Origin of the sequence: Brevundimonas sp. (assembly GCF_027484365.1) — a bacterium.
GTDB lineage: Bacteria > Pseudomonadota > Alphaproteobacteria > Caulobacterales > Caulobacteraceae > Brevundimonas.
Genome location: NZ_JAIXTC010000007.1, coordinates 1 through 53367 on the forward strand (window position 1 = coordinate 1; position 53367 = coordinate 53367).

At 68.6% G+C, this 53367-nt stretch carries 62 protein-coding genes and 1 pseudogene (1 of these 63 only partly in view); 26 read left to right on the forward strand and 37 right to left on the reverse strand.

Annotation, left to right across the window (positions count from 1 at the left end; genetic code table 11):
* A pseudogene (locus tag Q0044_RS01815) lies at nt 1-110 on the forward strand (IS30 family transposase); the annotation flags it as partial.
* A gap of 91 nt (nt 111-201) precedes the next feature.
* Here Q0044_RS01815 and Q0044_RS01820 read toward each other — a convergent pair.
* From Q0044_RS01820 to Q0044_RS01835, 4 genes are all read right to left on the reverse strand, one after another.
* Nucleotides 202-720, reverse strand: a complete 519-nt coding sequence (locus tag Q0044_RS01820; RefSeq protein WP_298158758.1) for a DoxX family protein — start codon at nt 718-720, stop codon at nt 202-204.
* Nucleotides 721-729: 9 nt separating this feature from the next.
* Entirely contained in the window at nt 730-1143 is a 414-nt protein-coding gene (locus Q0044_RS01825; protein ID WP_298158760.1) for a hypothetical protein, read from the reverse strand.
* Between the two features lie 64 nt (nt 1144-1207).
* A complete protein-coding gene (locus tag Q0044_RS01830) occupies nt 1208-1429 on the reverse strand; it encodes a YgaP family membrane protein (protein ID WP_298158763.1) in 222 nt (73 codons plus the stop codon).
* 174 nt (nt 1430-1603) lie between these two features.
* Nucleotides 1604-2731 carry a serine hydrolase domain-containing protein gene (locus Q0044_RS01835; RefSeq protein ID WP_298158766.1) on the reverse strand — a complete coding sequence of 376 codons (1128 nt, stop codon included), beginning with the start codon at nt 2729-2731 and terminating at the stop codon, nt 1604-1606.
* A 107-nt stretch (nt 2732-2838) separates the two neighbouring features.
* On the opposite strand from Q0044_RS01835, the gene Q0044_RS01840 reads away from it, so the two are divergent.
* From Q0044_RS01840 to Q0044_RS01850, 3 genes are all read left to right on the forward strand, one after another.
* Nucleotides 2839-3771 carry a LysR family transcriptional regulator gene (locus Q0044_RS01840; RefSeq protein WP_298158769.1) on the forward strand — a complete coding sequence of 311 codons (933 nt, stop codon included), beginning with the start codon at nt 2839-2841 and terminating at the stop codon, nt 3769-3771.
* 374 nt (nt 3772-4145) lie between these two features.
* A complete protein-coding gene (locus Q0044_RS01845; RefSeq protein WP_298158772.1) occupies nt 4146-6485 on the forward strand; it encodes a TonB-dependent receptor domain-containing protein in 2340 nt (779 codons plus the stop codon).
* Between the two features lie 78 nt (nt 6486-6563).
* Entirely contained in the window at nt 6564-7670 is a 1107-nt protein-coding gene (locus tag Q0044_RS01850) for an alkaline phosphatase D family protein (protein ID WP_298158775.1), read from the forward strand.
* 314 nt (nt 7671-7984) lie between these two features.
* Here Q0044_RS01850 and Q0044_RS01855 read toward each other — a convergent pair whose 3' ends face one another.
* The 3 genes from Q0044_RS01855 to Q0044_RS01865 form a co-directional block, all read right to left on the reverse strand.
* Complete coding sequence (locus tag Q0044_RS01855; RefSeq protein ID WP_298158777.1) at nt 7985-8695, reverse strand: SOS response-associated peptidase; 711 nt, start codon at nt 8693-8695, stop codon at nt 7985-7987.
* A gap of 171 nt (nt 8696-8866) precedes the next feature.
* Nucleotides 8867-9472 (reverse strand): outer membrane protein, encoded by a 606-nt coding sequence (locus Q0044_RS01860; protein ID WP_298158779.1) that lies wholly within the window; start codon nt 9470-9472, stop codon nt 8867-8869.
* A gap of 318 nt (nt 9473-9790) precedes the next feature.
* Nucleotides 9791-10657, reverse strand: a complete 867-nt coding sequence (locus tag Q0044_RS01865) for an MBL fold metallo-hydrolase (protein WP_298158781.1) — start codon at nt 10655-10657, stop codon at nt 9791-9793.
* A 70-nt stretch (nt 10658-10727) separates the two neighbouring features.
* Here Q0044_RS01865 and Q0044_RS01870 point away from each other — a divergent pair, with 70 nt between their 5' ends.
* The 3 genes from Q0044_RS01870 to Q0044_RS01880 are packed head-to-tail and all read left to right on the forward strand — an operon-like array spanning nt 10728 to nt 12386.
* Nucleotides 10728-11060, forward strand: coding sequence for an ArsR/SmtB family transcription factor (locus tag Q0044_RS01870; RefSeq protein ID WP_298158783.1), 333 nt, complete (start codon nt 10728-10730; stop codon nt 11058-11060).
* 2 nt (nt 11061-11062) lie between these two features.
* Nucleotides 11063-11599 carry a rhodanese family protein gene (locus Q0044_RS01875; RefSeq protein ID WP_298158786.1) on the forward strand — a complete coding sequence of 179 codons (537 nt, stop codon included), beginning with the start codon at nt 11063-11065 and terminating at the stop codon, nt 11597-11599.
* 4 nt (nt 11600-11603) lie between these two features.
* Nucleotides 11604-12386: a sulfite exporter TauE/SafE family protein gene (locus tag Q0044_RS01880; protein ID WP_298158789.1), complete on the forward strand. Its 783-nt coding sequence runs from the start codon at nt 11604-11606 to the stop codon at nt 12384-12386.
* A 14-nt stretch (nt 12387-12400) separates the two neighbouring features.
* Here the strand turns inward: Q0044_RS01880 and Q0044_RS01885 are convergent, their stop codons facing one another.
* A complete protein-coding gene (locus Q0044_RS01885) occupies nt 12401-12802 on the reverse strand; it encodes a metallopeptidase family protein (RefSeq protein ID WP_298159523.1) in 402 nt (133 codons plus the stop codon).
* 182 nt (nt 12803-12984) lie between these two features.
* Between Q0044_RS01885 and Q0044_RS01890 the strand changes: the two genes are divergently transcribed.
* Together Q0044_RS01890 and Q0044_RS01895 are read left to right on the forward strand one after the other, a co-directional pair.
* Nucleotides 12985-15363: a sensor histidine kinase gene (locus tag Q0044_RS01890; protein WP_298158791.1), complete on the forward strand. Its 2379-nt coding sequence runs from the start codon at nt 12985-12987 to the stop codon at nt 15361-15363.
* A 121-nt stretch (nt 15364-15484) separates the two neighbouring features.
* The gene (locus Q0044_RS01895) at nt 15485-16342 is read left to right on the forward strand and encodes an HAD family hydrolase (RefSeq protein ID WP_298158794.1); all 858 of its coding nucleotides are present in this window, start codon (nt 15485-15487) and stop codon (nt 16340-16342) included.
* Between the two features lie 62 nt (nt 16343-16404).
* Here the strand turns inward: Q0044_RS01895 and Q0044_RS01900 are convergent, their stop codons facing one another.
* Genes Q0044_RS01900 through sdhC form a run of 8 tightly spaced genes read right to left on the reverse strand, consistent with a single transcriptional unit; the run spans nt 16405 to nt 21736 of the window.
* On the reverse strand, nt 16405-16737 hold the full coding sequence (locus tag Q0044_RS01900) for a PilZ domain-containing protein (RefSeq protein WP_298158796.1): 333 nt from the start codon (nt 16735-16737) through the stop codon (nt 16405-16407).
* Between the two features lie 24 nt (nt 16738-16761).
* Nucleotides 16762-17562: a kinase gene (locus Q0044_RS01905; protein ID WP_298158800.1), complete on the reverse strand. Its 801-nt coding sequence runs from the start codon at nt 17560-17562 to the stop codon at nt 16762-16764.
* A 3-nt stretch (nt 17563-17565) separates the two neighbouring features.
* A complete protein-coding gene (locus Q0044_RS01910; protein WP_298158803.1) occupies nt 17566-17886 on the reverse strand; it encodes a 2Fe-2S iron-sulfur cluster-binding protein in 321 nt (106 codons plus the stop codon).
* Between the two features lie 53 nt (nt 17887-17939).
* The gene (locus Q0044_RS01915) at nt 17940-18278 is read right to left on the reverse strand and encodes a gamma-glutamylcyclotransferase family protein (RefSeq protein ID WP_298158806.1); all 339 of its coding nucleotides are present in this window, start codon (nt 18276-18278) and stop codon (nt 17940-17942) included.
* Nucleotides 18279-18287: 9 nt separating this feature from the next.
* Nucleotides 18288-19085 (reverse strand): succinate dehydrogenase iron-sulfur subunit, encoded by a 798-nt coding sequence (gene sdhB, locus Q0044_RS01920; protein ID WP_298158808.1) that lies wholly within the window; start codon nt 19083-19085, stop codon nt 18288-18290.
* 1 nt (nt 19086) lies between these two features.
* Complete coding sequence (gene sdhA, locus Q0044_RS01925) at nt 19087-20871, reverse strand: succinate dehydrogenase flavoprotein subunit (protein ID WP_298158811.1); 1785 nt, start codon at nt 20869-20871, stop codon at nt 19087-19089.
* Nucleotides 20872-20879: 8 nt separating this feature from the next.
* Entirely contained in the window at nt 20880-21284 is a 405-nt protein-coding gene (sdhD, locus tag Q0044_RS01930; RefSeq protein WP_298158813.1) for a succinate dehydrogenase, hydrophobic membrane anchor protein, read from the reverse strand.
* A complete protein-coding gene (gene sdhC, locus Q0044_RS01935; protein ID WP_298158815.1) occupies nt 21281-21736 on the reverse strand; it encodes a succinate dehydrogenase, cytochrome b556 subunit in 456 nt (151 codons plus the stop codon). The genes sdhD and sdhC overlap by 4 nt, the downstream gene beginning before the upstream one ends.
* Nucleotides 21737-21948: 212 nt before the next feature.
* Between sdhC and Q0044_RS01940 the strand changes: the two genes are divergently transcribed.
* Nucleotides 21949-22530 (forward strand): hypothetical protein, encoded by a 582-nt coding sequence (locus tag Q0044_RS01940; protein ID WP_298158818.1) that lies wholly within the window; start codon nt 21949-21951, stop codon nt 22528-22530.
* Between the two features lie 8 nt (nt 22531-22538).
* On the opposite strand, the gene Q0044_RS01945 is transcribed toward Q0044_RS01940, so the two are convergent.
* Both Q0044_RS01945 and Q0044_RS01950 read right to left on the reverse strand, forming a co-directional pair.
* Entirely contained in the window at nt 22539-22955 is a 417-nt protein-coding gene (locus tag Q0044_RS01945; protein ID WP_298158821.1) for an HIT domain-containing protein, read from the reverse strand.
* On the reverse strand, nt 22955-23851 hold the full coding sequence (locus Q0044_RS01950; RefSeq protein WP_298158823.1) for an SIMPL domain-containing protein: 897 nt from the start codon (nt 23849-23851) through the stop codon (nt 22955-22957). The genes Q0044_RS01945 and Q0044_RS01950 overlap by 1 nt, the downstream gene beginning before the upstream one ends.
* Before the next feature lie 148 nt (nt 23852-23999).
* On the opposite strand from Q0044_RS01950, the gene mdh reads away from it, so the two are divergent.
* The gene (gene mdh, locus Q0044_RS01955; RefSeq protein WP_298158826.1) at nt 24000-24962 is read left to right on the forward strand and encodes a malate dehydrogenase; all 963 of its coding nucleotides are present in this window, start codon (nt 24000-24002) and stop codon (nt 24960-24962) included.
* 244 nt (nt 24963-25206) lie between these two features.
* Here the strand turns inward: mdh and Q0044_RS01960 are convergent, their stop codons facing one another.
* Nucleotides 25207-25737 (reverse strand): YbjN domain-containing protein, encoded by a 531-nt coding sequence (locus tag Q0044_RS01960; protein WP_298158829.1) that lies wholly within the window; start codon nt 25735-25737, stop codon nt 25207-25209.
* A gap of 56 nt (nt 25738-25793) precedes the next feature.
* Entirely contained in the window at nt 25794-26900 is a 1107-nt protein-coding gene (gene zapE, locus Q0044_RS01965) for a cell division protein ZapE (protein ID WP_298158832.1), read from the reverse strand.
* 170 nt (nt 26901-27070) lie between these two features.
* Between zapE and Q0044_RS01970 the strand changes: the two genes are divergently transcribed.
* Genes Q0044_RS01970 through Q0044_RS01980 form a run of 3 tightly spaced genes read left to right on the forward strand, consistent with a single transcriptional unit; the run spans nt 27071 to nt 30510 of the window.
* Nucleotides 27071-28117, forward strand: coding sequence for an aspartate-semialdehyde dehydrogenase (locus Q0044_RS01970; RefSeq protein ID WP_298158835.1), 1047 nt, complete (start codon nt 27071-27073; stop codon nt 28115-28117).
* A gap of 4 nt (nt 28118-28121) precedes the next feature.
* A complete protein-coding gene (gene rarD / locus Q0044_RS01975) occupies nt 28122-29042 on the forward strand; it encodes an EamA family transporter RarD (RefSeq protein ID WP_298158838.1) in 921 nt (306 codons plus the stop codon).
* A gap of 10 nt (nt 29043-29052) precedes the next feature.
* Nucleotides 29053-30510: an MFS transporter gene (locus tag Q0044_RS01980; protein WP_298158840.1), complete on the forward strand. Its 1458-nt coding sequence runs from the start codon at nt 29053-29055 to the stop codon at nt 30508-30510.
* On the opposite strand, the gene Q0044_RS01985 is transcribed toward Q0044_RS01980, so the two are convergent.
* On the reverse strand, nt 30495-31643 hold the full coding sequence (locus Q0044_RS01985; RefSeq protein ID WP_298158842.1) for a serine hydrolase domain-containing protein: 1149 nt from the start codon (nt 31641-31643) through the stop codon (nt 30495-30497). The genes Q0044_RS01980 and Q0044_RS01985 overlap by 16 nt on opposite strands.
* Nucleotides 31640-32875, reverse strand: coding sequence for a BaiN/RdsA family NAD(P)/FAD-dependent oxidoreductase (locus Q0044_RS01990; RefSeq protein WP_298158845.1), 1236 nt, complete (start codon nt 32873-32875; stop codon nt 31640-31642). Before Q0044_RS01990 ends, Q0044_RS01985 begins: the two co-directional genes overlap by 4 nt.
* A 65-nt stretch (nt 32876-32940) precedes the next feature.
* On the opposite strand from Q0044_RS01990, the gene greA reads away from it, so the two are divergent.
* On the forward strand, nt 32941-33417 hold the full coding sequence (gene greA, locus Q0044_RS01995; protein ID WP_298158848.1) for a transcription elongation factor GreA: 477 nt from the start codon (nt 32941-32943) through the stop codon (nt 33415-33417).
* Between the two features lie 99 nt (nt 33418-33516).
* A complete protein-coding gene (locus Q0044_RS02000) occupies nt 33517-33684 on the forward strand; it encodes a hypothetical protein (RefSeq protein ID WP_298158850.1) in 168 nt (55 codons plus the stop codon).
* A 103-nt stretch (nt 33685-33787) separates the two neighbouring features.
* On the opposite strand, the gene prfA is transcribed toward Q0044_RS02000, so the two are convergent.
* Entirely contained in the window at nt 33788-34855 is a 1068-nt protein-coding gene (prfA, locus tag Q0044_RS02005) for a peptide chain release factor 1 (protein ID WP_298158852.1), read from the reverse strand.
* Between the two features lie 190 nt (nt 34856-35045).
* Here prfA and Q0044_RS02010 point away from each other — a divergent pair, with 190 nt between their 5' ends.
* Nucleotides 35046-35825, forward strand: a complete 780-nt coding sequence (locus Q0044_RS02010) for a sulfite exporter TauE/SafE family protein (RefSeq protein ID WP_298158854.1) — start codon at nt 35046-35048, stop codon at nt 35823-35825.
* Between the two features lie 29 nt (nt 35826-35854).
* On the opposite strand, the gene ispG is transcribed toward Q0044_RS02010, so the two are convergent.
* The 4 genes from ispG to Q0044_RS02030 all read right to left on the reverse strand — a co-directional run bounded on the left by ispG (nt 35855) and on the right by Q0044_RS02030 (nt 41956).
* Entirely contained in the window at nt 35855-36994 is a 1140-nt protein-coding gene (gene ispG / locus Q0044_RS02015; RefSeq protein ID WP_298158857.1) for a flavodoxin-dependent (E)-4-hydroxy-3-methylbut-2-enyl-diphosphate synthase, read from the reverse strand.
* 57 nt (nt 36995-37051) lie between these two features.
* Nucleotides 37052-38107: a helix-turn-helix domain-containing protein gene (locus tag Q0044_RS02020; RefSeq protein WP_298158861.1), complete on the reverse strand. Its 1056-nt coding sequence runs from the start codon at nt 38105-38107 to the stop codon at nt 37052-37054.
* Between the two features lie 254 nt (nt 38108-38361).
* A complete protein-coding gene (gene ptsP, locus Q0044_RS02025) occupies nt 38362-40635 on the reverse strand; it encodes a phosphoenolpyruvate--protein phosphotransferase (protein ID WP_298158863.1) in 2274 nt (757 codons plus the stop codon).
* A 46-nt stretch (nt 40636-40681) separates the two neighbouring features.
* Nucleotides 40682-41956, reverse strand: coding sequence for an aspartate kinase (locus Q0044_RS02030; RefSeq protein ID WP_298158865.1), 1275 nt, complete (start codon nt 41954-41956; stop codon nt 40682-40684).
* Nucleotides 41957-42040: 84 nt separating this feature from the next.
* On the opposite strand from Q0044_RS02030, the gene ubiG reads away from it, so the two are divergent.
* Together ubiG and Q0044_RS02040 are read left to right on the forward strand one after the other, a co-directional pair.
* Nucleotides 42041-42817: a bifunctional 2-polyprenyl-6-hydroxyphenol methylase/3-demethylubiquinol 3-O-methyltransferase UbiG gene (gene ubiG, locus Q0044_RS02035; protein ID WP_298158868.1), complete on the forward strand. Its 777-nt coding sequence runs from the start codon at nt 42041-42043 to the stop codon at nt 42815-42817.
* A 99-nt stretch (nt 42818-42916) separates the two neighbouring features.
* A complete protein-coding gene (locus Q0044_RS02040) occupies nt 42917-43141 on the forward strand; it encodes a hypothetical protein (protein WP_298158871.1) in 225 nt (74 codons plus the stop codon).
* On the opposite strand, the gene Q0044_RS02045 is transcribed toward Q0044_RS02040, so the two are convergent.
* The 5 genes from Q0044_RS02045 to Q0044_RS02065 form a co-directional block, all read right to left on the reverse strand.
* Nucleotides 43138-43611, reverse strand: coding sequence for a GNAT family N-acetyltransferase (locus Q0044_RS02045; protein ID WP_298158874.1), 474 nt, complete (start codon nt 43609-43611; stop codon nt 43138-43140). The genes Q0044_RS02040 and Q0044_RS02045 overlap by 4 nt on opposite strands.
* Nucleotides 43612-43636: 25 nt before the next feature.
* Nucleotides 43637-44071 carry a DUF1178 family protein gene (locus tag Q0044_RS02050; protein WP_298158877.1) on the reverse strand — a complete coding sequence of 145 codons (435 nt, stop codon included), beginning with the start codon at nt 44069-44071 and terminating at the stop codon, nt 43637-43639.
* A complete protein-coding gene (locus Q0044_RS02055) occupies nt 44068-44904 on the reverse strand; it encodes a carbon-nitrogen hydrolase family protein (protein WP_298158879.1) in 837 nt (278 codons plus the stop codon). The genes Q0044_RS02050 and Q0044_RS02055 overlap by 4 nt, the downstream gene beginning before the upstream one ends.
* Nucleotides 44905-45162: a glutaredoxin 3 gene (grxC, locus tag Q0044_RS02060; protein ID WP_298158882.1), complete on the reverse strand. Its 258-nt coding sequence runs from the start codon at nt 45160-45162 to the stop codon at nt 44905-44907.
* 70 nt (nt 45163-45232) lie between these two features.
* Nucleotides 45233-46039 (reverse strand): ComF family protein, encoded by an 807-nt coding sequence (locus Q0044_RS02065; protein ID WP_298158885.1) that lies wholly within the window; start codon nt 46037-46039, stop codon nt 45233-45235.
* Here Q0044_RS02065 and Q0044_RS02070 point away from each other — a divergent pair.
* Nucleotides 46038-46922 carry a methyltransferase domain-containing protein gene (locus Q0044_RS02070; RefSeq protein ID WP_298158887.1) on the forward strand — a complete coding sequence of 295 codons (885 nt, stop codon included), beginning with the start codon at nt 46038-46040 and terminating at the stop codon, nt 46920-46922. The two genes, Q0044_RS02065 and Q0044_RS02070, sit on opposite strands and share 2 nt — an antisense overlap.
* Here Q0044_RS02070 and Q0044_RS02075 read toward each other — a convergent pair.
* Nucleotides 46919-47371: an OmpA family protein gene (locus tag Q0044_RS02075; protein ID WP_298158889.1), complete on the reverse strand. Its 453-nt coding sequence runs from the start codon at nt 47369-47371 to the stop codon at nt 46919-46921. The two genes, Q0044_RS02070 and Q0044_RS02075, sit on opposite strands and share 4 nt — an antisense overlap.
* A gap of 82 nt (nt 47372-47453) precedes the next feature.
* Complete coding sequence (locus Q0044_RS02080; RefSeq protein ID WP_298158891.1) at nt 47454-47798, reverse strand: YMGG-like glycine zipper-containing protein; 345 nt, start codon at nt 47796-47798, stop codon at nt 47454-47456.
* 158 nt (nt 47799-47956) lie between these two features.
* Between Q0044_RS02080 and Q0044_RS02085 the strand changes: the two genes are divergently transcribed.
* Genes Q0044_RS02085 through Q0044_RS02095 form a run of 3 tightly spaced genes read left to right on the forward strand, consistent with a single transcriptional unit; the run spans nt 47957 to nt 50190 of the window.
* Nucleotides 47957-48313, forward strand: a complete 357-nt coding sequence (locus Q0044_RS02085) for a hypothetical protein (RefSeq protein ID WP_298158895.1) — start codon at nt 47957-47959, stop codon at nt 48311-48313.
* A 45-nt stretch (nt 48314-48358) separates the two neighbouring features.
* Complete coding sequence (locus Q0044_RS02090; protein WP_298158898.1) at nt 48359-49336, forward strand: diacylglycerol/lipid kinase family protein; 978 nt, start codon at nt 48359-48361, stop codon at nt 49334-49336.
* Between the two features lie 2 nt (nt 49337-49338).
* Entirely contained in the window at nt 49339-50190 is an 852-nt protein-coding gene (locus Q0044_RS02095; protein WP_298158901.1) for a metallophosphoesterase family protein, read from the forward strand.
* A gap of 118 nt (nt 50191-50308) precedes the next feature.
* Here the strand turns inward: Q0044_RS02095 and Q0044_RS02100 are convergent, their stop codons facing one another.
* From Q0044_RS02100 to Q0044_RS02110, 3 genes are all read right to left on the reverse strand, one after another.
* Nucleotides 50309-50485, reverse strand: coding sequence for a DUF1328 domain-containing protein (locus Q0044_RS02100; RefSeq protein WP_298158904.1), 177 nt, complete (start codon nt 50483-50485; stop codon nt 50309-50311).
* Nucleotides 50486-50575: 90 nt separating this feature from the next.
* Nucleotides 50576-50977: a hypothetical protein gene (locus Q0044_RS02105; protein WP_298158906.1), complete on the reverse strand. Its 402-nt coding sequence runs from the start codon at nt 50975-50977 to the stop codon at nt 50576-50578.
* Complete coding sequence (locus tag Q0044_RS02110; protein WP_298158909.1) at nt 50977-51354, reverse strand: ElaB/YgaM/YqjD family protein; 378 nt, start codon at nt 51352-51354, stop codon at nt 50977-50979. Before Q0044_RS02110 ends, Q0044_RS02105 begins: the two co-directional genes overlap by 1 nt.
* Nucleotides 51355-51565: 211 nt before the next feature.
* On the opposite strand from Q0044_RS02110, the gene Q0044_RS02115 reads away from it, so the two are divergent.
* From Q0044_RS02115 to Q0044_RS02125, 3 genes are all read left to right on the forward strand, one after another.
* Entirely contained in the window at nt 51566-52219 is a 654-nt protein-coding gene (locus Q0044_RS02115; protein ID WP_298158912.1) for a fumarylacetoacetate hydrolase family protein, read from the forward strand.
* Nucleotides 52216-52848, forward strand: a complete 633-nt coding sequence (gene maiA, locus Q0044_RS02120) for a maleylacetoacetate isomerase (protein ID WP_298158914.1) — start codon at nt 52216-52218, stop codon at nt 52846-52848. Before Q0044_RS02115 ends, maiA begins: the two co-directional genes overlap by 4 nt.
* A 79-nt stretch (nt 52849-52927) precedes the next feature.
* A protein-coding gene (locus Q0044_RS02125; RefSeq protein WP_298158916.1) for an aldo/keto reductase crosses the window boundary here: on the forward strand, nt 52928-53367 show its beginning. It continues 451 nt past the right edge of the window; 440 of the gene's 891 nt are visible here — the first part of the coding sequence; the start codon lies at nt 52928-52930; its stop codon lies beyond the right edge, outside the window.

A 53367-nucleotide genomic window follows, 5' to 3' on the forward strand; every position in this document is an offset into this window, starting at 1 on the left:
AGGCCCAGCTCAGCTCCATCGCCCGGCAGCTCAACGAACGACCCAGAAAGACCTTGCTCTATCGGACACCAGCGGAGACCTTCGCCGAGTGTGTTGCAGCGATCAGTTGAGCCCACCGTGGGAAGCGGTCACTCCGCGGGTTTGGCGACTGAACCGCGAGTGACCCGCCTGTTCAGCCGAGACCTCTGCCGCGTACGACGCTCAGCCGTCGTAGCTGACTGCCGGGTGCAACTCATATGGCCTCGCTCCATCAACAAGAGGGCCTTTTGGAGCCGGGCCGAGATTGCGTGATGGTGCCAGCGCCAGCGCGCCGTCGCCCAGCAACACCTGCGCGATGCAAAGGACGAGGAGGTAGGCGGCATATTCCCAGCCTCCTCCCGGCGCGGTGAATACCCAGCCGTTGGTCCAATGGACAGTCACGAGCGCTCCGAGCATGAACGGTGCCAGCGCCGCAGCCGCCAGTCGAGCATGAATGCCCATGACCAGCATAAGTCCACCGACCACTTCGACTGCGAAGGTCAGATAAGCGAGCCATCCCGGCAAGCCAACCGAGTGAAAGAACGCAGCCGTTCCAGAAAGCCCGAAAGTCATCAGCTTCAGGAGCAGGCTGTGAGCAAGAAACATGATGCCGAGGGCGATCCGCAGAAGCGCGATTCCCCAAGCGGCGGTGCGGGTTTGTTCGGACATGGCTGCATATTCCAGGGAAAGTGAATGACGCATGGCGCAGACCTACGCCGGGATTTGAGGCGCAGCGTTTTTGAATGGCAGAAGCTGAAGGATGCCAAAGGTCAACTCGATGACGAGAAAACCCCACAGCAGCGGGCTGGCCCCGCTTATCAGCGCATGGATCATCGCTGCGCTGAACATGAACCGGGCGGCGGCGTCGTAGCGAGCCAACCAGACCAAGCCGGACCGCAGGCGCAAGACTGCCCAGACGATGACGACAGAGCCGAGAAAGTTTGCATAAAGGACACCTTCGGGCGGCAAGGGTTGCATCGGACTTATACCAAGCGCTCTGTGAATCGTTGCAAACAGTGCGTAGAGCAGGGCCAGCGTCCACGGTGTGGCAAAGACTGCTGTGACGACCAGGTCATACCAGGCGCTGGCCAAAAAGATGCGTCGATAGGTGTTCAAGCCGATCATTTGTCCCTCCTCGGTCTGATTCCGGCTGGGCCGCCCGATATTTCCAGAAATCGCTCGACGTCAGCTAGCCCCGTTGCTTGACCGGGCAAGTCGACACACCGATCAACTTGTAACCGAGGCAGGTTCCGACCAAAGTCGTACCAATCATGTAGGCGCCAGTGAGAGCGAATCCGACCGTAGCTATCAGGGGCACGGGGGCGATGAAGGCGGCGACAAACAATGCGACAGCGGCGATTGCACGGAGGACGCGGTCGGCGTTTCCGAGATTCTTTTTGAAGGAAAACATGAGCAGGCTCCTGAGGATAAGTCGAAGACGTCGTGATTGTTGGGTTTTGTGAAGTTGAGTTCGTTGTCTTGTCTTGTCTCGAGTTCAGGCGATTCCAACTGTGCCGGAGACCTTTTTGGGCTTGGCTGACCGCACCGACCGTCCAGAGATGACAGCACCGTCAGCGCAGACGGGTCACGGTGCGGGCGGAACAGCGGGGGCGAGGGTCTGGATGACGGCGCGGGCTGCGGCCTTGACGGCCGCCTCGCCGCCCATCGTTTCAGCGGCGTTGGCCACAGCGAGCACGCCGTTCTCACTGCCGGGGAACAGGGCCACGAAAGCGAACCAGTTGCCGTCAGAGCCGCCGTGGGTGAGGGCGGGACCGGCCCGGCCGGAGATCTGCGGCGGGACGCCCCAACCCATGGCCACGATGCTGTCGCCGCGCGGCGTGTGCATCAGCCGATAGGTTTCAGGCTTGAGCAGCTTGCCGCGGCCCGCTTCGCCGGCCATCTGATCGATACAGAACCTCGCCCAGTCGGCCAGGGTCATTCGCACGCCGCCCGCGGGCAGGATCATCTGTGGGTTCCCGTCTGCGGCGACGGACATCCGCCCATCGATGTGGCCGGACGTCTCGCCGGCGTCAGGGATTTGGTTGAAGACAGCGGTGGTCATGCCCAGAGGGCCGAAAACCTCCTCCTGCATCAGCGTCTCATAGGATTTTCCGGTCGCCTGTTCAGCAATGGCACCCGCCAGAATCAAGCCGGTGTTGGAATAGCTGGGCTCGCCTCGGGTCGGGCCGACCGGCGCATCCGCGACTGCCAGGCGCAGATAGGCCAAACGTTGTTCCTGAAGCGGCCGGGTATCGGTGAAGAAGGTCCGGAAATAGGCTTCGTCGCTGTGGTTCTCGGGCAGGCCCGCCCGATGCGACATCAGGTCGACCAGAGTCACGTCGCGATACTCCGGTCGCATCTCCGCTGCCAGGTCGGGCAGCATCTCCGACAAGGGGGCTTCCCAGCTCAGCACGCCCCGTTCCACCAGTCGGGCGATCATCGTGACCGTCATCGCCTTGCTGTCGGACCCCAGGTTCCAGAGGTCGTCGATGGTCGCCGGCGACTCCGACCCCAGCGCGTCAATCCCGGCCACCGCCTGATCGACGACCTCACCGTTGCGGATGACCAGCACGCCGACGGCCGGGACGGTCTTGCCCTCCATCGCGGCTGCGAGGGTCGCAGGCAGGGGCGGCACCCCCGAAGTCTGCTGGGCCAGCGTCGGGGTGGCGGCCAGTGCAGCACCGAGACAGAGAAAAAGGGCAGTGCGGTTCATGGGGGCTCCAACCGGGCTGGTGTTGAATATGTTCACAGGTTTATTAGACCTACGTACCTGTGTTCTTAGAAGGCGGCTCATGCGAATGTCTGCTATACTCAGCGCGTATGGCCACGCTCGACGACCTCAACCTGCTACGAACCTTCGTGCGAATTGCTGAGGCCGGTAGTATTTCGGCAGCGGCGCGCTCGATGCACACCACGCAGCCGACGTTGAGCCGGCAACTCCAGCAGCTCGAGTCCCTCCTCGACGCCCCGCTTGTGCAGCGTGACACCCGCAGCATGAGTCTAACGGCGGCGGGCCAACGCCTGCTCGTGGATGCGCGGGAGATCCTCGACCACGTTCAAGCCGTCACGCTGCGCGCGAACGGTGAACACGCCGCGCCGCGCGGGCATCTACGCGTTGTGACAACGATTGACATGGGCCAGTACCATGTTGCCCCGTTGCTGGCTCGGCTGCGCGACCAATGCCCACAACTGACCGCTGAAATGCACGTCACAAACCGCCCGGTGAAATTCGTCGAGGAAGGATTTGATTGCGGCGTGCTGGTCGGCGCCATCACCGACGACAGGCTCGTCGCCAAACGTCTGCTGGAAAATCCGCGGGTCCTGGTCGCAGCACCCGCGCTGGTGAAGAAACTGGGCATACCGGAGAAACCGGGCGACCTTGAAGCCTGGCCGTGGGTGGGACTGCTTGGCGCACATTTCCTGATCGACAACTCCGTCCCGTTCACAAACGGCTGCAAGACCGAGACGCTGAGCTTTGATGCCGCGCTTCGGCTGGACGGCGTCACCTCCATGCGCGCCGCGGTCCTGGCCGGAGCGGGCGTTGCAGTGCTGCCGCTTTTTTCGGTGCGCGAAGCGGTCGCTGCAGGCACGCTGCAACTCATTCTGCACGACTGGATAATTCCGCCCGTCGAATTTCACGCCGTCTATCTGGCATCATCCTTTGTGCCTGCGAAGGTGCGCGCCTTCGTGGATTTGTGTGTGCAAGAAATGCCGGGACGCTTCGACGACGTCGGATCGGAACGGACAGGTTAGATCGCCCGAGCCGCACCAGCCCCCGGCCCTACGCGACGGGTAATCCTTACCGGGAGGCGTGCCCCCACCGGCTGTCGCGTGGATGGTGGGAATGTCGCTTAGGGGTCGGGAACGGACATGACCCCGCAGGCGTAAACCGGACATTCGCTCCGGTGCGCGGAAGCGGACCTTCTGAACCGCCGCCTTGGATGGCTAGCGGACCCTCTGTCGCTCATGGGCTCCGCATGCCCAGCGTCACCGCCGGGACACGGTCACCGTCTGATCGCGTCGCCCGACGCGGACGTCATGAAACAGAAGCTTGGCCGTAACGACGTCGTCTTTTGCCCCGCCTAAGGCGGCCGCGGGCCATCGGGGCCCAGGAATCCGGGGCGAACATGATCAATCATCGACTTCTCGCAGGCGTTTCCACGCTTGCTCTGGTGCTCACCGGCGCGCTTGTGCTGCCGAACGCTGCGCAGGCCCAGGCCGTCGTATCCGAGCCAGGCGATGCCGCCCAGCTTGATGAAGTCGTCGTTTTCGGCGTCGGCCAGAGCCGCCAGCAGGCCTCGATCACCGAAGCCGCGATTGCTGTCGAGGCTCCCGGCACCAGCCCGCTGAAGGCGATCGAACGCCTGCCCGGCGTCAGCTTCCAGTCGGCCGACGCCTTCGGCAACTATGAATGGTCGACGCGCATCGTGCTGCGCAGCTTCAACCAGAATCAGCTCGGCTTCACCCTCGACGGCGTGCCGCTGGGCGACATGAGCTATGGCAACCACAATGGTCTGCACATCTCGCGCGCCATCATTTCCGAAAACGTCGGTCGCGTGGACGTGGCCCAGGGTTCGGGCGCACTGGGCACCGCATCCAGCAGCAACCTGGGCGGCACCGTCCAGTTCGTCAGCCGTCGCCCGGCCAATGAGTTCGGCCTTGACGTCGCCGCCACCTATGGCAGCGAACAGACCCTGCGCGGCCTCATCCGTCTGGACACGGGCGCCTTCGGCCCGGCCGGCACGGCGCTGTCGCTGTCCTATGTCGATCATCAGATGGACAAGTGGAAGGGCGTGGGCGAACAGAACCAGCAGCAGATCAACGCCAGCCTGGTCCAGCCGATCGGCAAGGGCGAGATCACCGGCTTCGTCAACTGGTCCGAGCGTCGCGAGAACGACTATCAGGACCTGTCCCTGGCCCAGATCGGTTACCTGGGCCGCGACTTCGACAATATCTCGGGCAACTACGCCCTGGCCGTTCGCATCGCCGACATCGCCAACAATCGCGGTGAAACCGGTGCGGCCGTGACCAATGCCGCAGCTGGAACGGTCTATCCGGCCCCGATCCGGACTGTAGACGACGCCTATTTCGACGCCTCGGGCCTGCGTGACGATACGATCGGCGCCCTGACGTTCAACTACCCCATCACCGACACCTTCTCGATTTCGCTGACCGGCTATGGTCACCACAATGAAGGTCAAGGTCTGTGGTGGACGCCTTATGTCGCTACTCCGGTCGGCGCTCCCGATCAGAACGGCACGGCGATCACGGCCCCCAGCCCGATTTCGGTCCGCACCACCGAATATGACATCGAGCGCACGGGCGCGCTCGGTTCGGCCATGCTGGACCTGGGGACCCATTCGATCGAGGCCGGCTTCTGGCTGGAGAAGAACGACTTCAACCAGGCGCGCCGCTTCTACGGCCTGGCTCGCGCGGCCAACACCCGCTCGTCGCTGGAGTTCCTCGAAAACCCCTTCTTCACCCAGTGGGAATATGAGTTCGAGACCGAGACGCGCCTGTTCTATGTGCAGGACAGCTGGGCTGTCACCGACGCCTTGACGGTGTTCGGCGGCTTCAAGTCCCTGTCGGTCGAGAACACGGCCCGGACCGTCACCGGCCCCAACAAGACGGGCACGATCAAGGCCGAAGACAACTTCCTGCCCCAGGTCGGCGCGACCTTCGACATCAACGGCGACCACCAGCTGTTCGTCTCCTATTCGGAAAACCTGCGGGCCTTCGAATCGTCGAACACCGGCGGACCGTTCTCGGCCTCGGCGGCCGGGTTCGCGGCCCTTCGTTCGACAATCGAGCCGGAAAGCTCCAGGACGGTCGAGGCCGGCTGGCGTTTCCGCTACGACCAGCTTCAGGGTTCGGTTGCGGTCTATAACGTCGAGTTTTCGGACCGTTTGCTGGGCGTCGCCCTCGGCGCGCCGATCCAGGGTCTGGGCAACGGCATTCAGAACGTGGGCTCGGTCAAGTCGCGCGGCTTCGAAGCGGCGGCCGTGTGGACCTTCAATGATGACTGGTCGGCCTTCGGTTCGTTCAGCTACAACGACTCGACCTATGAGGACGACGTGCGCGACCGTACGGGCGCATTGGTTGCCGCAACCGGCGGCAAGACGGTGGTGAACACGCCTGAAACGCTGTTCCGCGCCGAACTCGCCTATGATGACGGGGCCCTGTTCGGCACGCTGGCCGCGGCCTACACCGGCGAGCGTTTCTCCAGCTATCTGAATAATGAGAGCGTGGACGGCTACACGCTGCTCGAGCTCACGGCCGGCTATCGGGTGGCCGAAACGGGTAACTGGCTGGACGGCACCGAGATCCAGTTCAACGTGACCAACCTGCTGGACGAAGACCACATCTCGACGGTCGGCTCGGGCGGTTTCTCGAACGGGCCCGGCGGACAGACCTTCCTGCCGGGCGCGCCCCGTCAGGCGTTCGTGTCCGTGCGTCGCCACTTCTAGGCCGGCGGCGACACCGGTTAGGACGGGGCGCGTTCATGCGACGCGCCCCGTTCGCGTTCTGACGGCGGAGAGACGGTGATGAAGACCCTTTCGCGACGGGGCCTGATGGCGGGCACGGCGGGACTCGGACTGGCGGCCCACGCCGCCGGGGCCTCGGCCGATCCCCACAGCGAGTCCAGCCGAACCCTGACCCGGATCGCCTTCGGTTCCTGCGCCAAGAGCGACAAGCCCCAGCCGATCTGGGACGCTGTGCTGGCGGCGGAGCCAGACCTGTTCATCTTCCTCGGTGACAACGTCTATCTGGATACCCGGGACCCGGCAGTGATGCGCCGGAAATATGCCGAACTGGCCGCCCAGCCCGGGTTCCAGAAGCTGAAGGCCAGCGTGCCCATCCTCGCCATCTGGGACGACCACGATTATGGCGAGAACGACGCCGGAGCCGACTATCCGATGAAGGAGGAAAGCCGTCGGCTGTTCCTGGATTTCTTCGGCGAGCCGGCCGATAGCCCCCGACGCACCCGCGACGGCATCTACACCGCGCATGTGTTCGGCCCGCCCGGCCGGCGGGTGCAGATCCTGCTGCCCGACCTGCGCTGGAACCGCACGCCGCTGGTGCCGCTGGAGCTCGGCGATCAGGACTATGACACCTGGGTCGAGCAGCGCGCCGAGGCGGGGCTCAGCACACCCGGCCCCTATATGCGCAACCCGGAGATGACCGCGACCCAGCTGGGCGAGACCCAGTGGCGCTGGCTGGAAGAGCAGCTGGGCGTGCCCGCCGATATTCGCATCCTCGCCTCCAGCCTCCAGGTGGTCGCCGATTTCGCCGGCTGGGAGGGCTGGATCAATTTTGCCCATGACCACCAGCGGCTGATTGCAGCCATCCGGGACCGGAAGGCGAACGGCCTGTTCTGCCTTTCGGGCGACACCCACTACGGCGAAATCTCGAGGTTGGACGTCAACACTCCCTATCCGTTGTGGGACATCACCTCCTCCGGCCTGACCGAGGTTTGGCCCGTAACCCCGCCCAACGCCTTGCGCGTCGGCGAAGTGTTCCGGGAGCAGAATTTCGGCCTGCTGACCATAGGCTGGGAGGGCGAAAGCCCAACGGTCCTGGCCCGGATTCACGACGTCGATGGCGTCATCCGGTTGGAACAGCCGATCCGGATCGCTGACCTCGTCGCTTGATCTCCGCCCGGTAGCGTCTCACCCAGGACTTCAGGCGCCGCGGGTGCTGGACGGAGATGGCAAGGCCAAGAGTCGTCCCTTAGCCCGAGGGCCGGGACGCGGTCGTTGCGGTCCTTGCCCATGAGCGGACCCGCCGGGGATCCGGGAACGGCGCGAACCGGACGGGCCGGCCATCCTCGTCGCGACCGGGCTACAGCCGGTTCGGCGGCATCCGGAGATAGCGGCGGCCCTCTCCGTCCGGAGGCCGCAGGGCGAGCAGCGTCCGGATGGACCTGTGGAGCGGTGGCGCGGCGCCATGCAGCGCTTCGCTGACTTCAGACGCCGACGACCTCCAGCATCCCGTCCGGCAACGGCCGCTGCAGCGCCTTCGCCTCGTCCCAGGGCGCGCGCATCCAGACGTCGCGCTCCTCCTCCGTCGTCAGGATCACCGGCATGGCCTTGCGATGCCAGGTCTTCACCGGCTCGGCGGCCTCGGTCGTCAGGAAGGCGAAGGCGTCGAACGCTTCCCGGCCGGTCTTGATCTTCCGGACGCAGGCGTGGGGCGTCCAGACGCCGGCGAAGAAGGTCAGGGGCTGGTCGGGGGACATCGCGAACCAGACCGGTTTCAGCGTGCGCTGATGATCCTGATCCGGCTCGCTGAAGGCGTTGAAGGGAACGAGGCAGCGGCTGGCCGGAGACAACCACGGCCGCCAGTGCGGCGAGGCGGTGTTGCGGACATTGGTCGTGCCCTTGTCCGGCTCCAGCTCCAGATAGTGTTTGAACCCCTCGTCATCGATCACCTGGCCCTTGGCGCGCAGCTTCTCGACCCGCTTCACCGTGGCGTCGAACAGCGCCTTTTTCGACGAGGGCATGCCCCAGCGCGCCATGGTCAGGATACGCTCGCCCTCCGCGTCCAGGCGGACGATCGGGGCGGAATAGTCGGGATAGATGTCGCGGGGTTCGAGGTTGCCGACGTCGCTGTTCAGGGCGCGCGCCATGGCCAGGATGTCGCCGGGTCCGGACTTCGATCGGTAGAGATTGCACATGGGGCCAGAGCATCACGCACGGCCCGGGGTGTCCAGAACCGGTCGCGCCGAGTGTCGCCCATGGGTCGAACAGCGACCCATCCACCGGGCCCAAGGCGGAGATTGTCCTGGGGACACAGAAGCGGGCGCGGTCAATGCAGGTCCGGGGTATCCAGGCGCAGCATTTCGCGATCAGAACCGGAGACCGACACCAACGATCGCCTGATTTCGGGTTATGTCGCTGCCATAGTCCGAAAATCGATACTCGATCTTCCCGTAGAAGCGATCGGTCAGATCATGCTCAAGCCCTGCACCAACCCGCACGCCATCGCGGTTATCGGATCGCAATGACGTCGCCGGGCCCCGGTTGATCTGAAACGACGAGTTCAGCTCAAGATGGGTGTAGCCAACCAGGCCGTAAATTCGCGTTCGGCCGTTGCCGAGATTGACGCCTAGACGAGCATTCGCGCTGAGATCGCGCCCTGGGCTGAGGCAGGATTCGAAGATGCCTGGCGCCAGAACAAGCGGATTGACCTGACAACGCGAACCCGTCGCGAAATCGACATTGCCCTCAATCCCGGCAAAAATCCGGCCCTGGATTTTCGCATCATACCCCAGGCCGAGGCCGGAAACGCCGCCCTCTACCGGCCCGAATGTTGAATCCGATGGGCTGAAGAAGCTTCTGTGCGAGACACGATCAAAGCCGCCATGAAGTTCTGCGCGCGCGCCTTGGGCATGGGCTGTTCCCGACATGCCGATACCGAGGATTGCTCCCAGATAAAGTTGCCACCTGCCCATCGCCCTGCTCCAGTCCTCCGCTGCCTACGCGAGTTCTCGTCACCCGACGAGACCTGCCCTCTCTGGTCCCTCCGCCACAGCGGGAGTGCGCAGGCTCCATAGCTGACCCCGGGCTCTGATGGGAGTGGCCGGGCGTTGACGACCTCTGCGCGCAGCCGGTTCGCCCCAAAGGGCCGGTAACGGCTAGCCGAAAGCAGACCTTCCCGACGACTCCGATGGGTCGGGATCTGTCATTGCGGTCCTTGCCCAAGCGCGGACCCGCCGAGGGTCGGGAAGGGCGGGAACCGGACATGCCGGGCCGGCCTCGCCGCGATCTGTCTACAGCAGGTTGAGCGGCATTCTGAGATAGCGCCGGCCGTCCGTGTCAGCGGGGGGCAGGGCCCCGGCCCGGATATTGACCTGGAGCGAAGGCAGGATCAGCGCCGGCGCCTTGAGGGTCGCGTCCCTCGCCTCGCGCATCGCGACGAAGGCCGCCTCCGACGCGCCGGCGCCCACGTGGATATTGCCGTCCCGCTGGGCGGCGACGGTGGTCTCGAACCGGTAGTCGGCGCGGCCTTCGGGCAGATAGTCGTGGCCGACGAAGACCCGGGTCTCGTCCGGCAGGGCAAACAGCCTCTGGATCGAGCGATAGAGGGTCCGCGCGTCGCCGCCGGGGAAGTCGGTGCGCGCCGTCCCGTAGTCCGGCATGAACAGGGTGTCGCCGGTGAAGACGGCATCCCCGATCCGGTAGCTGACACAGGCCGGCGTATGGCCGGGGGTGTGGATGACCTCGACGGAGAGCGATCCCAGGGCAAAGACGTCGCCGTCGCCGTACAGATGGTCGAAGACCTGACCGTCCGGCGTGACGTCGTCGGCATTGAACAGGGGGGCGAAGGTCGTCTGAACCCGGGTGATCTGGTCGCCGATGCCGATCTCGACCCCTTCGGCCTCACGCAGGTGATCCGCCGCCGTCAGGTGATCGGCGTGGGCATGGGTCTCGAGGACGAGGGCCAGGGTCAGGCCGGCGTCCCTGAGCGCCTGCATCACCTGGTCCACAGACCCGGTTGAGGTGCGCGCCGTCGCAGGATCATAGTCGAGGACGGGGTCGATGATCGCGGCCATGCCCGTCGCCGGGTCGCTGACCAGATAGGTGATCGTATGGGTCGCGGGGTCGAAAAACCCCCGGACGTCGGGATGCTGGGCCATGAAGGGCTCCTTTCCAGACCCCTATATATTAGGACTTGCTTATTTAGCAAGTGCGCATATATTGCCGGTCATGATCGATCTCGAGACCATAGGCCTGGACCGTTTCGAAGCCAGCGCAGGCGAAGCCGCCGGCCTGATGCGCGCCCTCTCCAACGAGAAGCGGCTGATGATCCTGTGCCAGCTCGGCGACCGGGAACTGTCCGTCGGACAGATGCTGGCCCTGGTCGGGCTGTCGCAATCGGCCCTGTCGCAGCATCTCGCGAAACTGCGGGACGAGCGTCTGGTGGCGACGCGGCGCGACGGCACCACGATCTTCTATCGCATCGCCGATCCGGCGGTCCTCAAGGTCATCGCCGTCCTGGCCGAGATCTACTGTCCTCCCCTTCCCTCCGAAAAGGCGTGACCATGCCCGTCCTGACCCCTCTCAAGCCCGCCGATGTCGCCGGTCGACTGAAGGCCCATACCGCCGTCCTGATCGACATCCGCGAACCGGACGAGTTCGCCCGCGAACATGTGGCGGGCGCTGTCCATGCGCCGCTGTCGGCCTTCGACGAGGTCCCGCTCAAACTGCCGGACGGCCGTGACGTGATCTACACCTGCCGCACCGGCAACCGCACGGGCGTCAACTGCGTGCGTCTGGCCGCCCGGGTCCCGGGCGAGGCCTTCGTCCTCGAAGGCGGTCTCGACGCCTGGAAGGCCCAGGGGCTGGCGACGAAGGCCGATGCGTCCAAGCCGATCGAGCTGATGCGCCAGGTCCAGATGACCGCCGGGGGTCTGGTCCTGATCGGGGCCGCGCTCGGTCTGCTGGTTCACCCGGCCTTCTGGGGGCTTTCGGCCTTCGTGGGCGCGGGGCTGTTCGTCGCCGGGGCGACCGGCTTCTGCGGCATGGCGCGGCTGCTTGCCGCCATGCCGTGGAACAGAGCCGCCCTGAAGGCCGGGTAGGACCATGACCACGGACCTGATTCCCCTTCTGCTGGCGGCCCTGAGCGGGGGCGTCGTCGCCCTCCTGCTGACGCTGTTCGGCGGCGGGGGTTCGGTCCTGGCGGTTCCGCTCCTGCTCTTTGTCGTTGGGGTTCGGGACCCCCATGTCGCCATCGGGGTGTCGGCGGCGGGCGTCGCCCTCAACGCCCTGACGGCCCTGGCCGGACATGCGCGCGCGGGCCGGGTCCGCTGGCCCTGCGCCACCCTGTTTGCGGTCACGGGCGCGGCCGGCGCCTGGTTCGGATCCTCGCTCGCCAAGATGATCGACGGGCATCAGCTGTTGCTGATCTTCGCGGTCGCCATGGCCGCGGTGGGCGTGTCGATGCTGCGCCCGAAGGCGGTCGTCGTCCGGCCCGAGCCGAGGCTGAACTGGGCCATGTCTCCGCGCATCGGCCTCGCCGGCGCCGGGGTGGGGTCAGCGGCGGGCTTCTTCGGGATCGGCGGCGGGTTCCTGATCGTGCCGGGCCTGATGGCCTCGACCGGCATGAGCCTGGCGACGGCCCAGGCGACGTCCCTGCTCAGCGTGGCCGCCTTCGGCGCCACGACGGCGGGCAACTACGCCCTCTCGGGCTGGCTCGACTGGGGTCTGGTCGCCGCCATGGCGACAGGGGGTGTGGCCGGAACGCTGGCGGGCCTGCCCCTCGCGCGCCGACTGGGGGCCAATGCCGTCCTGGGTCGCCGGCTGTTCGCCGGACTGATCCTGCTGGTCGCCGCCTATGTGGCCGTGCGGGCGGCGTCGGGGATCTAGACGAACAACGATCCTCAGTCCTCCGCCTCGATCTGGTCGATGTCGTCGTCGTCGAGGCCCATGTGGTGGCCGATTTCGTGGATGAGGACATGGGCGATGATCTCGGCCAGGCCGACGTCGCCGCGTTCGCACCATTCGTCGAGGATCGGGCGGCGGTAGAGGAAGACGCGGGAGGGCTCGGGCGCGGGGCCGAAGGCGTCGCGCTCTCCGACATGGAAGCCGTGATAGAGGCCGGTCAGGTCGAACGGATCCTCCAGATCGACCGAGGCCAGGGTCTCCTCGTCGGCGAAGTCGTCGATGCGGATGACCACGTCTCCGGCCGCCGATTTGAACGGCTCCGGCAGGGCGTCGAAGGCCTCGCGTGCCAGACGGGCGAAGTCGTCGAGCGAAGGGGCGGTCTGGGTGTTCCAGGTCATTTGAGTGCCGAGTGGCGAGTGGTGAGTGGCGAGGAGGTAGGCCGTTGTCGTGAGCGGCGCCAGCGTCATGGGCGCGGCAACTCGCCACTCGCCACGGATCACTCACCACTCCCTTAACCATCCCGTTCGCGCCCGGCGCGACATCGGCTATGGTTCCGATTCGATCCAGCGGGTGAACGGGTATGGCGGAGGCCGATATCGCCTTTGCGGCGGCGGCGGGAGCGGCGGGGCTGGCCCTGTCGATCAGCGTCTGGGCATGGCGGTTGCGCCGGGCCGTGAGCCTGCGCGAATCCATGATTGAGCGGGAACGCGCCGCAGGGGCTGTGAGCCGGGCCCAGCACGCCGGCGCCCTGACCGCCTTCGACGACGTGCGCATCGGCCTGACGCCGGGCGAGCCGCCGCTGCTGCTGGGGCGCGACGAGTCCATCGAGGCGGTGCGCCTCGCCTTTGCAAGGGACGTCCAGGGACCGCCGGGCGCCGCCCTGGCCGAGGCGCTGCATATGGGCCTGCCCGAAGTCATTGACGCCCTTCTGGCCGACGGGACACCGTTCGAGGCCCACGACGGCGACGACTGGAAGATCGAGGGCAGCGCCGTCAACGGCACGGCCTGGCTCAGGCTGTCGCCTGTGGCGCGGACGGTGTCGCAGGCTGACATCCAGAGCGTGGCGCAGGACGTGGTGCAGGACGGGAGCCCCGGCGAGCACGGTTTCGGGGCCGGGCTGATCGCCGACGCCTCGCCCTCGCCGACCTGGGTCGTGGATCACGACGGCCGGCTGGTCTGGGCCAACAAGGCCTGGCTGGCCGAGGTGAAGTGCGCGACGGTCGAGGCCGCGCGCCAGAGCCAGGTCAGTTTCGACCGGGGCGCCGACCAGCTGGCGGCCGAGGCGGCGCGGGTCGGGACACATCAGGAAGGCTTCCGCTGGACCGCCGGGGACGGCCGTCGCCGGGCCTGGAAGATCCTGGCCGAGCCCCTGTTCTCGGGCGGCGCGGCCGGGCCGGGCGGGCCGGTTCTGGTCTTCGCCATCGACATGACCGAGGCCGAGGAGACGCGGGACACCCTGCGCCGTCACGTCACGGCCCATGACGAGACCCTGAACCATCTGGCCGATGCGGTGGCCATCTTCGGCCCGTCCAAGAAGCTGGCCTTCCACAACATCGCCTTCCAGGTCCTGTTCAACCTGGATCCGGCCTGGCTCAACGAACGGCCGACCCATGCCGAGCTGCTGGACCGGCTGCGTCAGCGCCGGATGCTGCCCGAGGTCATCGACTATGCGGGCTGGAAGGCGCGGGAGCTGGAGTTCTACGAGGCCACCGAGGCGGCGGCCGACGACAGCTGGTCCCTGCCCGACGGGCGGACGCTGAGACTGGTGCGCCAGCCCCATCCCCTGGGCGGGATCCTGCTGCTGTTTTCGGACATCACCGGTGAGCTGTCCCTGCGCAGCCGGTTCAACGCCCAGCTACAGGTGCAGACGGCGACCCTGGACAAGCTGAACGATGCGGTCGCCGTGTTCGGGTCGGACGGGCGGTTGAGGCTGCACAACGAGGCGTTCGAGACCTTCTGGAGCCTGTCGGCCGAGCGGCTGGAGGAGGCCGGGGATTTCGACGCCATCGCCGAACTGTGCAAGACGGCCCTGCCCGACGCGGCCCTGTGGCTGGGGCTGAAGGCGCGGGTGGCCGATCCCGATCCCGAGAGCCGGGTGCCGATCTCGGGCGAGGGGCGGACGACAGACGGGCGGACCGCGGCCTGGCAGACCCGGCCCCTGCCCGACGGCGCCACCCTGGTCGCCTTTTCCGACGTGACGGCCCGGCGCGAGCTGGAACAGGCCCTGGCCCAGCGCGAGGCGGCGCTGAAGGAAAGCCAGGCGCTGAAGCGGGAGTTTGTGGGCTCGGTCAGCTATGAGCTGAGGACGCCGCTCACGACCATCGTCGGCTATTCCGAACTGCTGGAGACCATGGCCGACCTGCCGGAACGCAGCCGCCAGCACGCAGGGGCGATCCGGGTGGCGGCGGCCCAGCTGACCGGCTCGATCGACGACGTCCTGGACATGGCCCAGATCGACGCGGGCGAGATGGAGCTGTCGCTCGGCGACGTCCGGGTGCGCGACCTGTTCGCCGCCGCCGTCGAGAAGCACCGGCCCCGGATCGAGGGCCGGGGCGCGACCCTGAAGGCCGTGGCGGCCGCCAAACTGCCGCCCATCCGGGCCGATGCCCGCCGTCTGGCCCAGGCGATCGACCACCTGCTGGACAATGCCGGGCGGTCGGTGTCGGAGGGCGGGGCGGTCAGTCTGAGGGCCGAGGCCAATGCGTCGGAACTACGGATCCGGGTCGAGGATACGGGCCGGGGCATCCCCTATCACCTGCAGGCCCATGTGTTCGACCGGTTCGTGAAGCGCGAACGGGGCGGGCCGGGTGTGGGTCTGGCTCTCGTGAAGGCCCTGGTCGAACTGCACGGCGGCTGGGCCGAGGTGGAAAGCGAGCCGGGCAAGGGCGCCGCCTTCATCCTGCACCTGCCGCTGGAGGCCGACAGCGGGGCGGCGGCGCCGGAGTTGGCACTGGGTTAGTGGCGAGTCTCGAGTGGCGAGTGACGAGCTGTCCGATCCCGGGTTTTGACAGCGTGACCCGCGCTCACTAACCACTCGCCACTCGCCACTCGCCACTCGCCACTCGCCACCGGAGGCCAGCATGGCCGACAAGCTTCTCAAGACCGCCCTGATCTATGATTTCGACGGGACCCTGGCGCGGGGGAATATGCAGGAGGTGACCTTCATCCCCTCGGTCGGCATGGATATCGGCGACTTCTGGGGCGAGGCGGACCGGCTGACCCGGTCGGCCGACGGCGACAACATCCTGATGTATATGCAGCTGATGTTGCAGCGGGCGCGGCAGAACGACCGGCCGATCACGAGGAAGCTGCTGGCCGAACACGGCGAGGACGTGAAGCTGTTCGACGGGCTGAAGTCGGACCTGACCGGCAAGGGCTGGTTCGAGCGGATCGACGCCATCGGCGCGAAATACGGGCTGGAGATCGAGCACTACATCATCTCCGCCGGGCTCGAGGAGATGATCGACGGCTGTCCGATCCGGGACGCCTTCCACCACGTCTTCGCGTCGAAATTCGCCTATGACGACCACGGGACGGCGATCTGGCCGGCGGTGGGGGTCAACTACACGACCAAGACCCAGTACCTGTTCCGGATCAACAAGGGCGTCCTGAACCACTGGGACCACGAGCGGATCAACCGGTTCACGGCGGACGAGGACCGGGCGATTCCGTTCGAGCGGATGATCTTCCTCGGCGACGGTGACACCGACGTCCCGACCATGAAGATGATGCACACCAAGGGCGGCTTCTCGATCGCCGTCTATGATCCCCGGAACTCCGAGAAGGATCAGAAGAAGATCTATTCCCTGATCTCCGAGGACCGGGTCAATTTCGTCGCCGCCGCCGACTATCGCGAGGGCCAGCCGCTGGACCTGATCGTCAAAGGGCTGATCGGGCGGATCGCGATCACTGCGGGGACCATGAAAGACATTGACTAGGGTCGGGAACCCACGCGACGCGGTCGCTCGCTGCTTGAGTGACGGCCTGTTTCGCTAAATGGTCAGCGGCCCCCCGCCCGGATCCAGGCCTCGCGGGCCGGGAGGAGGCGGGAGGGGACAAGGCCGCACAGGGGCGACTGGCCCTTCAGCGTGAGACCGGCCTCGACGCCCTTTCGCCACACGACATCGGCCTCGGTGGCCAGACCGGCGACGATGTCCACGACGGTGACCTGCGACGGCAGGGCGAGCTGGCGGTCGGTGCGGATCTTCAGACCTCCCGGAGAGGTGTCGACGATGACACAGGCCAGTTCGAGCCCGGGCGCGACGACGACGGCGCGTGCGTTCGCCGGCATGCGGGGCTGGAGGCGGCGGTCGGTCGGTTGGGTCAAGGCCACGGTGCTCAACGCGCGGCGAGCGGTTCAGGGGGCGCCGGGGCTCCGGATGCGCCGTACCGCGCGCCCTTCGTCCAGGTCAGCCACGACGTCCGCCGCGACGCCGCCCGCCAGCATATGGCGCGAAATCCGTTCGAAATGCTGAACGAAACGGGCCAGTTCGGCGCGTCGGGCGACGGAGACGGGGGAGCCGGTCAGGGCGGCCTCCTGTTCGGTGCGCCAGTCGAGCACGGGATCGAAGGCGGGCGCCCGGAGGAACAGCAGGGCGTCGAAGGTCGCGAACAGACGGGCGTAGTCGCTGTCCAGTCTATCATTGATCTCGCGCCGCCAGAGACCGTCCGGGTCGTCCTCGCGCTCGAGCGCGTTGACGGGGACGGCCAGGGCGGCCTCGTTCTGCGGGGTCGCGCCGAGACACCAGCCTTCCAGCAGGACGGCGCGGGGGCAGCCCTCGAACACCGGCCCTTCGCCGCCCGAGCTCCGGTCGTCGGCGATCTTGTCGAAGGCGGGCAGGGGGGTGCGGTCGCCGGGCGCGGCGGCGCGCAGGCGGTTCAGGGTCCCGTCCAGCAGGCTGAGGTCGTGAGTCCCGGGCGGGCCACGCACGGCGAACAGCGGATGGCGGCGGGCGGCGAGGCCGGCGCGTTCGGCCTTCGTCAGATAGACGTCGTCGAGCGACAGGGTCGCACAGGACAGGGTTCGGGCCGCCTCGGCCGCCAGGGTGCTCTTGCCGGAGCCCTGCGCGCCCGCGATGGCGATCCGGGGGACGTGGCCCGGCCGTTCGTGGCGGCGGATCAGGTGGTCCACGGCCCGGATCAGCCGTGGGTCAACCATCGATCAGTGCTGGTTGGCCGGCAGGCGGACGATCAGGCCGTCGAGCGCGTCCGAGACCCGGATCTGGCATGACAAGCGCGAGTTGGGCTCCACCTCCTCGGCGAAGTCGAGCATCGACTCCTCCATGGCCGAGGGTTTGCCGGTCGCCTCGCGCCAGGCCTCGTCGACATAGACGTGGCAGGTGGCGCAGGCGCAGGCCCCGCCGCAGTCGGCATCGATGCCCGGCACATTGTTGCGGACGGCGCCCTCCATGACGGAGAGGCCCGACTTGACCTCGACGGCATGTTCGCGGCCGTCGTGCTCGATATAGGTGACCTTGGGCATGGACCGGGATTACGGGCTTGTTTCGGCGTGGGCAAGATCGCCCGAACAGCTTGTCAGGCCGCGATATAGACCCAGGCCGTGAGATCCGAGGCGAGCCGGACCTCGATGCGCCTGTAGTCCCCGGCTTCGTAGAGGTCGGCGGCGGCGAGTTCGGCCCCGGTGATGCGGAAGACCGTGCCGTCAATGCGGTCGGCGGGATCGCCGCCGGGGCGCAGGACCGGATAGTGGGTCAGGCCGCTTTCGGCGATGACCTCGGGGTCGGTGATCTCGATCTCACCGGGGACGAAGCCGGTCAGATGATCGGCCGTCCCCGCGAGGAGACGGCCGAAGACGGCCTGCTGGACCGCCGGATCCTGAAGCGTGCCGTAGGCGAAGAGGAGACTCTCCGCCACGGCCCCGTCTCAGGCCGCCTGCTTCTTCCGGTTCGGGGCGATCATCAGCTTCTTGGTCTCGGCGATGGCCTTGGCCGGGTTCAGGCCCTTGGGGCAGACCTGGGCGCAGTTCATGATCGTGTGGCAGCGATACAGTTTGAACGGGTCCTCGAGGTCGTCGAGCCGCTCCTGGGTCTTGTCGTCGCGGCTGTCGGAGATCCAGCGGTAGGACTGCAGCAGGGCCGCCGGGCCGAGGTACTCGGTCTGGTTCCACCAGTAGCTGGGGCAGGAGGTCGAGCAGCAGGCGCACAGGATGCACTCGTACAGACCGTCGAGCTTCGCCCGGTCCTCAGGGCTCTGCAGGCGCTCGGTGGTCGGGTCGGGATCGTCGGACTGGAGATACGGCTTGATGCTGTCGTACTGGGCGTAGAACAGGGTCAGATCGGTGACGAGATCCTTGACCACCGACTGGTGCGGCAGGGGGCCGATGGCGATGGTCGAGGACGAGCATTCGTCCCAGCCCTTGGTGCAGGCCAGGGTGTTGCGCCCGTCGATATTCATCGAGCAGGAGCCGCAGATGCCCTCGCGGCACGACCGACGGAACGACAGGGTCGGGTCGATCTCGTTCTTTATGTGGATCAGGGCGTCCAGCAGCATCGGGCCGTGGTCGTCGGCCGAGACCTCATAGACGTCCCAGGACGGGTTGGCGTCGACGTTCGGGTCGTAGCGGTAGACCTTGTAGGTCTTGACGTTCTTTGCGCCGGCCGGGGCCTTGTGGACCTTGCCCTTCGTCGGGGCCGAGCCGCGCGGGAGTGTAAGCTGGACCATCTCAGTAAACCCTCGCCTTGGGCTTGATGTACTCGATGTCGCTGGACATCGTGTAGGCGTGCACGGGACGGTAGTCGATCGTCACGCCCTCGCCGGGCTTGCGCCAGGCCAGGGTGTGTTTCATCCACTCCTCGTCGTGACGGTCGGGGAAGTCCTCGCGGGCGTGGGCCCCGCGGCTTTCCTTGCGGTTCGCCGCGCTCTCGATCGTGACCAGGGCCTGATCGATCAGGTTGTCGTATTCCAGAGCCTCGACGAGGTCGGTGTTCCAGATCAGGCCGCGATCGGTGACCTTGATGTCGGCCGAGCGCCTGTGGATGTCGCGCAGCTTGGCGACGCCCTCGTCGAGGGTCTCGCCGGTGCGGAAGACGGCCGCGTCGGACTGCATCGCGTGCTGCATCTCGTTGCGCAGTTTCGCGGTCGGGTTGGCGCCCGAGGCGTAGCGCATCCGGTCGAAGCGGGCGATGTGCGAGGCCGTGGCCGAGGCCGGGGCGGCCGGGACCGGGGCGGCCTTGTCGACGACCTCGCCGGCGCGAAGGCCGGCGGCGCGGCCGAAGACGACCAGGTCGGTCAGGCTGTTCGAGCCCAGGCGGTTGGCGCCGTGGACCGAGACGCAGGCCGCTTCGCCGACGGCCATCAGGCCCGGCACCACGGTGTCGGCATTGTTGCCGACCTTGGTCAGGACCTCGCCGTGATAGTTGGTGGGGATGCCGCCCATATTGTAGTGGACGGTCGGGATGACCGGGATCGGCTCCTTCGTCACATCGACGCCGGCGAAGATCTTGGCGCTCTCGGAGATGCCGGGCAGGCGCTCGTGAAGGATCTTCGGATCGAGGTGGTCGAGGTGGAGGAAGATGTGGTCCTTCTTCGGTCCCACGCCGCGGCCCTCACGGATCTCCATGGTCATGGAGCGCGAGACGACGTCGCGCGAGGCCAGGTCCTTGGCCGAGGGGGCGTAGCGTTCCATGAACCGCTCGCCTTCGGAGTTGGTCAGATAGCCGCCCTCGCCGCGCGCCCCCTCGGTGATCAGACAGCCGGAGCCGTAGATGCCGGTCGGGTGGAACTGGACGAACTCCATGTCCTGGAGCGGCAGGCCGGCCCGCAGGACCATGGCGTTGCCGTCGCCAGTGCAGGTGTGGGCCGAGGTGGCCGAGAAATAGGCGCGGCCGTAGCCGCCGGTGGCCAGGATAACGAGCTTGGCGCGGAACTGGTGGATCGTGCCGTCGTCGAGCTTCCAGGCCGTGACGCCCGTGCACGCGCCGTCCTGCATGATCAGGTCGAGGGCGAAATACTCGATGAAGAACTCGCCCTCGCGACGGACCGACTGGCCGTAGAGGGTGTGGAGGATGGCGTGGCCGGTGCGGTCGGCGGCGGCGCAGGTGCGCTGGACCGGGCCCTCGCCGTAGTTCTTCGTCATGCCGCCGAAGGCGCGCTGATAGATCTTGCCCTCGTCGGTGCGGCTGAAGGGCACGCCCCAGTGTTCGAGCTCGTAGACGGCCTTGGGGGCCTCGCGGACCAGGTATTCGATGGCGTCCTGGTCGCCCAGCCAGTCCGACCCCTTGACGGTGTCGTACATGTGCCATTTCCACGAATCCTCGCCCATGTTGCCGAGCGAGGCGGAGATGCCGCCCTGGGCCGCCACGGTATGGGAGCGGGTCGGGAAGACCTTGCTGACGCAGGCGACCTTGAGGCCCTGCTGCGCCGCGCCGAGGGCCGCGCGGAGGCCCGAGCCGCCGGCGCCGACGACGACGACGTCGTATTCGTGATCGACGATTTGATAGTCAGCCATTTTCTCGATCAGATCCCGAAACCGGCGGGAAGCGGCGCCGAACCCAGCGCCAGCCGGACGATGAAGAAGACGCTGGCGGCGGCCAGCGCGAGGAAGATCAGGTTGAGCAGGCCCAGAAGCAGGGCCTTGCTGCCCGGACGGTGGATGTAGTCCTCGACGATCACCTTCCAGGCGAGGCTGGCGAAGCCGAAGAAGACCAGGGCGGTGACGATCAGGAGCCCGGCGTTCAGCCGGCTGGCGAACCACTGCAGGACCACGTCGTATCCGGCGCCGGCCAGGGTGAAGGCGGTCGACAGCAGCCAGACGCCGAGCGGCATCATCAGGGCCAGCAGGATCTTTTCCAGGGTCCATTCCCCGGCGCCGTGGCGCTCGGAGACCCGGACGCCGTTCTTGTACTGGGTGTGAGCGCTCACAGCGAAACCCTCCCGGTGGCGAACAGGGCGACCCAGAACAGGATCGCCAGGGGAACGGGGCCGTAGACGGCGATCGCAGACAGCAGATTGGCCGGCTTGATCGTCAGGGCGCGGCCGGCGTCATTGATCAGGTGGCGTCCGCCGTTCAGCAGGAAGGAGAACAGCACGACCGTCAGGCCGAAGCCGACGAACAGGCCCAGGGGCGAGCCGGCGAGACCAGACGCGGCGGCGTAAGCCTCCGGCCCGAACGCCGCGGCGGCGAGCCAGGCGACCCCGAAGATCGCGCCGACGCTGGCCGCACCGATGGTGACGCGGAACAGGATCGAGGCCGTCATGGTGATATGCCAGCGCCAGGTCTGCAGATGCGGAGACAGGGGGCGGGGGCGGCCGTTGGGCTGGGTGACGAAACGACCGGTCTGGTCGTCGGCCGCGTCGCCGGTAGGGTTCGACATGCGAATAGTTCTCAAAAAGCTGAGACGGATCAAGGCGTCAAGCGCGATTGCGCATGGCTTTACGGACGGTCGCGGGCCGGTGTCAACGCGAGGGTGCACTGCAAAACAGGCGAATGGTCGCGCCCGTCCCGAAGCGTGCGGAACCGATCACGATTTCGCGTGCCGCAGGTAAACCCTAGTCAGGGCCGCCGCGAAACGACACTCTGGCGACCATGTTCGTTTTCTCACTGATTTCGCTCGCCGTTTCGTCCGCGACCGCACCGGGGCAGTCGTCGCCCGTGCCCTATACGGCCCAGGTCTATCAGGCTCCGGTGGTGCGCCCTTTCGAGCCGCCGTCGAATTTCGGGCGGGTGACCGAAGAAGGCGACGGCGGGGGCGACACCCGGCTGCGCGTCATCACGGCCCCGGTCTCGGTGGAGGCCTACCGCCGCAGCTACGAGCATGCCCCGTCACGGGCGGACAACGCCTATGACGCCGGCGTCGACAACGCCGAGCGCACCATGGACGCCCGGATGGGGCCGCTGGACGGGCGCTGGCGGCTGAAGGACGGCGAGGGCCGGACCCTGATGACCCTGTCCCTGATGGATCAGGGCGAGTCGAAGCCGCTGGAGGGCGCCTATCGCACCGCCGGTGCCGAGGCCGAGGTCGGTCCCCTGACGGCGGCGGAACGGTCGGCGGGCCTTCTGGTGCTCGATCTGTACGGCGGCAGGCTGGCGCTGCGGGCCTCCGGCGAAGGCTGGAGCGGGACCCTGGTCCAGGACGGTCGCGAACGGGCGGTTACTCTGGTTCGCTGACCCGGACCCTATCCGAGATCGATCAGATCCAGCGCGCCGGCTCTCGCCGCCGGATCGCAGGCCAGGGCCGAGCCCCGTCCCCAGACCGGATCGGGCCACAGGCCGTCGTCGCGGCGACGGCCGACCACATGGACATGCAGCTGGGCCGTGACATTGCCGAGGGCGGCGACGTTGAGCTTGTCGACCGGCCTTCCCGCCGCTTCGCCCAGGGCGCGGACGATCTTTCCGGCGCGGATCGTCTCATCCATCAGGACGGCGCGGTCGGAGACCGACAGATGCTCCAGCTCCGTCGCACCCGCGACCCGTGGAATCAGGATCAGCCAGGGGAAACGGGCGTCGTCCTGAAACCGGACATGGCACAGGGGCCAGTCGGCGGCGAAGACGGACCCGGCCGCGAAGGCCGGGTCAACGACGAAGGCCGCCACTAGTTGAGGCCGTAGACCACGCAGGCCTGGTCGGTCAGGACCTGGAGCGGCGGCTGCAAGGCCAGGCGCGCGGCCTCGATCTGGGCCTCCGAGGGGGCCTCGCCCGGGGCTGCGGGCGGCGGCGGGGGCGGGGGTGGAGGCGGCGGGGCCATCGCCATCACGCGGCTGCCCGTGACGACATAGTCGTCGACCGTCGTCGCTTGCGACACACCGGAACCATAGGACGGCCAGCCCGCCAGCACGTCGGTCTGACAGGCGCGGCCCGTAGGATCGATCACCCGCACCGGGCCGAGAGTCGCCCCGGCGCCCTCGGTGGCCGCCTCGGCCCGGGCGCGGGCGTCGCGCATGGCCGCCGCGGCGAGGTTGGACCTGGCGACATTGTCGGGCTCGAGGCTGAAATAGACCTGGCTGATCGCGTTGGGCTGGGAGGCGACCACGGTGGCGTAGATCCGCTCAAGCTGGCGGACGTCGCGAACGGTCAGGCTGACCGTCGCCTGGGCCTGATAGCGTTCGATGCGGTCGGCGCGGGTGTTGTCGCGCAGGATGCCGTTCTCGTCGCGATACTGGTCGTACAGGGGCTGGGTGGTGAGGCTGGTCTCGACGCGGACGGTTTCAACGCCATAGGCCGCCAGGGTCTGTGACAGGGCGCGGACCTGGTCGGCGGCCTTGCGCGAGGCGTCGGCGACGCTGCGATCCACGGTCTGGAACGTGGCCGAAAAGCCGGCGCGGTTGGCCTGAAGCTCGACCCGCACATAGCCGATCGAGGCGATCACCGGATCACGCATCCACCAGGGAGCGGGGACATATTGCTGGCCGATAGTGGCGGGGGGCGTCTGGGCGAGCGCCGGCGATGCGGCGACGGCGGAAAGCAGAAGGGCGGCGAGGACGGGACGCATGGTGGGAACTCCGTTTTGTTGCCTGACCCGAAGCCTTGCAGCCCCGCCTCGCCGGGTCTAGACCGCCCGCCGACGATTTCTTGATATCGCAACTGCTCACAACCGGCCTCAAGCAGCGCTCAGCGCGAAAGGCCAAGAAGGAATGCTCATGGCTCGCGCGAAAATCGCCCTCATCGGCGCCGGTATGATCGGCGGCACCCTGGCCCATGTGGCCGCACGCGAAGCCCTGGGCGACGTGATCCTGTTCGACATCGCCGAGGGCACGCCGCAGGGCAAGGCGCTCGACATCGCCGAGGCCACCGCCGTGTTCGGCTCGTCCGTCTCGCTGAAGGGCGCCAACGACTACGCCGCCATCGCGGGCGCGGACGTCTGCATCGTCACCGCCGGCGTGCCCCGCAAGGACGGCATGAGCCGCGACGACCTGGTCTCCATCAACCTCAAGGTCATGAAGGCCGTCGGCGAGGGCATCAAGGCCCACGCCCCCAACGCCTTCGTCATCTGCATTACCAACCCGCTCGACGCCATGGTCTGGGCCCTGCAGAAGTTTTCGGGCCTCCCGCACGAGAAGGTCGTCGGCATGGCCGGCGTGCTCGACTCGGCCCGCTTCGCCTATTTCCTGTCGGAAAAGACCGGCGTCTCGGTGCAGGACATCCACGCCTGGACCCTGGGCGGCCACGGCGACGACATGGTGCCGATGGTGCGCCACTCGACCCTCGGCGGCCTGCCCCTGCCCGACGCCGTCGCCGCCGGCTTCCTGTCGCAGGCCGACCTCGACGCCATCGTCACCCGCACCCGCAAGGGCGGCGGCGAGATCGTGGCCCTGCTGAAGACCGGCTCGGCCTTCTACGCCCCGGCCGAGAGCGCCATCGCCATGGCCAAGTCCTATCTGCTGGACCAGAAGCGCGTCCTGCCCTGCGCCGTCTGGCTGTCGGGCGAATACGGCCTCAAGGACCTCTATGTCGGCGTGCCCGCCCTGATCGGCGCCGCCGGTGTCGAGAAGGTCGTCGAGTTCACCACCAATGACGAAGAGAAGGCTATGTTCGAGAAGTCGGTCGCCTCGGTCCAGAGCCTGCTGCAGGCCTGCAAGGACATTGATTCCTCGCTGGCATAAGAGCGCTACCGCTCGCTGTTCCGGTCTCCTCCCCGTTCGCCGCTTGGCGAATGGGGGGGTGGCGCGGCGCTTCTTCGGCGCCGTGACGGAGGGGGCGAGGCGACGTGTGGTGTGAAGGGCGCGGGTCGGTGAGACCGGGTCGCCCCCTCCGTCAGCTCGCGAAGGGCTCGCTGCCACCTCCCCATCGCTGCGCGACAGGGAGGAGACATATTGAACGGGCCGCGGAGTGATCCGCGGCCCTTTTCTATTGCGCGGGAGCCGCCGTCGCCGGCTGTTCCGTCGTGACGGTGCGGCCGAGGTCCATGGAGAGGCTGCGCCAGACCTGGATGGGGTCGTCGAGCTGTTCGGGGCCGGCGCCCGCGCTGAGCAGGACGTCGTACTGGGCCACGGCCTGGGGGGCGCCGCCCTCGTCCTCGGGCAGGGCATGGAAGGCCTTCACGAAGCGGCGGGCGCCGTTCCAGCGCGAGACGATGTCCGGCGTGGCGTTGGCCCCTGAGAAGACGGCCGTGAACTGGACGTCCGGGCAGCGGCCGTCGGTGCAGGAGAACAGGGTCATGACCCAGCGCAGGGGGCCGTCCTCGACGCGCAGATAGATCCGGTCGTTGTTGCTCTGGGGCGGGGCCACGACGAGGCCGGCGGCGGTCAGGCGACCGGTGATCTCGGCCACCGTCAGGCCGCTCCAGCGGGCGGGGGCGGCCTGTGCGGCCGGCGCGGTCTGGGCGAAGGCCGGGGCGGCGAGCGCCACGAGGGCGGCGGCGAGGGCGATGGATTTCATGATCGGCTTCCGTTGAGAGGCTCAGCCTAGCGGAATTTGCGGCGAACCGAGGGCTGTCAGTCCGCGTGGGCGGCCGCCTCCAGCCAGGACTGGCTGGACATTTCGTTGAGGCGCGAGACCGTGCGTTCGAACTCGAAGGCGCCGTCCCCGGCCGGATAGAGCTGTTCCGGCGCACCTGCGGCGAGGGCGACCAGCCGGGTCTTCGCCTCGTACAGGGCATCGATCAGGGTGACGAACCGACGCGCCGCCTGGCGATTGTCGGGCGTCAGCAGCGGTACGCCGTCAAGGAACAGGGTGTGGAACCGGGCGGCGACGGCCAGATAGTCCTGGGGGCCCAGGGGCCGGTCGCACAGGTCGGCGAAGGTCGCGCGGGCCAGACCTCCGGCGGTCCGGTCGATGACCACGTCGCGGCCCAGGACCGCCAGATGGGCCGGGCATTCGGGCATGTCGCCCTTCAGGTCGGTCCAGAGCTGTTCGAAGCCCTCGCGCCGGGCGCCGCCCTCTCCGTTGTACCAGACGCGCGAGGCCCGGATCCGGTCTAGGCGCCAGTCGCGGGCGCCGGTCAGCTCCAGAACCTGGCAGCGCTCCTTGAGGCGTTCGATGAAGGGCAGGAAGAGCTGGCGGTTGATGCCGTCCTTGTAGAGGGCGTCCGGAGCGCGGTTGGAGGTGATGCAGACCACGACCTTGCGCTCGAACAGGGCGTCGAACAGCCGGCCCAGGATCATGGCGTCGGCGATGTCGGTGACCTGGAGCTCGTCGAAGCACAGCAGCCGGGCCTCCGAGGCGATCAGGGCGGCGACCGGTTCGATGGGGTCGTCGCCCCTGTGGGTTCCGAACGCGGCCTGACGGGCCTTCCGGTCGCCCTCGCGCCACTGGCGGATCAGGTCGTGGACCCGGGCCATGAAGGCGTGGAAATGGGCGCGGGTCTTCCGCGGCTCGGGCGCCAGGGCGAAGAAGAGGTCCATCAGGATGGACTTGCCGCGTCCCGGCGGACCCCAGAGGTAGAGGCCGCGCACCTCGGGCAGGGCGCCGAACAGGCCGCGCTTGCCGAGGTCCCGTTCCAGCCGGCCGAGGGCCTCGATCGCGGATTGCTGGGCCGGATCTGCGGTCAGCAGGCCCGTCTTCAGACGATCGGCATAAGCGCGGGCGATGTGTGACGGCATGGAACTGGGGCATAAACGGCCTGCCCGAGCCTGAAAAGCGGTTGCTTCGCACACGCGAAGGCCTAATTGCGAAGTCAGGAGATAAACTCTCCTAACCTCCCCACCAAAATCGCGCTCAAGCAGCGAGGCTCCACGAGCCGAGCGTCAGCGCGTCCGAAGGACTGAAGAAGATGGGCTATTCCGTCGCCATCGTGGGCGCCACCGGCAATGTCGGGCGCGAAATGCTGACCATTCTGGAGGAACTGGAGTTCCCCGTTTCGGAAATGCACGCGGTGGCTTCGCGAAAATCCAAGGGCATGGACGTCGCCTGGGGCGACAAGACCATCAAATGCCAGGACATCGAGAGCTTCGACTTCTCGCAGGTCGACATCGTCCTGATGTCGGCCGGCGGGGACGTGTCGCGCGCCTGGTCCGAGAAGATCGGCAAGCTGGGCCCGATCGTGATCGACAACTCCTCGGCCTTCCGCAAGGACCCGGACGTGCCCCTGATCGTGCCCGAGGTGAACCCGGATGCGATCAAGCTGGCGTCGAAGAAGAACATCATCGCCAACCCGAACTGCTCGACGGCCCAGCTGGTCGTGGCGCTGAAGCCGCTGCATGACGCCGCCAAGGCCAAGCGGGTGGTGGTCTCGACCTATCAATCCGTGTCGGGCGCCGGCAAGGAAGGCATGGATGAGCTGTGGAACCAGACCAAGGCCATCTACGGCCTGGGCGACGCCAAGCCGAAGAAATTCCCCAAACAGATCGCCTTCAACGTCATCCCCTTCATCGGGTCCTTCAACGAGGACGGCTATACCGACGAAGAGCAGAAGATGTGGGACGAGACCCACAAGATGCTGGACCCGAACATCAAGCTGACGGTCACCTGCGTCCGCGTGCCGGTCTTCGTCGGCCATTCGGAAGCCGTGACGGTCGAGTTCGAACGCCCCATCAGCCCCGACGAGGCGCGCGCCATCCTGCGCGAGGCGCCGGGCATCCTGGTGATCGATAAGCAGGAGCACGACGGCTATATCACGCCCGTCGATGCGGCCGGCGAGCACGCCGTCTATGTCTCGCGCATCCGCAAGGATCATACGGTCGAGAACGGCCTGGTCTTCTGGGTGGTGTCGGACAACCTGCGCAAGGGCGCGGCCCTGAACGCGGTCCAGATCGCCCAGCTGCTGGACGAGACGGGAACGATCAAGCCGAAGAGCGGGTACCGCACCCTGACGGTCTAGGGCCTTGGCGCCGCCGACCCCCACCCGCGCCGCCTTCCTGTCGGCGGTGGGCTGCTATGTGATGTGGGGGTTCATGCCCCTGCTGTTCATGGGGCAGGCGGCGCTGGGCTTTTCCGCGCCGGAGATCCTGTCGCACCGCGCCCTGTGGTCGGTGCTGTTCGCGGGCGGGCTGGTGCTGCTGGCCGGCCAGTCGAAACAGGTGCGGGCCGTGCTGGGCCAGCCGGGGACCCTGGCCTGGCTGGCGCTGGCGACCGTGCTGATCGCGGTGAACTGGGGCCTCTATGTCTGGGCCACCACCCACCATGCGACGCTGGAAGCGAGCCTCGGCTACTATATCAACCCCCTGCTCAACATGATCGTGGGGCTGTGGCTGTTCCGCGAGAAGATCGACCGCTGGGGCTGGGTCGCCATCGGCCTGGCCGCGGTGGGGGTCCTGTTCCAGGCCCTGGCGCTGGGCCGGCCGCCGTGGATCTCCATCGCCCTGGCGCTCAGCTTCGGGGCCTATGGGGTGATCAAGAAGCGGATCCCGGTCGACGCCCAGGCCGGGCTGTTCATCGAATGCCTGTTGCTGCTGCCGTTCGGCCTGGCCTTCGTGATCTGGCTGCAGGCGCACGGCCTGGGGCACGGGTTCGCGACCCTGGAAGGGTTCGGCTGGGCCCTGCTGAACGGGCCGGCGACGGTGTTTCCGCTGGTGCTTTTTGCATGGGCGGCGCGGCGCATGCCCCTTTCGACCATGGGGTTCATCCAGTTCCTGGCCCCGACCCTGCAATTCTGCGTCGGGCTGGCGACCGGGGAACTGTTCACCCCGCTACGGGCCGTATCGTTCGCCTTCATCTGGCTGGGTGCCGGGGTGTTCGCGGCGGCGGCCCTGTTCCGGGCGCGGGCGGCGCGGCGGGCGATGGCGGAGACCGCGCAACCGGTCTAGCCTTTCGGCCATGGCCGAGCTGTCAAAGAGCCGCAAACGCTGGATCCTTATCGCCACGGTGCTGGGGTCCAGCCTGACCTTCATCGACGGCTCGGCCCTCGGTGTCGCCCTGCCCGCGATCCAGCGCGATCTCGGGGCGGGACCGGCGGCGGCCCAGTGGATCTCCAACGCCTATCTGCTGACGCTCGGGGCCCTGGTCCTGATCGGCGGGGCCGCCGGGGACCGGTTCGGGCGCCGGCGCGTCTTCCTGATCGGCGTCGTCGTCTTCGCCCTGTCGTCCATCGCCTGCGGACTGGCGCCCGACGCGCAACTGTTGATCGCCGGGCGCGCCGCGCAGGGGATCGGCGCGGCCCTGCTGACCCCGGGCGCCCTGGCCCTGATCGGGGCGACCTTTCCCCAGGACGAGCGGGGCGCGGCCTTCGGGGCCTGGGCCGGCGCCGGAGCCCTGTTCGGCATGGTCGGGCCGCTGGTCGGCGGCTGGCTGGCGGATCATGCCGACTGGCGCTTCATCTTCTGGATCAATGTCCCCCTCGCCGCGCTCACGGTCGTCGTGGCGCTGAGGGCCGTGCCGGAGAGCCGGGACGAGACGGCGAAGGGGCTGGATTGGCTCGGGGCCCTGCTGGCGGTGAGCGGGCTCACGGCCCTGACCGGCGCCCTGACGGCGGCGCCCGATCTGGGCTGGACCCATGCCGGAGTGACCGGCGGGCTCGTCGGCGGGGTCGTTCTGCTGGCCGGCTTCCTGTGGGCCGAGGCCAGGGAGGCGCATCCGATGATGCCGCTCGGCCTGTTCCGGTCGCCTGTCTTCAGCGGAATCAACCTTCTGACCCTGCTCCTCTATTTCGCGCTGAGCGGCGCGATGTTCTTCCTGCCGTTCGAGCTGATCCGGGTGCACGGCTGGTCGGCGACGGGGGCGGGCTCGGCCATGCTGCCGTTCGCGGCCGTGATGGGGCTGTTCTCGGGCGCGGCCGGGACGCTGGCGGACCGGTTCGGGGCGAAGTTGTCGCTGAGCGTCGGGCCGGTGCTGACGGGGATCGGGCTGGGACTGCTGGCCCTGATGCCGCCGGACGCGGGCTATGTCGCGGGACCGCTTGCGGGGATGACGGTGATTGCCGTGGGCATGACCCTGGCGGTCGGGCCGCTGACGGCGGCGGTCATGGGGGCGGTCAAGGAGGGGCACACGGGCGTGGCCTCGGGCGTCAACAACGCCGTGGCGCGGATCGCAGGACTTCTGGCCATCGCCCTGCTGGGCGTGTTGCTTTCGGCGGTGTTCGTTTCAGGGATCGAATCGCCGGATGCGCGGACTCAGCTCGGGGCGGTGATGGCGGGCGAGGGCGACCTGTCCGCCGGCGCGGTCTCCGCCTTCCACAAGGCCTTCCAGGTGGTGATGGTCGCCTGCGGCGCCTGCGCCATCCTCGGCGGGGTCATCGGCCTCCTGACCGCGCCCGGCCGGGTTCAGAAGACCGAGTAGAGGGCCTCGATCAATCGTTGCGCCCGCGGGTCGCCGATCAGATAGGGCGACTGGCGGGTCATGGCGTAGGCGGCCGAGAGCTTCACGGCCGGATCGGCCATGACGCAGCTGCCGCCCCAGCCGCAGTGGCCGAGGGCCTCCGGGTTGGGACCGAAGATGTTCAGGCCTTCGTTGCGCATCAGGCCGGCTGCCCAGGTGATGTCGTAGGGCAGGACCTTGTCTGGACCCGAGATGCGCGGCTTCGTCGCCTCGGCGAGGACGGTCGGTGAGAGAATGGTCTGACCGTCCAGCCGGCCCTCGTCGGCGAAGACCCCCATGGCGCGGGCCAGGGACAGGGCCGTGCCGTGCAGGTTGGCCGACGGGATCTCGATCGAGCGCCATTCGGCCGAGCCGCGCCCGCCGGGGGCCGAGCCCCGGTCGAGGAAGGCGGCGGTCTTGATGGCGTCGATGGGGCCGAGGTCCGGCGCCTTCGACGGCTTCTTCAGGGCCGCGACCCGGTCGTGCTCGGCCTCGGGCAGGCCGATCCAGAGGTCGAGATCGAAGGGCGCGGCGAAATCCTGACGCAGGGCCTGGCCCATCGTCCGGCCGTCGGCGAGACGATGGACCTCGTTGGCGAGGAAGCCGACGGTGACGGGGTGGTAGCCCGAGGCGGTTCCCGGCGGCCACATCGGGGCCTGGGCGGCGAGCCGGTCCAGCACCGCGCCCTGGTCGAACCAGATGGCGGGGTCGACGGGCTGGTCGAAGCCGGGCAGGCCGTCCTGGTGCGACAGCAGCTGGGCGACGGTGACCCCGGCCTTGCCGTTGGCGCCATAGGCCGGCCACAGGTGGGCGACCTTCTCCTCATAGGCCAGTTTGCCGCGCTGGACGGCCGAGGCCATCAGCAGGGCCATGATCGCCTTGCCCGACGAGAAGACGGGCACGAGCGTCCGGTCGGTGAAGGGAGTCTGTTCGCGTGGATCGGCGAGCCCGGCCCACAGGTCGATGACCGTCTCGCCGGCGATGACGACCGAGAAGCGGGCCGCCTGTTCGTTCAGCCCGTCGGGGGCGTCGGTGAAGTTGGCGGCGAAGGCGTCCTTCACGGCGTGGAAACGGGGCGGGCAGACGCCGGAGATCTCGGGAGCGGGAATCGTCATGCCGGGCTCTTAGCCGGGGTTTGCGACGCGAGCCACCGCTGGACGCCCCTGGCCGCGACGACGCCTGAGGCGAGGCTGGCCTGCAACAGATAGCCGCCGGTGGGGGCCTCCCAGTCGATCATCTCTCCGGCGACGAAAACGCCCGGCCGGGCGGTCAGCATCAATGATGGATTCAGCGCCTCGAAACCCACGCCTCCCGCCGTGGAGATGGCGCGGTCCAGCCCCTGGATGCCGGTCAGCTTCAGCCGGACGGCCTTGATCCGCTTCGCCAGCTTCTCGACGCCCGGCGGGATATCGCCGATCTCGCGTAACAGGGCGACGGCGACCGGAGACAGGCTGCCGGCCTTGCGCAGATGGTTGGTCATACTGTCCTTGCCGCGGGGGCGGGACAGGCGTTCGGCCAGGGCGGCCTCGGTCAAGTCGGGACGGAGGTCGACGACCAGGGTCGCGGACCCCTCTGCGGCGATGGCGGCGCGCAGGGCCGACGACAGGGCGTAGATCGCCCCGCCCTCGACGCCGTAGCGGGTGACCACCATCTCGCCGCGCACCGTCTGGTCGCCGAACGTCAGGGTGGCGGGTTTCAGCACCTGACCCGCGAACCGCGCGATCAGGATGTCGGACCAGACGACGTCGAACCCGGCGTTGGCCGGGACCAGGGGGGAGACGGCGACGCCTTCGCCTTCGAGAACCGGGACCCAGAGACCGTCGGAGCCGAGCCGGGGCCAGCTCGCGCCGCCCATGGCGAGGACGGTGGCGGCCGGATGCTCGATCCGCTCGCCGTCCGGGGTGTCGAAGGTCAGGGCTCCGTCGCGCCAGCCAGTCCATCGGGAGCGGGTGCGGATCTCGACGCTGAGTTCGTTCAGCCGGGCCAGCCAGGCGCGCAACAGGGGCGAGGCCTTCATGGCGCGGGGGAAGACCCGGCCGCTGGAGCCGACGAAGGTCGGCTGGCCGAGGCCGTGCGCCCATTCGGTCAGGTCATCGGGGGAAAAGGCGTCCAGCCAGTCGGAGACCGGTCCTGCCGCCCCGGCGTAGCGCGCGAGGAAGGCCTCCTGGGCCTCCGTATGGGTCAGATTCAGCCCGCCGCGACCGGCCATCAGGAATTTGCGCCCCACCGAGGGCATGCGGTCGTGGACGACGACGCGGGCGCCGGCCTGCGCCAGGGTCTCGGCGGCCATCAGACCTGAGGGTCCGGCCCCGATGATGTGGACGGCGTGGTCGGTAGGATCGGTCATCGGCGCTCCTTAGCCCGGCAAGCCTTGCGGAGGAACGTCCGTGTCCCGCATACGCTTGGACGATCATGAGCGTCGCCTTCACGCGCGAGGAGGATCTGGAGGCCACGGCCGCCGATCTGCCCGACCGCCCCATCTCCCCGCACCCGAATCTGGTGACGCCGGCCGGCCTCGCCGCCATCGAGGACGCCCTGGCGTCCGCGCGCGCCGCCTATGCGAGCGCCCAGGCGTCCGGATCGATCGAGGCGGACCGGACGGCGATGGCGCGGGCGACGCGGGACCTGCGCTACTGGTCTGCGCGGCGGGCCACGGCCCAGCTGGTCGAGACCGGGGCCGACGGCCGGGTGCGTTTCGGCGGCTCGGTCACCATCGCGCGGGACGACGGCCGCACCCAGACCTGGCGGATTGTCGGCGAGGACGAGGCCGACCCGGCCAACGGCTCGGTCAGCCATGTCTCGCCCCTGACCCGCGCCCTGATCGGCAAGGGCGTCGGCGACGAGGCCATGGTGGCCGGACAGTCCGTGGAAATCATCGCGGTGGACTGAAAGGCCGGTCCACCCCACATTGGGCGGGACAAGCGCCACCGGGCGCTCAAGCAGCGAGCCTCCGCGAGGCGAGCGATAGCGCACTGAAGAAGGACCTCAATGGCCAGAAAACCGAACTACGGCTTCGAACGGATGGAACGCGACAAGGCGGACGCCGAGAAGGCCGCCCGCAAGGCCGCCGCCAAGCTGGCGAAGAAGGAAGCGAAGGCCCGGGGCGAGGACGTCGACCACCCCGACTGGCAACCGCCGGAAGACGAAACCGTCTAGGACTCCCGGGGTCGGACGGCCGTCGCGCCCTGGTCGCCGCGCGGGCGGCCGGGGGCGGGTCTCCGCTGGTCTACGTTCCTAATGACCAAGGGATGAAGGCCGTTCAGGCGAATTCCGCCTCGAGGTCAGACAGGCGCGCCGCCTGGTCCTCGGCAATCAGGGCGTTCAGCAACGGATCGAGGTCGCCTTCCATGATCTGGGGCAGGCTGTGCAGGGTCAGGTTGATGCGGTGGTCGCTGACCCGGCCCTGGGGGTAGTTGTAGGTGCGGATCCGTTCCGACCGGTCGCCTGAGCCGACCTGGGACTTGCGGGTGTCGGACCGGGCCTGATCCTTCATCTGGCGCTGCATGTCATAGAGGCGGACGCGCAGGTTCTTCATCGCCTTGTCGCGGTTCACGTGCTGGGACTTCTCCGAGGAGGTCACCACGATCCCGGAGGGGAAGTGGGTGATGCGCACGGCGGAATCGGTCTTGTTGACGTGCTGGCCGCCCGCGCCCGAGGCGCGGAAGGTGTCGATGCGGATGTCCTTGTCGTGGATCTCGATCTCGACGTCCTCGACCTCGGGCAGGACGGCGACCGTGGCGGCCGAGGTATGGATGCGGCCCTGCGTCTCCGTGGCCGGGACGCGCTGCACCCGATGGACGCCGCTCTCGAACTTCAGCCGGCCGAAGACGCCGTCGCCGGTGACCGTGGCGATGATCTCCTTGTAGCCGCCGGCGTCGCCCTCGGTGGCCGAGTCGAGCTCGACCCGCCAGCCGCGCGAGGAGGCGTAGCGCGAATACATGCGGAACAGGTCTCCGGCGAAGATGGCGGCCTCGTCCCCGCCGGTGCCGGCGCGGACTTCCAGCACGGCCGAGGCGTTCTCGTCGGCGTCGCGCGGGGCCAGTAGCAGGGCCACATCGCGCTCCATGTCCGGAAGTCGGGCGTTCAGGGCCTCCAGCTCGTCGGCCGCCATGGCGGCCATCTCGGGGTCCTCGGCCATGGCCTGGAGGTCCTCGATCTCGGCGCGGGACTTCGCCAGGGCCATGACGGCGTCGGCGACCGGCTTCATCTCGGCGTGCTCCTTTGACAGGCGCACGATCTCCTGACCGTCGGTGGCCGCGCCCATGCGGGCCTCCACCTGGTGGAAGCGGTCCAGGACCTGGTCGAGCTTGGACTGGGGCAGGCGCAAGGGCGGAACGTCTCGAAAAGCGAAGGGGCGGAGCCTTATCGCGCGGCGGGCGGCCTGTCGATGCGCGGCGCCCGGAGCGTCACGGCGGATAACATCGGCGTCATGGGGCGTTACCCTTCGCCCGCCCATGCATTAGCTCTGCTGCAAACGGCCCGCGCGCCACTCCCCGGCGCGGGTCGAAAGGGGCTGAATGGACACCTTTCTGCTGTTTCTGATCGTGGGCCTGTTCGCCCAGGCGGTCGATGGCGCCCTGGGCATGGCCTACGGGGTGATCTCGTCGTCGGTGCTGCTGGCCTTCGGCGTGCCGCCCGCGACCGCCTCGGCCAGCGTGCACGGGGCGGAGGTCTTCACCACGGCGGCCTCGGCCGGTTCCCACATCTGGCACAGGAATGTGGAGTGGCGGCTGCTTGTCCCCCTGGCCGTCGCGGGCGTGATCGGCGGCGTCCTGGGGGCCTATGTGCTGGCGGGAATCGAGGGCGACGTGATCAAGCCGTTCGTGATCGCCTACCTGGCCCTGATGGGCGGCTACATCCTGTGGCGCGCGACGCGGAACACGCCCGCCCGCCGGATTCGTCCCGCCTGGATCATGGCGCCCCTCGGGGTCGTCGGCGGATTCTTCGACGCCATCGGGGGAGGCGGCTGGGGTCCGACCGTGTCCTCGACCCTCGTCGGGGCGGGGGCAGAGCCCCGCCGCGCCATCGGCACGGCCAACACCGCCGAGTTCTTCGTCACCGTGGCCATCTCGGCGACCTTCGTCTGGGCTCTCGTCACCGGGCACTGGAAGGACGCCGAGGCCCTGACCAACCATGCCTCGGCCGTGGCGGGTCTGGTGGTCGGCGGCCTGCTGGCCGCCCCGTTCGCGGGCTATATCACCCGGATCGTGCCGCAGCGGGCCCTGACCTATGCCGTGGGCGGCCTTCTGCTGGTGCTGGCGACCTGGCAGGGGCTGCAGCTGGGCGGGGTCATTTAAGCGGGCAGTCGCCGCGGGTCGGCTTTTCGCTATTCGGCGGCTTCGAGGGCCGCCTCGCGGGCCGCGTTCAGTTCGGCCGCCTTGGCCTCGACCAGTTCGACGATCTCGTCGACCATCTTCGCATTGTCGAGTTTGTGGGCGATCTTGCCGTTCAGATAGACCATGCCCGCGCCCTTGCCGCCGCCGGTGAAGCCGACGTCGGTGTAGAGGGCCTCGCCCGGTCCGTTGACGACGCAGCCGATGATCGACAGCGACATCGGGGTGGCGATATGGGCCAGCTTTTCTTCCAGGATGCCCACCGTCTCGATGACGTTGAAGCCCTGACGCGCGCAGGACGGGCAGGCGATGATGTTGACGCCCCGGTGGCGCAGGCCCAGCGACTTGAGGATGTCGAACCCGACCTTGATCTCCTCGACCGGGTCGGCCGCCAGCGAGACGCGGATGGTGTCGCCGATCCCGGCCCACAGCATATTGCCCATGCCGATGGCGGACTTGATCGTGCCGGTGCGCAAGGGGCCCGCCTCGGTGACGCCGAGGTGGAGCGGACAGTCGATGACCTCGGCCAGCTGCTGGTAGGCGGCCACGGTCAGGAAGGGGTCCGACGCCTTCACCGAGATCTTGAACTCGTGGAAGTCGTGGTCCTGAAGGATGCGGGCGTGGTTGAGCGCGCTCTCGACCATGGCGTCGGGGCAGGGCTCGCCGTACTTCTCCAGCAGTTCCTTTTCGAGGGAACCGGCGTTGACGCCGATCCGCATCGAGCAGCCGTGGTCCTTGGCGGCCTGGATGACGTCGCGGACGCGCGACGCATTGCCGATATTGCCCGGATTGATGCGCAGGCAGGCGGCGCCGGCCTCGGCGGCCTCGATGCCGCGTCTGTAGTGGAAATGGATGTCGGCGACGAGCGGGACCTTCGCCTCGCGGGCGATGGTGCGGAAGGCGGCAGTCGAGTCCTCGTCGGGACAGGAGACGCGGACGATGTCGGCCCCGGCCTCCTCCAGCTCGCGGATCTGACCGATCGTCGCACTGGCGTCCGAGGTCGGGGTATTGGTCATCGACTGGACGCTGATCGGGGCGTCGCCGCCGACCGGCACATTGCCCACCATGATCTGGCGAGACTTCCGGCGCTCGATATGGCGCCAGGGACGGATGTGGGAATGGTCAGAGCTCATGACCGGATCAATATAGGCCCGCACAGGAGACAAGGCCATGACGCCGGTTGACGCGTGTCAGCGCGGCGTGACCGTCGTGGCCAGGGTCTCCTGCCCGGTGGAGACCGTCTGCAGCATCGCCGCCTGGGTGGTGGCCGCGGCGCGGGCCGCGGCGGCCTGGGCGGCGAGGGCCTCGGCCTGCATCTGCGCCGTCGTCTGGCGGGCGAGGCCGGCGGCGCGGCTGTTGAGCTGGCTCAGCGGGGTCAGGACGGCCGTCAGGGCGCCGCCGTGTTCGCCGTTCAGATAGATGTCGAAGGCGGTGGGATCGGAGACGTCGATGGTGGCGGCGACGTCGGCGGGGGCGCGCCAGGCCTCTCCGGCCGCCAGCTGGCGCGCGAACAGGACGCGGCCGTCAGCGAGACGGACGACCAGGGCCCCGGCCTTGCGGGCCTGGAGCACGACCTGGGAGGCGGTGGCCGAGGCGCCGTAGATGGCGCCGCGCGGGTTGAAGGCGGCCTGGACCGGCGGGGCGGAGGCGGCCGTGGAGGCGGCCAGGGCGGCGGTGTCGGCCGGGTCGACCCCGGTCAGCTCGGCCTCGAGGCCCGGCGTGATGTAGAGCACCGGCGTGGTCTGGTCGGCCGGCGCCGGCTGGGGCGCACCGACGCGCAGGCCGCTCTGGCCGGGCACATGACCCAGGCTCCAGCTTTCGGGAACCTCGGCGATGTCGGAGGGCTGGGGCGCGCGGATCAGGCTGACACGCTGGAACACGTTCCAGCCGATGACGGCCAGGGCCAGCAGCACGACGGCGCCGATAATGCGGGGCGAGTAGCGACGGACATCCTCGAAGGCCACGCCGGTCGGAGCCTGCAGCGGGACCGAGCCGTCCGGCGTCTCGCGCTTGTAGCGTTCGACGGCGAGCTGTTCGTCGAGGCCGAGGGCGCCGGCGTAGGCGCGCACATAGCCGATGGCGAAGACCCGCGACGGCAGGCCGGAGATGTTGTTTTCCTCGAGCGCGCGCAGATAGCGTTCGTGCACCCGGGTGTCGGCGGCCAGTTCGGCCAGGGATTTGCCCGACAGCTCACGCGCCTTGCGCAGGCCCTCGCCCAGAGTCGCTGCGTCGGTGATGGAGGGCACAGGGTCCTTCCAGTCCGGATGAGCCCGAAACTCGTCGGGGACGGCCCCCGTATCCAGCGCCATTACGCCTTGCCCCACACTCGGCCCGACCGGGAACTCCAGCCGCGCCGTACTCGTCCAAGGCCCGCTTACCACATTGCTGTGACGGTCCCCGCCTCCCCCCGGAGGTGTACCCGTATCGTCCTGTGGATAACCCATTTCAGCCGCCGGTTCAACGTCTTGTTAATCGTGAATCGATCCCGTTGCGGGATTGCTCACAGACCGACGTTCAACTTCCGGGCCAGACTTTCGATTTCGCTGCGGATCGATCCGGCCGAGGAGCCGAGCAGGTTGTTCATGCCGCGCTTCGCCGCCGCGAGGTCGGTCGAGAGGATCATCCGCTTGACCGGTCCGACGCCGCCGGCCGGGGCCGACAGGCGGGTGAAGCCGAGGCAGATGAGGGCGAAGGCCTCCAGCGGACGACCGGCCAGCTCGCCGCAGACCGAGACGGGCGTGCCGGTCTCGGTGCAGGCTTTCTGGATCGACTGGAGCGCCCGCAGGGCGGGGGGCGACAGGGCGTCATAGCGGTCCGAGACCAGCGGGTTGGTCCGGTCGGCGGCGTACATGTACTGGAACAGGTCGTTCGAGCCGATCGAGACGAAGTCGGTCATCGGCAACAGGGCGTCGAGGTGCCAGAGCAGGCTGGGGCACTCGATCATGGCCCCCACGCGCAGCAGGGCCGGCAGCGGCCGCCCGCGACGCCGCGCCCATTCGCATTCGACGTCCACCAGTTCCCGGGCGGCGCGGAACTCGTCCACGGTGGCGATCATCGGGAACATGACGCGCAGTTCGCGCCCGGCACCCGCGGCGAGAAGGGCCCGTAGCTGGAGGCGCAGCAGTGACGGGCGATCAAGGCCGAGGCGGATGGCGCGCCGTCCCAGGGCGGGATTCTCCTCCCGCTCCGTCGTTTCCATGTACGGCAGGACCTTGTCGCCGCCGATGTCGAGGGTCCGGAAGGTGACCGGCCGGTCGCCGGCCGCGTCCAGCACCAGTTTGTAGAGCGCTGTCTGGGAGTTCAGGCGCGGCAGCTCCTCCGACACCATGAACTGGAACTCGGTGCGGAACAGGCCGATGCCCTCGGCACCCGTCTCGTCGAGGTTTTCGAGGTCCACGGCCAGACCCGCGTTGGTCAGCAGGGTGATGCGGGTCCCGTCGGCGGTCACGGCCGGCACGTCGCGCAGCCGGGCGAACTCGGCCTGGCGCTGTTCGCGCAGGGCCATGCGCGACCGGACCGAGTCCAGCATGTCGGAGCGGGGCCGCAGATGGGCCTCGCCGGTCTCGCCGTCGACGATGACGAGGTCGCCCTCGCTGAGCCGGTCGCGCACGCCCTGGAGGCGGCCGACGCAGGGGATCTGCAGGGCCCGGGCGACGATGGCGGCGTGGCTGGCGGCCGAGCCCTCCTCGATCAGCAGGCCCTTGAGCTTGTGGCGCGGATATTCCAGCAGGTCGGCGGGGCCTAGGTTGCGGGCCACCAGGATGGCGTCGTCGGGCAGTTCGCGCTGACCCGGGTTCTCGCCGCCGAGCACGCGCAGCAGCCGGTTGGCCAGGTCCTCGAAGTCGTGCAGCCGTTCCTTGATATAGGGGTCGCGGGCCTGGGCGAAGCGGGCGCGGTGTTCGTTGCGCACCCGGTCCACCGCGGCCTCTGCGGTCAGGCCGCCGCGCACCGCCTCCTCCAGAGACCGGTTCCAGCCCCGGTCGTCGGCGAACATCCGGTAGGTTTCCAGCACCTCGAACGACTGGCCGGCCAGCTTGCCCTGACCCCCGTCGAGCAGGGCGTCGATGGACTTCTTGAGGACCATCAGACCCTCGCGCAGGCGGATTTCCTCGACCTGCTGGTTCTCGGCCAGCAGCCGTTCCGGCGCCAGGGGGGCCTCATGCAGGACGACGTGACCGAAGGCGATGCCCTCGGCGAACCTCTGGCCCTTGATGCGCTCGGGCCGGTGGGGCGCGACCTCGATGTCGCGCAGTTCGTCCTGGGCCAGAAGCTCGCCCGAGGCCACGGTCTCGGCCAGGACCATGGCGATGGTCTGGATGTCCTCGACCTCGTCGGGGTCGTAGCGACGCTCGGCCCGGTTCTGGACCACGAGCACGCCGATGGCCCGGCCGCCGCGCAGCAGGGGGGCGCCGAGGAAGGCGTGGTAGGGATCTTCGCCCGTCTCCGGCCGATAGGCGAAGCTGGGATGGGACGGCGCGTCGGACAGGCTGATCGGCTGGGCGAGGCGCGCGACCTCGCCGACCAGGCCCTCGCCGGGCTTGAGCCGCGTATTGTGCACGGCATCGGGGTTCAGGCCCTGGGTGGCGAACAGCTCGAGCTCGCCCGAGGCGCGGCGCAGATAGATGGAGCAGACCTCGGCCACCATCGACTGGGCTATGGTGCGCACGACCACGTCCAGCCGACCCTGGGCCGGGCCGCCGTCGGCCATCGCCTCACGGATCTGGCGCAGAAGGACGCGCGGTCCCCTGGTCATCGATCCGCCCGCTATGGCCATCCGGTCTCCATGCTCGCCCCCAGGATGGGGACGGATTCAGCCGATACTATACCGCTTCCAGCCCGTAGGCCGAATGCAGGGCGCGAACGGCCAGCTCGGCATAGGCGGCGTCGATCAGGACGCTGATCTTGATCTCCGAGGTCGAGATGGCCTGGAACTTCACGCCCTTGTCCGCCAGGGCCTTGAACATCGTCTGGGCGACACCCGCATGACTGCGCATGCCGACACCGACGACCGAGACCTTGGCCACGTCCTCGTCGACGCGGATTTCCTCGAAGCCGATCTCGGTCTTGGCCGCGCGCATCAGCTCGGCGGCCCGCGAGGCGTCGCGTCGGCCGGTGGTGAAGGTCAGGTTGACCGCCCCCTCGGTGCGGGCCTGGGACTGGACGATCATGTCCACGTTCACGCTGGCCTCGGCCAGGCGGGTGAAGACGTCGGCAGGGGCGTCGACCCGGTCGCCGAGACCCAGCAGGGTGATGCGGGCCTCGTCACGGCTCATGGTCACGCCGGACACGATGCGTTTTTCCACGATTTCCTCCTCGTCGCAGATCAGGGTGCCGGACTTGGCGGGCATCACGCCGTTTTCGTCGGGTTCGATGAAGCTGGACAGGACCCGGACCGGGACCTGTTTCGCCATGGCCAGCTCGACCGAACGGGTCTGGAGCACCTTGGCCCCGAGGGACGCCATCTCCAGCATCTCCTCATAGGAGACCTTCTCGAGCCGTCGGGCTTTGGATTCGATGCGTGGGTCGGTCGTGTAGACCCCGTCCACGTCCGTATAGATGTCGCAGGCGCAGCCCAGGGCCGCCGCCACAGCGACCGCCGAGGTGTCGGATCCGCCCCGGCCCAGGGTGGTGATCCGGCCGCCGGACGTCACGCCCTGGAAGCCCGGGATGATCGCGACCTCTCCGGCGTCGAGCGCGGCGCCGAGCGTTTCGCCCGGCACGTCGACGATGCGGGCCCGGGCGTGGTCGTCGTCGGTGAGGATCGGAATCTGCCAGCCCATCCAGCTGCGCGCATTCAGACCCATGTTGCGCAGGGTCAGCGCCAGCAGGCCCGAGGTCACCTGTTCGCCCGAGGCGACGACGACGTCGTATTCATCATCCGACAGGGGCAGGCCGGGCGCGGCCCCGCCGGCGCCGTCGGTCCAGGCCACCAGCTCGTTGGTCTTGCCCGCCATGGCCGAGACGACGACGGCCACCGAATGGCCGGCCTTGACCTCTGCGGCGACGATGCGCGCGGCGCGGCGAATCCGCTCCAGGTCGCCCATGGAGGTGCCGCCGAACTTCATCACCAGTCGTTTGGTTGTCGGCCGCGTCATCGTGGCGTTCGTCCCCGTCTTGCAAGAGGGCCGCAAAAGGGGTTCACCCTTGCGCCCATGGCCGCTTCTACCGACCCGTCGCCGATGCGCAAACCCCAAACGGGGCAAGGTTTTTCCGATAAGGCCGAAGGCGCCAGCATCGACCCCGCTGACGTGGCCCGGTTCTCGGCCCAGGCGGCGGAATGGTGGGACGCGACGGGGCCGTTCGCGCCGCTTCACAGGTTCAATCCCGCGCGTCTGGCCTTCATCCGCGACCGGGTCGCCGAACGGTTCGGCCGCGACCCGAAGACGCGCGCGCCGTTCGAAGGCCTGACCCTGATCGACATCGGCTGCGGCGGCGGCCTGATCGCCGAGCCGATGCGGCGGATGGGGTTCCAGGTCACGGCCGTCGACGCCTCGTCCGAGAATATCGGCACGGCCCGGGCCCATGCCGCCGAACAGGGCCTGGACATCGCCTATCGCGCCGCGACCGTCGAACAGGTCGAGGGTGAAGGCGCGGGGCCGTTCGATGTCGTTCTGGTGCTGGAGATCATCGAGCATGTCGCTGACCCGGAGGCCTTCATCCGCGCCTGTTCACGTCTGGTCGCGCCGGGCGGGATCATGGTGGTGGCGACGCTGAACCGGACGCTGAAGTCGCTGGCCCTGGGCAAGGTCGCGGCGGAATACGTGCTTCGGTGGGTCCCGGCGGGCACACATGACTGGCGCCAGTTCCTCAAGCCGGACGAGATCCGGTCGATGCTGGCGGGCGAGCCCCTCGAGGTGACCGGCCCGTTCGGCCTGGAGTATTCGCTTCTCAGCGACCGCTGGCGTGAGAGCGCCGACGCGGACATCAATTTCATGATGCTGGCGACACGGGACTGACGGCCAGGCTTACGGCGATTTCATCCAGCTGTCGGTTTTGTAACGGGATTCGGACGATCCGGGCTGGCATTGGGGACTCCTCGCAATGGAGACCTCCCGATGAAACGCCTTCTGACCCTGACCGCGACCGCGGCCGTCCTCGCCTCCGCCCTGATGACCTCGGGCTGCATCATGGTGAACGGCGCCGACATGAGCGACGAAGCCGCCTGGCACGGCAACAACGCCCAGCCGTTCGACGCCGCCCGTGACGACTGCGACGAACGCACCGAGAGCCGCGACGCCTTCCGCGCCTGTATGGCCGAGAAGGGCTGGACCCGCAGCTAGACGGTTCGGACCATGTAGCGGGCGTCGGAGCCGTAGCTGGCCAGTTTGGCCGTCATCTCCGGCGTCTGCCGCACCGCGAATCCGTGACCGCGCCAGAAGTCGACGGCGTCATTGACGGCGACCAGGGCGATGGTCGCCCAGCCCCCCGCCCGCGCCAGATCGACCACCGCCTGCACGGCCGGTTTCGACCAGCCCTGGCCCCGGACCGCCGGGGTAAGGGCAAGGTCGTGGAGATACAAAACCCCGGCGTCCGCCGGGATCGCCTCGATCAGGGTGTTCAGGGTCGGCGCCGCCCCCTCCCGCCAGGGATAGGCGACCAGATAGCCCTCCAGCCCGCCCGGCGTCTGGAGCACGAAACAGCCCGGGGCGTTGAACGCCAGCCGGTTCGCGAAACAGGGGCGGCCCTCGAAATGGTCGGGAAAGCCGATGACGGCGATCTCCGCGACCCGGTCGAGATCGGCCGCGGTCATCGACCGCCAGCCGGTTGCTCCCACCTCAGTTGGCCTTGGTCGGGTCGATCGGGGCCGGCGGCAGGGCGGCGCAGGGGATGCCGTCCTCTTTCAGGGCCCTGACCTCGGCGGGCGTGGCCTCGCCGTAGATTTCGCGTTTCTCGGACCGGCCCTCATGGATGTCGCGGGCCTCGCGGGCGAAGGCATCGCCGACATAGTCGAAATTCTGCTCGACGTGGCTGCGCACCTCGCGGGCGGCCTGCATCATCATCGTCTGGACCTTCGCCGCCGTGTCCGGATCGGCGCCGCGCCTTTTCGTGCCCGCCACGGCCGGGGCCATGATCTGTTTGGCGACGGCCCGGGAGCCGCAGAAGGGGCATTCGACGAGGCCGCGCGCCGCCTGGTCGTCATAGTCCGAGGACGAGCTGAACCAAGCCTCGAACGGGTGGCTGTGATCGCAGGCGAGGGCGTAGCGGATCATGGCGCCGTGAACTCGCGGTCGTGACGCAGGGCGGGCACCGAGGCGCGGGCCGTCTCGACGGCGGCGAAGTCGAGCGTCGCATGCAGCACGCCGGGTTCGTCGTGATCCAATTTGGCGATCACCTCGCCCCAGGGGCCGACGACGGTCGACCGGCCCCAGGTCCTGCGGCCGTCCTCGTGCGTCCCGCCCTGGGCGGGGGCGAGGACGAAGGCGCCGGTCTCGATGGCGCGGGCGCGCAACAGGGTCTCCCAATGGGCCTCGCCCGTCGGGACGGTAAAGGCGGCGGGGACCGAGATCATGCAGGCCCCTGCCTTGGCCAGCTGGCGGAACAGGTGGGGGAAGCGGATGTCGTAGCAGACCGCCATCCCCAGACGGCCCCAGGGCGTGTCGGCCACGGCCGCGCCGTCGCCGGGCCGGATGGTCGCGCTCTCGCGGTAGGTCTCGCCATTGGGCAGGTCGACGTCGAAGACGTGCAGCTTGTCATAGCGGGCGACGATGCCGCCGTTGGCGTCGATCAGCAGGGAGCGGTTGGCGGCACGGTCGTCGCCCTCATGCTCCGACCTGACGATGGCCGAGCCGATCAGGATCCAGACGCCCAGCTCGGCCGCCAGATGTCGCAGGCCCACGACCACACCATCCTGCCGCTCGCTGACGATGGCGAGGCCGCGCCGGTCCCTGCGCTGTTCCAGGAGGTTCGAGCCTTCGGGCGTCAGGATGAATTTGGCGCCCTCCGCCGCCGCCTGACGGATCAGGGGTTCGATGTGGGCCAGAGCCGCCGCCTGCGTGGCAGGGGTGCGGGTCTGGATCAGGGCGATGGGCAGACCCGCTGACATTCAGGCCGCCAGAAGGTCGTCGAGCTGGCCGCGCCGGTCCAGCGCACTCATGTCGTCGGAGCCGCCGATGTGTTTTCCGTTGATGAAGATCTGGGGGAAGGTGGCCTTGCCGCCGGACTTCTGGATCATCTCGGCCTTCTTTTCCGGATCGTTGGAGGCCACGATCTCGGTGAAATCGACGCCCTTGCGCGTCAGCAGACCCATGGCCGCGATGCAGTAGGGGCAACCGGGTTTGGTGTAGAGGACGACGTCGGCCAAGGCGGATCTCCGAAAGTGCATTTTGATCGACCGTGCACGGTGCAAAGGCCGTGCAGGTCGAACCGTTCGCCTATCTAGGCAGTTCCCGCGCGGTTCGCACCCTCGCGATGACGGCGACGTCCACGGCGCGGGCTCCGGCGTCCAGCAAGACCCGGGTGCAGGCTTCGGCCGTGGCCCCGGTGGTCAGGACATCGTCGATCAGAAGGATCCGCCGACCTCGAACCTGTCGCGCCCCGGATTCGCTGACGGCGAAGGCGGATCTCACATTGAGTTTGCGGCCTCTCAGGCTCTTGCCGCCCTGGGTTCCGGTGGCGCGGGCGCGGATCAGGGCGTCAGGCAGATAGTCGCGCTTCGCCGTCCGGGCCAGGGGCCGGGCGATCTCGGCGGCCTGGTTGAAGCGCCGGGCCAGAAGTCGGGAGGGGTGCAGGGGCACGGGCACAACGGCGTCGCAGTCCTCGATCAGGGGCGCGGCGGCGCGGCCCAGCCAGCGGGCGAACAGGGCGGCGAACTGCTGCTGGTCGCCATGTTTGAACTTCAGGATCAGCCCGCGGGAGGCATTGTCATAGACGCAGGCGGCGCGGGTCCGGGCGAAACCATAGGGCTGGGCGATACAGGGGGCGCAGCGGTCGGAGGCGAAGTCGCCGCCGTCATACTCAAACGCCGCCCCGCAGCCGTCGCAGACCGGGTCCTCCAGAAAGATCACCCGGCTCCAGGCGCCCGCGGTCAGCCCCGCGGCGGCGGTGGCCTCACGGCTGTCGTGGGCCATGGGCGGCAGGATCAGATCCGCCACGCCGCGCCCGAACGCCGTCAGACCGCGACCGATCCGTGACCGGCCGTCTTCCCAACGCCCTCCCCAACCCCCATCCTGAACAGCCATGACCGAAACCGGCCCTCCCCTGATCTTCGACGCCGCACGGCGGGCCGCCCGGCTGGCGCGGTCGGAGCGCCGCTTCGCCGACGCCGACTTCCTGCATCGCCGTGCCGCCGAGAACGCCGTTCTCAGTCTGGAGGCGACCTTGCGGGAGTTTCCGGTCGCCGTCGACCTGTCGGCGCATCCGGCTCCGTTCGCCCTGGCCCTGGCCGACAGCGACGCCGCAGGTCGGGTCGGGGCGCCGCGGGCGGTCGGGGATCGGTCGGACCGGGCGGGGCCGGGGGCGAGGACCCTGGAGATCGAGGCGGGGTCGGTCGATCTGATCGTGTCGCTGATGACGCTGCACTGGGCCAATGACCTGCCCGGCGCGCTGAGCCAGATCCGGCGGGCCCTGAAGCCGGACGGGCTGTTTCTCGGGACCCTGCTGGGCGCGGGGACGCTGAAAGAGTTGCGCGGGGTGCTGACCGAGGCCGAGCTGGCCGAACGCGGCGGGGCCCAGGCGCGGGTCTCGCCCTTCGCCGACGGGTTCGACGGGGCGGGCTTGTTGCAGAGGGCGGGGTTCGCCCTGCCGGTGGCGGACGTGGACAGGCTGACGGTGCGCTATCCGGACCTGTTCGCCCTGATCCGCGACCTGCGCGCCATGGGCGAGACCAATGTGCTGGCGGGGACGATCCGCCCCCTGACCCGGCCGATCATCGCGCGGGCGGCGGCCCTTTATTCAGATCGGTACGGCGAGGCGGACGGCCGTATCCCGGCGACGTTCGAGATCGTCAATCTGGCCGGTTGGGCTCCGCACGAGAGCCAGCCAAAGCCCCTGCCGCGCGGTTCGGCCAGGGTCCGCCTCGCCGACGCCCTGGGCGTGGTCGAGCACGGCCGGCGGGGCGACTAGAGGGGCGAGGCCTCGACCAGCACCTCGGTACGGCGGCGCAGGGGTTCGGCCAGGCCCGAGGCGGTCGTCGCCCCCTGGTCGCCGGCGGCGGACAGTTCAAAGGCCGGCGTCGGCCAGCCGGCGGCCGTCAGCGCCTCGGCGACCGCCAGGGCACGCTGTTCGGACAGGGCCTGGTTGGCGTCCGCGCCGCCCGTCGATGAGGCCAGCCCGAGGACCCGGACCATGGTGATCCTGCAGCCCTGAAGCTGGGTCGCGGTCAGACCGATGGCCGTTCGCGCCGCGTCGGTCAGGGTCGCCTGGTCCTCAGCGAAATAGATGTCGAACCGCCTTGCGGCGCAGGCCGAGGGTTCGGCCACCAGATCTTCCCGCCTCGGTGTTCCGGGCGTCGAACACCCCGTCAGGGCCACCGCCGCCAGACTCGCCGCCAGAGCCGTCGATCGCATCGTCATCTCGCCCGCTCCGTGATCTCGTCATGGCAAGGGCGGCCCGTCGGGTGACGAGCCGCCCTGAAAAACCTTGCGGTTCAGTATCCTAGTAGCGACGCTGACCGTTTTCCCAGTAGCACTCGTCCTGGCGGTTGTCGTAGCAGTAGTAGTAATTTCCGCGGTTATCGCGGTAGCGCTGCTGGTTGTTGCGGTCGGCTTGTGAGCCGCGGACGGCGCCGATGGCGCCGCCGGCGAGGCCACCGATGAGGGCGCCGGTCGCGGCGTTGCCGCTGCCGACATTGTTGCCGATGATGGCACCCGCGATCGCACCGATGCCGGCGCCGATGGCGCCCTGGCGGACCGTTTCGTTGGAGCCGTTGCCGTAGGGGTCACTGGCGCAGGCCGAGGCCAGCAGGCCGGCGGCCCCGATCGCGATAATCGCCTTGTTCATGAGATGGTCCTTCATTCCTGATGTTCGCCCCGAAAGCGAGAACGCTGGATTATGGCAGAGGTTCCGCGCCTATGCTCCCGGTTAACGATGTCATATGACTGTCGAAGCCGGCGCGCGAGGGGCGTGGCCGGCGAAACGACAGTCGAGGGGGAGTCACCATGCGTTTTCCTGAACCGGTCCGGAGTTCGGACGACCACGCCAGCCCTGTGTGGGCCCGCACCAAGCGTCGCTCGAGCGGCGGCGGCGGCGGCCTCGTCGGCGTGATCGTGACCCTGCTGGCCCTGTTCGGCGTCCTGACCGCGGTGCTGGGCATCAAGGAAAGGTCGCTGGCCGAAGGCGGGGCCTTGATGGACGGCTGGATCACCGCCGGCGTGAACCAGGGCAGGACCCTGATCGGTCAGGCTCCGGAGGCCGCAGAGGTCGCCGCCGACAAGGCCGGAGCCGCCGCCACGAAGACCGGGGACGCCCTGGACGCCGCCGCCGCGACCGCGGCCCCGACGCCCCCGACACAATAGTGAAGCTTCGCCGGAACGCCCGGCGAGACAGTGCGTTCGGGGCGAATGACCGATACGATCCTGCCTGACGTCGAACCCCCGACGCCCGATCAGACCGCCACGGAGGCGGGCGCGGAGCCGCGCGTCTTGACGCGCCACGTCCCGATCAAACGGGTGGTGGTGCTGGTCAATCCCCTGTCCGGCTCGGTCGGCCCGCGCGCTGCGGCCGAGGTCGAGGCGATCCTGGCCGGGTATCCGTGCGAGGCGGAGGTCGTCGAACTGGTCGGCGCCACGATGGACGCCCAGATCAACACGGCCCTGGCGTCCGCGCCGGATGTGCTGTTCGTCCTGGCCGGCGACGGCACGGCGCGGGCGGCGGCCTCGAAGGCCGGGCCCAAGGGTCCGCTGGTCGCGCCCCTGCCGGGCGGGACCATGAACATGCTGCCGAAAGCCCTCTACGGCACGACCGACTGGAAGGTGGCCCTGAGAAACGCCCTGGAGCACGGCCGGTCCCAGTGCGTCTCGGGCGGCTCGGTCGAGGGCCAGGCCTTCTATTGCGCCGGCATCTTCGGCTCGCCCGCCCTGTGGGCCCCGGCGCGCGAGGCCATGCGAACCGGCAAGCTCAGCCTGGCCTGGACCTATGGCCGGCGCGCCCTGCGTCGCGCCTTCTCCGGCAAGATCCGGGTCGAGCTGGACGGCGGCAAGGCGCGCAAGAGCGAGGCCCTGGTCCTGATCAGTCCGATGATCTCCACGGCCATGGACGAACCGGTCGGGCTGGAGGCCGCAGCGATGGATCCCGCCGACGCGGCCCAGGCCTTCCGCCTGGCGGCCACGGCCCTGTTCAGCGACTGGCGTCAGGACCCGTCGGTCGTGACCCGGCCCGCCAGGCGCATCCGCATCAAGGCCCGCTCGCGCATCCCGGCCGTGCTGGACGGCGAGCCGACCCTGTTGCCCCACGACACGACCGTGACCTTCATCGCCAAGGCCTTCAACGCCCTGGTCCCCGAGCCCCCCGCGCCCGCCCCGGTCGAGGGCGCGGCCTGAGCATGGGACGGGTCCTCCAGTTTTCGGACATCCATTTCGGGGTCGAGCACAAACACGCCTGCGCCGCCGCGCTCGACTACGCCCACGCCGCGCCCAGCGACCTGATCCTGATCACCGGCGACATCACCCAGAAGGGCTATCCGGACGAGTTTTCGGCGGCCGGCGCCTGGATCAAGGCCATGCCGACGCCGCGCTTCGTCATCGTCGGCAACCACGACGTCCCCTACTGGGACGTGGCGGCGCGGTTGTTCTGGCCGTGGAAGGCGTTCGAGACGGCGACCGGCCACCCGGCCCATGACGGGGAGTTCGTCTCCGATACGGTCATGGTGCGCGGCGTCACGACGGCCCGGGGCTGGCAGGCCCGGGCCAACTGGTCCAAGGGCGTCATCGATCTGGACCAGACCCGGCGCGCGGCCGAGGCCCTGCGCGCCGCCCCGGTCGGAGCCCTGCGCATCCTGGCCTGCCACCACCCGCTGATCGAGATGATCGGTGCGCCGATGACCGGCGAGGTGAAGCGCGGCGACGCGGCGGCGGAAATCTTCGCCGAGGCCGGGGTCGATCTGATCACTACGGGCCATGTGCATGTGCCCTTCGCCCTGCCGATCGACCTGTCGGACCGCTGTTCCTACGCCATCGGCTGCGGGACCCTGTCGCACCGCGAGCGGGGCACGCCGCCGAGCTTCAACGAGATCGTCTGGGACAGGCACCAGATCACGATCAACGCCATCGCCTGGACCGGCGAGCGGTTCGAATGCAGCCAGTCGTGGAAACTGCCGCGTCGCCAGGACACCCGCCATGCCGAAACGGCGCCCGATCCGGCCGTGCGGGGGGTCAAGGAGGCGGCGGCGGTGTGAGCTCGCAGCCTCGATTCAGGCTTGCCCCCGGGGTGGCCGTCTCCGAGGAGGGGCCCGACAAGCAAGAAGCCGCGACCCGAAGGCCGCGGCTCTTGTCTGATGTGCGGGCCTCAGCCCGCTATATGCGCGTCCCGCGCCCCCTGAGTCCGCCCGCGACCAGGGAGATGACGAACAGGATGATGGCGATGACGGCGACGAACTTCGCGATTTCGAACGAGAAGTCGGCGATGCCGCCGAAGCCGAGAACGGCGGCGACGAGGGCGACAACGAGGAAGATGATGGCCCAGCGGATCATGGGAGGCCTCCTTGAGAGGGTTGATGACAGGCGCCGCCCAACCTCGACGCCGCCTGTCTGATCAACGTCCCGGAGGACCCGCCGTTCCGCCTATCGCCGGTACCGGCCGTGCGACTTCTCGGTGAAGGCCGCCGCGACCATGGTCGCCAGGGCCGGGTTGCGCAGGAAGATCCAGCCGCCGGCCAGGGCCGCGACCGTGCCCAGGATCGGACGCTGGCGGAACAGGGCCACGGCGCGGCTCCCCAGACCCGGAGCCACATCCTCATAGTCGTCCTCGTCGTCCATCGCGCCGGAGGCGTTCAGGAAGACGACGGCGACCACGATGGCGATCAGGGCGAAGACCCCGGCCGTGATCGCCGCCGCGCCGAGCGGCGGCAGGACCAGGGCGAGCGCGTAGTAGAGGGTCGCGCCCAGCGCCACGATGGCGACGAAGGCGCTGGCGGCGACCACGAAGGCCGCCGTCAGTTTCTTGACCAGCCCCTTGCCGATCATCAGCGGCGACGGCCCGCGAGCAGCAGGCCGAGCACGATGCCGACGCCCAGGGCGATGGCGGTCGACTGGACCGGACGTTCCTGGACCCGCTCGGTGATGTAACGCTGGGCCTCGTCGAACCGCTCGGAGGCGTCGTCGTAATATTCGCGGCCGCGCACGCGGGCCTGGTCGTAATAGCCGCGGGCCTGGTCGCGCAGTTCGTCGGCGCGCTCGCGGATGCGGGCGTCGGCCTCGGCGGCCTTCTCGCGCAGGCGGGCCTCGGTCTCGGCCGCCTTGGCCTTGAGGCGCGCGGTTTCCTCGCGGGCCCCGACCTTCAGGTCCTCCTTGAGGGTGTTGAGGTCGTTCTTGATGTCTTCACGTGCCTTCGAGGTCGCCATGATGCCGCGCTCCGTTTTGTCAGCTTTGCCGTAGATACAGGCCTAGTGCGGTCAACGCCAGATTAGGGCGGCGGTTCCTTGCGGTGCAGCACGAAGGCGCGAGGCAGTAGGGCATAGGCAGTAGGCAGTAGGCCGTGGGTGGCCGCGATGGCCGGCTGACCTCGCCAGAACCCTATTGCCTATTGCCTACTGCCTACTGCCTACTGGGCCCATGACCTCCTTCCTCTTCCCTCCCGCCCCGACCGTCTCCCTGCCCATCGCCGACGATGATCGCCGTTTCCCGGTGCGGCGGATCCTCTGTGTGGGCCAGAACTATGCGGCCCATGCGCGTGAGATGGGCAGCGACCCGACGCGCCAGGCGCCCTTCTTCTTTTCCAAGCCCGCGGACGCCATCGTCACCGACGGCGCGGACCCCGCCTATCCGTCGGCGACATCGAACCTGCACTACGAGGTCGAACTGGTCGCCGCCATCGGCGAGGGCGGAACGATCGCGGGCTGGGCCGTCGGCGTCGATCTGACGCGGCGCGATCTTCAGGCCCAGGCCAAGGTAAAGGGGAGACCGTGGGACGCGGCCAAGGGGTTCGACCAGTCGGCCCCCTGCGGCCCCCTGACGCTCGGCGCCCTGCCAGAACCGGCGGGGGCCATTGCGATCACCGTCAACGGCGAGACGAAACAGGCCTCGACCCTGTCCGAGATGATCTGGAACCCGGCCGAGATCGTCGAAAAGGCGGGCGAGCTGTGGGCCCTGCAGCCCGGCGACCTGATCTTCACCGGCACGCCCGAGGGCGTCGGACCTTTGGTCGCAGGCGACGTCGTCGAGGCGACCATCGCCGGTCTCGAAACCCTGAGGTTCACCGTAAAATGATCCTGCACGGCTATTTCCGCTCCAGCGCGGCCTATCGGACGCGGATCGCCCTCAACCTGAAGGGGGTCGCGTACGAGCCGCACGACATCGACCTGCGCACCGGGGCGCAGCGATCGGAGGCCTTCCTCAGGCTGAATCCGCAGGGACTGGTCCCGGCGCTGGAGGTGGATGGGGTCGTCATCACCCAGAGCACCGCGATCCTGGAATGGCTGGACGACACCTTCCCCGAACCGGCCCTGATGCCGTCAGACGCCATCGGCCGGGCCCAGGTGCGGGGAATGGTCGGGCTCATCGCCTCGGACATCCATCCGCTGAACAATCTGCGGGTCCTGAGCGAACTGCGCGGGACCTTCGGCGCGGATCAGGCGCAGATCGACGCCTGGGCCGGGCGCTGGATGGTTCCCGGGTTCGAGGCCCTGACGGCGCTGACGGCGAAACAGGGGAGCGGCTGGCTGCATGGCGACACCCCGACCCTGGCCGACTGTTATCTGATCCCCCAGCTGTTTTCGGCCCGGCGGTTCAATGTGGACCTGACGCCCTTCCCGGCCCTGACGGCGATCGAGGCGCGAGCCCTGGCCCACCCCGCCTTCGCCGCCGCCCATCCGGACCTGCAGCCCGGCGCCGACTGACCGAGCCGTGTTCCGCCGGTAAGGAACCGGTAGGGTCTCCCTCAGCATCGCTTAAGCATTGGTGGTGCAGAGTGCCGGGGTGAAATCACGCGTTTCCCCTTCTCCGGCCGCGAAGCTGGCCCTCGCGGTCGTGACCGAGCCCGAGCGCGCACTCCCCGTTCCCGTCGGCGCGCGCGAAGAGGCGATGCGCACCCTGTTGCAGACGGCCGCTGACGCCGGGGTCGCCCTGATCGCCACCCGCCCGACCGGCGACGGCGAGCGGCTGCTGGGACAGGCCTGGCCCTTCCCGTCGCCCTTCTCCGTGACCGTGCGCACCGTGGCCCTGTCCGAGGGTCTGGACCGGGTCGAGGCCCGCGCCCGGCGTTCGCTGGAGCGGATGGGCCTGCCGCGCGGCGACGTCCTGCTGGCCTCCGGCGCGTCCGACCTGGCCGGTGCCGAGGGCCGCGCCCTGTGGGACCGGATGCAGGCGCTCAAGGACCGCGGCCTCTACAAGCGCATCGGCTTCATGGCGACGATGGA

Coding starts and splice junctions, on each gene's coding strand:
- Q0044_RS01855 (WP_298158777.1), bottom strand. CDS start 8,695: ATGTGCAATCTCTACCGATCGAAGTCCGGACCCGGCGACATCCTGGCC.
- Q0044_RS02030 (WP_298158865.1), bottom strand. CDS start 41,956: ATGACGCGGCCGACAACCAAACGACTGGTGATGAAGTTCGGCGGCACC.
- sdhB (WP_298158808.1), bottom strand. CDS start 19,085: ATGGTCCAGCTTACACTCCCGCGCGGCTCGGCCCCGACGAAGGGCAAG.
- Q0044_RS02080 (WP_298158891.1), bottom strand. CDS start 47,798: ATGAACAAGGCGATTATCGCGATCGGGGCCGCCGGCCTGCTGGCCTCG.
- Q0044_RS01910 (WP_298158803.1), bottom strand. CDS start 17,886: ATGCCCAAGGTCACCTATATCGAGCACGACGGCCGCGAACATGCCGTC.
- Q0044_RS02100 (WP_298158904.1), bottom strand. CDS start 50,485: ATGATCCGCTGGGCCATCATCTTCCTCGTTGTCGCCCTCGTCGCCGCC.
- Q0044_RS02045 (WP_298158874.1), bottom strand. CDS start 43,611: ATGACCGCGGCCGATCTCGACCGGGTCGCGGAGATCGCCGTCATCGGC.
- maiA (WP_298158914.1), top strand. CDS start 52,216: ATGATCCTGCACGGCTATTTCCGCTCCAGCGCGGCCTATCGGACGCGG.
- Q0044_RS02010 (WP_298158854.1), top strand. CDS start 35,046: ATGGACACCTTTCTGCTGTTTCTGATCGTGGGCCTGTTCGCCCAGGCG.
- Q0044_RS01865 (WP_298158781.1), bottom strand. CDS start 10,657: ATGGCCCAGCATCCCGACGTCCGGGGGTTTTTCGACCCCGCGACCCAT.
- Q0044_RS01870 (WP_298158783.1), top strand. CDS start 10,728: ATGATCGATCTCGAGACCATAGGCCTGGACCGTTTCGAAGCCAGCGCA.
- Q0044_RS02065 (WP_298158885.1), bottom strand. CDS start 46,039: ATGGCTGTTCAGGATGGGGGTTGGGGAGGGCGTTGGGAAGACGGCCGG.
- Q0044_RS01980 (WP_298158840.1), top strand. CDS start 29,053: ATGGCCGAGCTGTCAAAGAGCCGCAAACGCTGGATCCTTATCGCCACG.
- ubiG (WP_298158868.1), top strand. CDS start 42,041: ATGCGCAAACCCCAAACGGGGCAAGGTTTTTCCGATAAGGCCGAAGGC.
- Q0044_RS02000 (WP_298158850.1), top strand. CDS start 33,517: ATGGCCAGAAAACCGAACTACGGCTTCGAACGGATGGAACGCGACAAG.
- Q0044_RS01835 (WP_298158766.1), bottom strand. CDS start 2,731: ATGAACCGCACTGCCCTTTTTCTCTGTCTCGGTGCTGCACTGGCCGCC.
- mdh (WP_298158826.1), top strand. CDS start 24,000: ATGGCTCGCGCGAAAATCGCCCTCATCGGCGCCGGTATGATCGGCGGC.
- Q0044_RS01875 (WP_298158786.1), top strand. CDS start 11,063: ATGCCCGTCCTGACCCCTCTCAAGCCCGCCGATGTCGCCGGTCGACTG.
- Q0044_RS02070 (WP_298158887.1), top strand. CDS start 46,038: ATGACCGAAACCGGCCCTCCCCTGATCTTCGACGCCGCACGGCGGGCC.
- Q0044_RS01840 (WP_298158769.1), top strand. CDS start 2,839: ATGGCCACGCTCGACGACCTCAACCTGCTACGAACCTTCGTGCGAATT.
- Q0044_RS01885 (WP_298159523.1), bottom strand. CDS start 12,802: ATGACCTGGAACACCCAGACCGCCCCTTCGCTCGACGACTTCGCCCGT.
- Q0044_RS01895 (WP_298158794.1), top strand. CDS start 15,485: ATGGCCGACAAGCTTCTCAAGACCGCCCTGATCTATGATTTCGACGGG.
- Q0044_RS01850 (WP_298158775.1), top strand. CDS start 6,564: ATGAAGACCCTTTCGCGACGGGGCCTGATGGCGGGCACGGCGGGACTC.
- Q0044_RS01890 (WP_298158791.1), top strand. CDS start 12,985: ATGGCGGAGGCCGATATCGCCTTTGCGGCGGCGGCGGGAGCGGCGGGG.
- Q0044_RS01950 (WP_298158823.1), bottom strand. CDS start 23,851: ATGCGTCCCGTCCTCGCCGCCCTTCTGCTTTCCGCCGTCGCCGCATCG.
- Q0044_RS02050 (WP_298158877.1), bottom strand. CDS start 44,071: ATGATCCGCTACGCCCTCGCCTGCGATCACAGCCACCCGTTCGAGGCT.
- Q0044_RS02075 (WP_298158889.1), bottom strand. CDS start 47,371: ATGACGATGCGATCGACGGCTCTGGCGGCGAGTCTGGCGGCGGTGGCC.
- Q0044_RS02110 (WP_298158909.1), bottom strand. CDS start 51,354: ATGGCGACCTCGAAGGCACGTGAAGACATCAAGAACGACCTCAACACC.
- Q0044_RS02040 (WP_298158871.1), top strand. CDS start 42,917: ATGAAACGCCTTCTGACCCTGACCGCGACCGCGGCCGTCCTCGCCTCC.
- sdhC (WP_298158815.1), bottom strand. CDS start 21,736: ATGTCGAACCCTACCGGCGACGCGGCCGACGACCAGACCGGTCGTTTC.
- ispG (WP_298158857.1), bottom strand. CDS start 36,994: ATGAGCTCTGACCATTCCCACATCCGTCCCTGGCGCCATATCGAGCGC.
- Q0044_RS01990 (WP_298158845.1), bottom strand. CDS start 32,875: ATGACCGATCCTACCGACCACGCCGTCCACATCATCGGGGCCGGACCC.
- Q0044_RS01820 (WP_298158758.1), bottom strand. CDS start 720: ATGCGTCATTCACTTTCCCTGGAATATGCAGCCATGTCCGAACAAACC.
- Q0044_RS02095 (WP_298158901.1), top strand. CDS start 49,339: ATGGGACGGGTCCTCCAGTTTTCGGACATCCATTTCGGGGTCGAGCAC.
- Q0044_RS01970 (WP_298158835.1), top strand. CDS start 27,071: ATGGGCTATTCCGTCGCCATCGTGGGCGCCACCGGCAATGTCGGGCGC.
- Q0044_RS01860 (WP_298158779.1), bottom strand. CDS start 9,472: ATGGGCAGGTGGCAACTTTATCTGGGAGCAATCCTCGGTATCGGCATG.
- Q0044_RS01905 (WP_298158800.1), bottom strand. CDS start 17,562: ATGGTTGACCCACGGCTGATCCGGGCCGTGGACCACCTGATCCGCCGC.
- ptsP (WP_298158863.1), bottom strand. CDS start 40,635: ATGGCCATAGCGGGCGGATCGATGACCAGGGGACCGCGCGTCCTTCTG.
- Q0044_RS01985 (WP_298158842.1), bottom strand. CDS start 31,643: ATGACGATTCCCGCTCCCGAGATCTCCGGCGTCTGCCCGCCCCGTTTC.
- Q0044_RS01845 (WP_298158772.1), top strand. CDS start 4,146: ATGATCAATCATCGACTTCTCGCAGGCGTTTCCACGCTTGCTCTGGTG.
- Q0044_RS01960 (WP_298158829.1), bottom strand. CDS start 25,737: ATGAAATCCATCGCCCTCGCCGCCGCCCTCGTGGCGCTCGCCGCCCCG.
- Q0044_RS02085 (WP_298158895.1), top strand. CDS start 47,957: ATGCGTTTTCCTGAACCGGTCCGGAGTTCGGACGACCACGCCAGCCCT.
- Q0044_RS02115 (WP_298158912.1), top strand. CDS start 51,566: ATGACCTCCTTCCTCTTCCCTCCCGCCCCGACCGTCTCCCTGCCCATC.
- Q0044_RS02105 (WP_298158906.1), bottom strand. CDS start 50,977: ATGATCGGCAAGGGGCTGGTCAAGAAACTGACGGCGGCCTTCGTGGTC.
- greA (WP_298158848.1), top strand. CDS start 32,941: ATGAGCGTCGCCTTCACGCGCGAGGAGGATCTGGAGGCCACGGCCGCC.
- sdhA (WP_298158811.1), bottom strand. CDS start 20,871: ATGGCTGACTATCAAATCGTCGATCACGAATACGACGTCGTCGTCGTC.
- zapE (WP_298158832.1), bottom strand. CDS start 26,900: ATGCCGTCACACATCGCCCGCGCTTATGCCGATCGTCTGAAGACGGGC.
- Q0044_RS02055 (WP_298158879.1), bottom strand. CDS start 44,904: ATGTCAGCGGGTCTGCCCATCGCCCTGATCCAGACCCGCACCCCTGCC.
- Q0044_RS02090 (WP_298158898.1), top strand. CDS start 48,359: ATGACCGATACGATCCTGCCTGACGTCGAACCCCCGACGCCCGATCAG.
- Q0044_RS01830 (WP_298158763.1), bottom strand. CDS start 1,429: ATGTTTTCCTTCAAAAAGAATCTCGGAAACGCCGACCGCGTCCTCCGT.
- Q0044_RS01825 (WP_298158760.1), bottom strand. CDS start 1,143: ATGATCGGCTTGAACACCTATCGACGCATCTTTTTGGCCAGCGCCTGG.
- Q0044_RS01880 (WP_298158789.1), top strand. CDS start 11,604: ATGACCACGGACCTGATTCCCCTTCTGCTGGCGGCCCTGAGCGGGGGC.
- Q0044_RS01940 (WP_298158818.1), top strand. CDS start 21,949: ATGTTCGTTTTCTCACTGATTTCGCTCGCCGTTTCGTCCGCGACCGCA.